A 56061-nucleotide genomic window follows, 5' to 3' on the forward strand; every position below is an offset into this window, starting at 1 on the left:
GCTACCTCACGCCACTCGAGATTCGGCGGCGGCACCGGCAAGGTCACACCCTCGCGGCGTAGACAGAGAGTGTCCAACCGCAGGGTGGAACTTCAGCCTGGGCCTACCCCGTCTCGGTGGATCTGCTGCTCGTCGCCGCCTGGCATCGGATGCGGACCTTGCGCACCGCCGGACGCCCGGCCGGCACCGCCTGGACCTGGTTCGCCATCGCCCTGACCGCCTCCCTCGGCGCAAACGTCGCCACCGCCGGACTCCTCGACCTCGCCCACGTCCCCGCCTGGCTGCGGATCCTGGTCGCCGGATGGCCCGCCCTCGCCTTCTTCGGCGGCACCCTCCTCGCTCACAACATCACCGCGACTGAGGTCACCTCCGAGCCCGAGCCCGCCGACGACGAACGCCCGCTCCACGAAAACCCTGAGCCCGCCCCGGACGCCGAGCCCGCACCCAGGGCGGAGCAGGACGGCCCGTCCGGCCCCGCGCCGGTCACGGAGCGCAGGGGCGACGTTCCGGGCTCCGATGAAGAACCGGTCGTGCCACGCAAGCGCACTGGGCGCCCTCCCGCGAAGACCATGGACCAGCTCGTGGAGATGATGCGGCCGATCGTCGCCGAGTCTGGCGCCAGCGTCGCCGTGGTCGAGAAGGCCCTCAGCGACGCCGGGATTCCGATCGGCAGCAAGCGCCGGACGGAGCTGATGACGCGCCTGCGGGATGAGCAGGCCGACCCTCAGCCCGAGCACGCCGACCGCGAGCCTGAGCAGGCGCGCGAGCACCCGGTGCCTGCCTGACGCACCACCGCTCCACGGGTGGCCGCCCACCAACGACCCGCACGGCACTTGGCGGGCGGCCCCTTCACCGCCAACCGGTCTGGCGGATGTCCAACACGTGGTCAGCGACATCCGCCAAAGCACCGGATCGCGCTTCCGCCGAACCGCTCGTCGCCCGAGCCAGCGTTCACACCCCGCGCGCACCACAGCACCCCGACGCCCCCGCGACAGGAGAACAGCCCGTGACCGACACCCCGCACCCCCACGGCACCACCGACGAGAGCGCGAAGGAAACGGGGAAGTCCCATATCGTGAAGGGTCTTTGGCAGTGGGCGTTGGGCAACCGAGCCCCTGGCGGAGCCAGTAGTACCGCGAGTCCGACTCGTGGCCGGACTCGCGGGATCTCCGCCCCAGGGGTGGCGGAGACGGCCCGGCGCGAGGGCGCGCCGGGCCAGGAGGTCGGGGCCGAGGGCGGCCCCGACCCGGACAAGCTCCTCGCCGCCTAGAAGCAGATCCTCGCCGACGTCCGCCCGACCGAGACCGACAACGAGCCCTCCGACGACAGCACCACCGATGGTGCCGAGCTGAAGAACCGCCGCTACACCGGCACCAAGCGCGAGGAGCGCGTCGGCCCTCTGCGGTTCGCACCCGAGGAGCATTCTCGGCTGCGTGCGGCTGCCGCCGCGAACGGCTACCGCGGCCTGTCCGGGTTCGCCGCCGATGTCGTCCTGGCCTTCATAGCCGGCCGGTTCTTCATCGACCTGCCCCTGGCGGAAGAACGCCGACTCATCCACGAGTTCCGCGCCCGCGTCCTGCGCCAGATCAGTGGTATCGCCAGCAACGTCAACCAGATCGCCCGCGCCCTCAACGGCGGCTATGAGCCGCCGATGGACATCCGCCACACCCTCGACGAACTACACGACCTGCTCACGCAGATCGCCGAGGCCCTGCGCCAGCCCGCCAACCAGGAAGGCTGAACACTGCCGTGATCGCGCCCATCAAGGCCCCCGGCTCCAACACCCGCGGCCTACTCGCCTACCTCTACGGACCCGGCCGCCACGACGAGCACCGCGACCCGCACATCGTCGCCGGCTTCGCCATGCTCGCCATGCCCGACCCCGGCCGCGACGAGGACGCCACCCTCACCCAGCTCGCCCGCTACCTCGACGAGCCGGTCCGCCTGCGAAACAGCGAGCCCGGCAAGAAGCTCACCGACCGCGTCTGGCACTGCCCCGTACGCGCTGCACCCGAGGACCGCTACCTCTCCGATGCCGAGTGGTCCGAGATCGCCGAGCGCATCGTCCAGGCCGCTGGCATCGCTCCCAAGGACGACGACCTGGCATGCCGCTGGATCGCTGTGCGCCACGCCGACGACCACGTCCACATCCTCGCCACCACCGTCCGCGAGGACGGCCGCCGCCCCAAGCTCCACAACAGCGGTCAGCGCGTCGGCATAGAGTGCCGCGAGATCGAGAAGGACTACGGCCTGCGCCAGCTCGGCACGGGCGACCGGACCGCCGAACGCCGACCCACCCAGGCCGAGATGCACAAGGCCAAGCGCCTCGGCTGGGAACAGACCAGCCGCGAGTGGCTCCAGGACTGCATCCGCGCCGCCATCCCCCACGCGAGCAGCGCGGAGGAACTTCTCGCCTACCTCCAGGCCGATGGCGTCGAGGTCAAGATCCGCCGCTTCCCGTCCGGCGACCTCCAGGGCTACTCCGTCGCCCGCCCCGGCGACCTGAAGGCCAACGGGCAGCCGAACTACATCCCCGGCGGGAAGATCGCCCCCGACCTGTCCCTGCCGAAGCTCCAGGCCCTCCTTGCGGCCAGCAAGCCGGAGGAGCACCCCACCGCCCGTCGTAACAAGCCCGCCACCCCCTGGCAGCACGCCACCAACGCTCTCGACACCTTCACCACCGACCACGACACCACCGGCGACAGCGGCGATGCGCGTGCGCAGGCCCACATCACCGCCCTCGGCGAACTGATCGCGGCCACCGCCCAGACGGCACCCGACGACCTACGCGGCGAACTTCGAGCAGCAGCGAAGTCGTTCGCCCGAGCCCAGCGCTCCCAGATCAGCGCCGACCACACGGCGGCAGCCGGTCTGCGGCAAGCGGCCCGCGACCTCGTGCACGCCGGCAGTGGCAAGGGCGGAAGCACCCTCGCTGTCCTCGTCGCGGCCCTCGCCTGGGCCGCGATCCTGTCCCAGCGCTGGCACACCGCCAAGGGCCACGCCCAGCAAGCCGAAGCCGCCCGCCGAACCGTCCAGCACCTCCAGGCCGCCTACGACCAGGCCGCCGCCGACCAGCTCGCCTTCCTCGCCCAACGCCAGCCCAAGGAGCAGACCCGCAACCCCCTCGCCAACGACGTCCGCGCCGCCATCCCCGACCACGCCGCCCGTATCCTCGCCGACCCCAACTGGCCCGCCCTCGCCACCGTCCTCGCCGACGCCGAAGCCGGCGGCCACAAACCCCACCAGCTCCTCACCGAGGCCGCCGCCCGCCGCGAACTCGGCAGCGCCCACCTGCCCGCCAAGGTCCTCATCGCCCGCATCCAGCACACCAGCTACAACCCCACACCCAACCGCACCGTCGAAGCCGCGCTCTTGCGCTCGCCTGCCACCCCGACCGTCCGCCATCACACCACCAGCCCGACCACCACGGCTTCCCTCCAACAGCCCGGAACCCAGTCCCGACGCCGCTGACCATCAGCGACCGGAAACGACTCCGCGATGATGAGCCTCGGCTATGACGGGCTCCTGGCCGGAACGACCTGGAACTAGGCCAACGGCCCTGTGGGCGACCCACCAGCAGGTGGGTCGCCCACAGGGCCGTTTCCGTCGAAGTTTGATCAGCTGTCGAGGGTGGCGTCCAGGTACTCTTGCACCGGCTCGAACAGCCCGTACGGCACGTACTCGGGGATCTCGGCGAGAGCCACCCACGCGAGCTGGTCCAGCTCCTCCGTGTCGACCACCTCGGCCGTACCGCTCACAATCTCGCAGGCCGTGTACGACATCAGCCGGCCGGTCTTCGGATGCACGCGCTCGCCCAGGAGCTTGATCGCGGCCACGCCGAGCCCGGTCTCCTCCCCAGTTTCACGGGCAGCTGCCTGCTCGGGTGACTCGCCGGTCTCGATTTCACCGGCCGGGAACTGCCAGGAGAGCTGGCCCTCGCTCACCCGTCGCCTCACCATCAGAACGCGGCCTTCGTGAACCACGATCGCGGCGGCAATGCCCGGGCGTTCCTCCGCAGTCTGCTCTGTCACGTCTGCTCCTCCAGGGCGGCCAGGATGGGTGGGAAGATCGTATCGGCGTCGATGAAGCGGGTCACCGAGTTTCGAGGAACCCACATCACGTCGACGTTCTCGACGGTGTCGCTGTTGGTCGCCTCGCCAGCCAGGTACTCGCACAGGAAGTACTCGCAGAGCACACCCGTCACCGGGTGGAGGCGGCTGCCGAGGCTCCGGCGGACGGCACAGTGGACCCCGGTTTCGTCGAGCGTCTCCCGGACGGTTGCGGTCTCCGGCTTCGTGCCGGGCTTGATCACTCCGGCCGGGAACTGCCAGGTGATCCCGGACGCGTCGTCGTCGCGCCGGCAGACCAGCAGCACGTTGCTCTGCCGGAGGACAACCGAGATGGCCACCCGGAGGGCCTGCGCAGCCGGCGTGCCGGACTCGGGGGTGCCACCGCGCTCTTTCGCTGCCAGGAGGGCGAAGCGCTGACGGGCCGCGTCTGAAGCCTTCTCGTGGGCGGCGTCGAGGAGCTGCTGCATCTCGGCTCTCGGTACGACGGAGGGGTCAGCGTGCCATGTGGCCACCGTTCGCATCGCGATCCCGAGCTGATTGGCGAAAGCCTCGTTGGTGAGGCGGAGGGCGGACTGGAGCAGGCAGGCGTAACGACCGCTCCAGACCTCGATGACGTCCAACGCCGTTCCCTCTCCGTCGTGGTCGCTGCAGTGCAGGAGGCGTGCGTCGAAGATGCACATCGACTGCACTGGCGCTTCATCGCTGCGCGGCGTGGATACCGGAAGACTTGCAGTCGGCACCCCAAGGCCAGGCTCACCTAGGCAACTTGAGCTCTGGGAAGCGCCCGGGAGTAACAGGACATACACGCCGACCCCCTCGGAGATTCTAGGTGAGTACCCGAAGCAGGACAGCGAGTTGGGCGATTGAGCCCGCGAGACCGCCGTGTCGACAGGGCGGCGGATCGACCGCCCCAGAATCGCGGAGGGTTCACCCGTTCGAGGGGTAGGTCGGAGCGCCGAAAGTCGCTCGCCAGCGCCGGTAACCTCGGTTCATGACGAACTGATCGTTCGTCATGTCTGAATGCCAGAAAGCTGAAAGGGAACTGATGGCCGAGGACCAGGTCCACACGGTCGAGCGCACGCTCGTCCTGCTCAAGCCCGACGCGCTGGTACGCGGCCTCGGGGGAAGGATCATCTCGCGCTTCGAGGACGCCGCCTTGAAGATCGTCGGCGTCAAGATGAAGTGGATGGACGAGGAGTTCACTCGCAAGCACTACTTCGACCTCGAGGAGCGGCTCGGGGCCGAGGTCTACAACCTCACCGCCACCTTCATGCAGCAGGGGCCGGTCATCGCCCTGGTGCTGGAGGGCTACGACGCCATCGCCACCGTTCGGAAGATCGTGGGCAGCACTTACCCGAACCAAGCTCCGGCCGGCACGATCCGCGGCGACCTCTCGCACATGAGCTCCACGGGCAGCGTGGCAGTCGGCAAGGCCGTGGCCAACCTGGTCCACGCCTCCGGCAACAAGGAGGAAGCCGCGCAGGAGGTCGAGCTGTGGTTCGACAAGGACGAGTTGCACGAGTACCGCACGCTGGTCGAGATCTTCACCAACTGACGGCAGGTCGCGGCGTCACCACTTGGACGCCGCTGCGTTGACCACCACCGGGGCACCACCGTCTGATCTGAGAGGGCACCATGACCAACCAGACCCGCCTGGCCTCCGCCGAGGAGCTGGAGTCGATCTTCCAGCGCGAGCTGGCGACCGACCGCTGGGCGGCCACCGAGACCGCCTACGCGCTGGCGGTCCGCCTCCGGGATGCCGGCGACTGGCCCAAGTCCCGCGAGTGGGTGCAGCAGTGCCTCCAGCTGCTGGAGGGTTTCCCAAGCGAGACCGAGGACCAGGCGGCGACCGCCCGCGTGGCGGTCGGCGGCGTCCCGCTGCCGAACTACCTGCACGCCGGTGTGATCCGCGAGCGCTTCGGCGACCTGGGCTGACCCCTCTCGGGTGGTGCGGCCGATGAAGTGACGGTCGGCCGCACCACCCGGCACCACCACCAACTCCACAACGCTCCATCCGAACCAGCCAGGGGCCACCCCACCTTGGTTCGGCTGGATCCGCCATGCCTGAAACGAGGAGACACGACTGTGGCTGTCGAGATCGAGATGCGCGCCCGCTTCGACAAGGAGACCCATAACCGGCTCATGGACCGCCTGAGGAAGGACGGCGAGGACCTGGGCGACGACGCCAAGCACATCTACTTCTACGTGCTGCCCGAGCAGCTGCTCAAGGTCACGGACAACACCGCCGCCGGTACCGCCAAGATCACCCTCAAGGGCAGCAAGATCGGCCAGGGGGCAGCCTTCCCCGAGACCGAGTTCGCCATCGCCCGCGAGGACGTCCCGGCGGCCGTGAAGGTGTTCAACGCGCTCGGCTTCGGGTCCGCGATGCACGAGGCGTTCAACTTCCGCCACAACTTCCGCTTCCAGGGCGTGGAGATCGCGCTCAAGTGGAGCGAGGCGTGGGGCTACCACGCCGAGTTCGAGGTGCTGCTCGACGACGGCGCCTCGGACGCGGCCCGCGACGAGGCGTCCGCCCAGATCGTCGACGTCGCCTTCGAACTCGGCGTGACGCTGATGAGCGAGCAGGAGCTGGCCGACTTCGCCGCCGCCTTCGAGACCGCCGAGCAGGAGCGCAAGGCGCGCGAGGCGCAGGCCGCGCCGATCCGGTAGAGCCCCTCACCGCGGTAGACCACCAGAAGGGGGTGGGCACAGATGAGCACGACCCCGACGACCACGAGCCTGGTCGACCTGGCTGCCCGAAGGCAGCTGCCGCACCACCAGTACATGGACCCGGCCACCGTCGAGTGGATCAAGGCCAACCGGCCCGACCTCGGCGCGGCCTGGACATCACCTCTGCGGCCGGCTTCGAAGCACCTCCTGGGCCGGTCCGCCCTTCCCGCATCGTGGCTGGCGGAGCCCCGCCTCCAGGATTCACTCCACGGTGTCCGGCACAGCATGCGGACCGCCACGCTGGCCGCCCTGCTCGCCGAGATCCACGGGCTGGACGATGCCGACACCGCCACGGTCGTCCTGGCCGCTGCCGTCCACGACTGCCAGCGCCTGCACGACAAGGACGACCGGGGCCACGGTGCCCGTGCTGCCATCTGGCTGGCCGCCAACGCCGACACCGTCTGGACCCACTTCGGCACGGTGGCCACGCCTCGGCGGATCATCCAGGCAGCGACCGCCATCCGCCTGCACGACCTGCCGTACGACGCCTTCTGCTCGGACGATCGGGCCGACTACGCCCGCGCCGAACTCATCTGCGACCTGGTGAAGGCCGCCGACGCGCTCGACCGTTACCGCTTGCCGAAGCTCAGCTGGTGGCCCGACGTGCGGCACGTTCGTGAGCCGGCCTTCGACCAGCTCCGCGCCGTGGCCTTCGACCTCGTCGCCGTCTCCGAGACCGCGCACCTCGCCGGAGCCAGCAGCGCCGAAGCCGTCCGGTTCGCGCTTGCTGAGAAGGGACTGGTGTAGCCGTGAACCTCCGCGACGCCTACGGCCTGTGGGCCGACGCGCACGCCTTCTTCGACTCCGCGTTGCTGCCCGATGCCGGGCACGACGACCCGCTGACGGCCCAGACGGCTGCCTGGCACAAGCGCCTGACCGACGAAACGCCGAACGGCAGCCTGCTCCGAAAGAACGCGCTCTTCGACAGCCTGAGCAGCGACGGCAAGCTGCACCTGCTCCACGTCACCCACGCCCTGGAAGAGATCAGCAGGGAAGGGGTGCTCTACCCCTCCGGCGGATGCCTCGTCGGCAGCATCTACTGCGCGCCGCTCACACAGACGGACCATGGCTTCCGCATGCACAACCTGGCCGCCTACGTCCTCACCAAGGAGGCCCCGGCCTTCCTCGCCAAAGTCGGCCTGAGCCAGCGCACGCCCACGCCGCTGATCTTCGAAATCACCGCGCCGCCCCAGGCGTACCGCGGATTGGCAGGCGTGGACTACCTGCGGCTGGGGTCGATCCACCTGCAGATCTACACCGACCTGGAGTACCTGCTCAGCAAGACCGAGCGGCACCACCTGCGCGAGACCGTCGTCGGCCGGATCAAGAACTCCGCCGCGTTCCTGGCCCTGGCCGCCGGCATCGTCTACCAGGGCTCGACCGTGGCCACGGAGGGCTTCCTCCAGCTGCTGGATGCGGCCATCCCCCGGCTGCCGATCCTCGGTTACCTCTACTTCGAGGCCCTCGCCGAGTACCTCATGCTCCACTCCACCTCCGTACGGACCCGTCAGCTGGCCGACCTCGGGGAGTTCAACAACTGGCTGTACAAGGAGATGCTGTTTGCCTCCTTCCCGGACATGGCCGGCAAGTTCAACCTCGCCAGGTTTCACCCCCGCCCGCAGCAGCTGGCCGCACTCCTGCAGCGGGTGGACCCGACCATCGACGCCGACCACACCCGCGCCTACATGGTCGAGCGGATCAGCTACCTCGTGGCCGCGCGGCTCTTCACCAGCGGGCAGGTGCCCGAAGCCTGGCACCGAACCCGCTGGGAGTTCGACAGCCTCGCCACCCAGCTCGGCCCGCTGCTCGGTCACCTCATCCACCGGGAGCTCCGCAGCTTCGGCCGCTACCCCGACTTCTACTTCTACTTCGACCAGCACAAGGCCCTGCAAGCCTGGAACTACTGGAACCACATGGACATCGTGGTGCCGTTCAACGGCACGATGCCCAAGGGCGAGATCGGCATCAACCCGGCCTACCCGAACCTGGACTACCGCGTCTGGCGTGCCGAGCCGGACGGCTCCGGGCACCTCCACCCGACCGAGCAACTGACGCTGAGCATCGCGCCGCGCCTGGTCGACATCAAGTACACGCTCATGCGCAACAGCAGCCGCTGACCGCTGCCCCACGCCCCTCGACGACCGATCGCGGAGGAGACGCATGCCCCCCCACGGCCCTACCACCCCATCCACCACCGCCTGGCCGGCGCCCACCCAGCCCGCCGAAGCGCTCTTCACCGAGATCTACCGCACCAATCACTGGGGATCCCCCGAGTCGGTCTCCGGGCCCGGTTCCGAGATGCGCCAGACCGAGGCCGTCCGAGCCGCCCTCGCCTCGGTGCTCGCGCGCTACCCGATCCGCACCGTCACGGACGCCGGATGCGGCGACGTCAACTGGATCCGCCACGTCGACGGATTCGACCGGCTGGACGCCTACCTCGGCCTCGACGTCGTCCCCGACCTCGTCCAGCTCAACCAGGAACGGCACGGCACCGAGCGCATCTCCTTCCGGCGGGCCGACCTGAGCAGGGACGACATCCCGGCAGCGGACCTCGTCATCGCACGAGACTGTCTCGTCCACCTCACCCACCACGAGGTGCTCACGTTCCTCGACCGCGTGGCCACCAGCAACTCGACGTACTTGCTCGCCACCACCTACGTCGGCCTCGCCGAGAACCGCGACACCACGGACACCCACTGGCGCCCGCTCAACCTCCAGGCGGCCCCGTTCCACCTGCCCAAGCCCGTCGAGCACTTCGACGCCGACTTCACAGACGGCGGCCGACACCACCCCGGCAACGGGCTGGGCCTGTGGACGATCGACCAGCTCAGCTCCCGCACCACCTGACCCTCATCCCAGGCGACCCAGGAAGCGAGACGCGATGACCCCGCACGACCAGCAGATAACCGCCCTCCTCGCCCAGCTCGACCAGGCCCTCGATTCGCTGGCGACCACGAACGGCCTCGCCCGCACCCTCCGGGCGGCCGTCAAGGAAGTCGAACTGCACCGCCACCACCGGGCCAGCGTCGCTGCCCTTCCCGACGGTGTCCTCAAGCCCGGCCCCACCAAGGTCCAGATCGGCGGCGGCGGACACCGCGTCGACGGGTTCTTCAACATCGACATCGTCCCGCCGGCCGACCTCCTGTGGGACGTGCGCGAGGGCATCCCGCTCGCCGACGCCAGCGCCGAGATGATCTTCTCCGAGCACTTCCTGGAGCACATCGACTACCCGCGCTCCGCCAAGCACTACGCCCACGAGGCCTACCGCGTCCTCGCGCCTGGCGGACAGCTCATCACCGGCGTCCCCGACGCCGCCTTCGTCCTGAACCAGTACCCGGCACCGCCGGACCGGGCCGCCGAGATGATCGAGCGGTGGTACGCCAAGCGGCAGTGCCGAGGCGACATCAACACCTACCTCGACCTCATCAACTACGTCTTCCGCGACCAGGACGACGACCCGACCTACAACCCCCACTACTGGGCGTACGACCACGAGAAGCTCGCCCAGCTCTTCACCGAGGTCCGCTTCCGCACCGTCAAGCCGTGGACCTTCGACCCCACGATGGCCAACCCAAAGCGCCAGTGGGCCAGCGTCTACGTGGTCGCCACGAAGTAGCCGCGTAGCCCGCGAGTGATCCGCACGGGAGCGCATAGGACCTCTGACCGTGGTGGCCGGCGATCCGGCCACCACGGGACGGCGGGACCACCTGATCAACGCCAACAGCAGGCACCCGCACACCTACGCAGCCCCGAGCGGGAGGCACCTCATGTCTCAAGGCCATCCGTACGTCAGCCACCTGACCTTGGCCGATACCCCCAACGCGGTCCTCTGGGCCCGCCGGCACACCGCCGACATCCTGCACCGCTGGCAGATCCCGGGCGCTGTCATCGAGACGGCCAACCTCATCGTCTCCGAGCTCACCACCAACGCGATCCGCCACCCGGCCGACAACGAGCCGCACGGCACCGGATACCCGAGCCTCGCTGACATCAGCACGTTCACCCTAGGACTCCAGCTGACGGGAACGGGCTTGCTCGTCCAAGTCGCAGACCGCGATCCCCGGCCGCCAGTACGGCGCGAGGTGGGCCTGGAAGCCATTGGAGGACGCGGACTGTTCCTGGTGAGCGAGATGGCCAACCGCTGGGGCTATTACTACCCCACCACGGCGACCGGGAAGGTCGTCTGGGCGGAACTTCTCCTTCACGGTTCCAGACGGTCCGACCTAGGCCGCACGGGGCAGACCGAGGAGCGTGGGCAACCAACCGAACCCACCGGCCCGATCTCCGACCCCCTGTTGATCGGCAGGGTGCTGGTCGGCCTGCGTGAGCTGTAGCGGAGGACGAAGCGTCCATCTGAGCAGCACCGCCAGCGCCCTGCCCGTCGTCCCCCGCCGACAACGACGCCCAGCAGAGAGGCCGAGTCATTCGGTTCGTTCGGGGCTTCCTGCACGATCGCCCCACATGGTGCCATCCGCGACCAGGTCACCCACATCCTCTTCAGTGAGATCGAGAAGGCGCTGGAAGACACGGACGAAGGTGAGCTTGGTCCCGATGGCAGGACGATTTCACGATGGTCCCGATCGTGAAGTCGTCAATAGTTTTCCCGCACGTACTCGTACGTTCGGTCGAACAGCTCGCCCTTGATCGGCAAGCCGTACTCCTTCAAGACGGAGCGCAGCTCGCGACGAACGCGTTTGTCGCCCGCGTCGCTCGCGCTCCAACCGGCATAGGCGACCTCGACGACGATCGAGTCGATCCGCGAGGCTATGTCGGGGACGATCTTGTGCAGCCCAGGCGGTGTGTTCTCCGCGACGATCTGAGTGAGCGCTCCACGCTTCGGATCGGCCAGCCGGTCGAGCGCTTCCTGGTCGCCCTGTTCAGCTGCCCGATCCGCTGCGACCACGTCCTGAGCGATCTTCAGCGCTTCCTCGAGGAACGCCAGCGAATCCTCTACGTTCTCGATCGCCTTGGTGCGGAGCTTTTCGATCCGCTCCGCCAGCGACCGGTACGCCGGGCTCTCGGTATCGGCGAGCCGACGCCTGAGGCGCGCCTCGATGGAGTCGAGGACCTCCTGGTACACGTCATCGGCTTTCGACTCCGGCGTCTGCCGCTCGGAGAGCTTCAGTTGCTCGGCGATCTTCTTCACCAGCGCCAGGCCGGCAGCGTCGAGCGTGACTGTCTTCGACGGCATCGACTTCACGCCCACATCGGTCATGTGACCGTGGATCAGATCTGTGGTCTTCGCGCCGAGACGTGCCCAGAGGAACGTCTTGGAGACGTCCTTGGGCCGGATCGACTCGTACACCTTCGCGAGCCAGAAGTACTGGCCCGTGAACGGCCGGAGCATCGGGTGCGGGTCGAGGAACTCCCACACCGTCTGCAGTGCGATGTAGATCTCGATGAACTCGGTGCGCTGCCCGCCGCCCTCGGGAATCCGCTCGTGTGCCTCGGCGAGCGACTCGAACGACGAGTCACTGGTGTCGATGCCGTCGAACAGATGCAGTAGACGCGTGAGGTCGGCGACGAACTTCCCCGCCAGCTTGGAGGCGTCGGTGACGTTGAGCTCGTCCTCTTCGTCGTCCTTCACCTTTGGGCCGGCGACTGCCTTGCCGATGGCCCTCGCGAGACCGATGTAGTCGACGACCCGCCCGAAGTCCTTGCGCTGACCGGTGACAGGGTTCTTCCACGGACGGTTGGGCCGCGTGATCGTCTGGAACAGGTTCGTGTCTTTGGCGGGCTTGTCGAGATACAGGACACCTTCGATGGGCGCATTGAAGCCGGTCATCCACTTCGCGGTGACGACGATGAACGACATCGGGTCATCGACCTTCTTGAAGCGGCGCTTAAGCGCCTCCTCCTGCTCCGGAGTGAGCAGGTGCTTCTTGTGCTCCTTCGGGGTCTCCTTGCTGTCGGCGACGTGCATCACAACACCGACCTCACGGAGTCGACCGTCCGGCATGACTGCAGCCCGGCGCTCCAGCTCGGCCTCGATAGCCCTGGCGTACGCAATCACGAGGCGCTGGTTGTAGGCCACGACCTGAGCCTTCTGTCCCAAAGGCGCGACATAGGTAAGGAAGTGGTCGACGATGTCGGCACACACAGCCGCCACGCGCTCGGGGTTGGACAGGATCGTCTCGATGTGAGAAGCCTTCCCCGACAGGAAGACCTTCTCCTCCTCGTCCAGGCCCTCCTCTGCGGCCAGCTCATCGAACGCCTCGTCCAGGGCTTCCTTGTCGAGGTTGAACCAGACAGACCGGCCCTCCACGATCACTGGCTTGGTGAACCCATCGGCGATGGATTGCTCCGGGGTGTACCGCGACATCACAAAGTCCGGGTCGTCAGGGTCGCCGAACAGCTTGAACGTCGAACGGTCCTTGTCCTCGATCGCAGTACCTGTCGCACCGAAGAACTTCGCGTTCGGCACCGCCGCGCGCCACGCGTCGCCGAACTTCCCCTCCTGCGAGCGGTGCGCCTCGTCGACGAGGACCACGATGTTCGACCGGTTGTTCAGATGGCCGGCCTCAGCGAACTTGTGCACCGTCGTGATGACCACGCCAGACTCACCGCTGCGCAGCAGAGCGTGCAGCTCGCGCCGGTTGCGAGGCACCGTCATCCGTGGCATTCCGGCAGTCTCGAACATCTCCGCCGTCTGCCGGACCAGGTCCTTACGGTCGGCGATCACGATGACCGTCGGCGCGCTCCCGAACTTCTCCGTCACCGCGACATCGCGCAGCAAACGGGCGGCGGCGAACGCCATGAGTTCGGTCTTGCCCGATCCCTGGTGATGCCAGATCAGTCCGCCAGGACGCCCGGCAAGCACCTTGGCGTGGATCGCTAGAGCCGCCTCAAACTGCGGGTAGCGAGGCAAGAACTTGATGTCGACCTCGGAGGCGTCCCGAGCGTGACGGAACATCACCAGGTCCTTGAGGACCGCCAGGATCGGCTCCGGCCGCAGCAACAAGCGCGCGGCCCGCTCGACACGAGCCGGTCCCGTGACGGTCTTCGGGTCGTCCTCAGTGGACCCCCACGGGGCCCAGATCTCGGAGCCGGGGTCCGGCACCGCACGGATCGGAGCCATGCGGAACTCAAGGCCCTCGGTGGCGATGTTGAAGACGTTCGTCGCGAAGAAGTTCGGGTACTCCTCCTCGTACACGTCGTGAAGGTCCTTCGCGGCGTTGACCCACGAGACCTGATGCTTCACAGGCGTCTTGGTCTCGGCAACGACCAGCGGAAACCCGTTGACGTAGTAGACGACGTCGAACCGGCGCGGTTTGGTCGCACCGTTGACGGTGACCTCGTCAGCGACAGTGAAGCGGTTGTTGTTGAGGTCTTTGAAGTCGATCAGCCGACGAGGCACATGCCTACCATCGATTGTCGTGAATGAGTGGTCGCCACGTAGCATCACGGTCAGCCGCTCGTTGGCTGCAACGAGACCATTATGTGCATCGAGGACAGCCTGATTGACCTCATGTAGAACGAGGTCCGCCGACTCAGGGTCGTCGGCCAACTCTGGGTTCAGCGCGATTAAGGCTTCGCGTGCCCAGTTCTCGATGATGACGTCATGCTCATCGCGCGGTAAGGCTTCCCCCTGGAGGTGTTCCCAGCCGGCCTCCTCGGCCCATTCGAGCAGTGAGCGCTGAATGGTGCTCGCTTCCGTCCACCCCACGTCAGGACACCCTTTCGAACAAAACGTCGTAAGACTCGGGAATCTCGATTTCCTGGTTCAGGAGCGATTCCAGGAGCGCGGAGCGGAGGGTGCGGAGGCGAGCTAGCTCGTTCGTGATCTCAGTGAGGCTCAAGTCGATAGCATCCGCGACGGCAATGATAGCCCTTTGCTCGTTTTTGTCAGGAACGGGCACTGCGCGAGCAATGTAGTCCTTGACTGAGAGGTTCGTGATTCCAGTTGTTCGCCGGCTGAAGGATCGCGTGAGACCTGCGTTCCAATCATGCTGAAGCCGCCAGAATAGGTAGCGGGGCTCAACCTTTTCGACGTCGGGTCGCATAAGTCGCTGGAAATCTGTCGGGATGCACGCCGGCAGACCTGATCCAGCGATGACCACCCGCCCAACGGGCTGCTCTGGAGAACCACCTGATCGCTCCAGAATAATGTCGTCAGGTTGCACAAGTCGCCGCTCAACTTGTTTTTTCGTGAACGACCGCATCGGGGATCCATCAGTAACGAATCCTGTCGTAGCAGGGGCATAGATTCGGGGTCCCAGAGCCAGTACATCAACCTCGTTCTCACCCTCGGGCGAGCCCCAAATTCCACCGACCACATGCGAACAGAGGTCCTTAATGGGAAGCTGGCGTCCGAGAACTGATTCAAAGTGGTCAGACAGCGCACATCGCAAGAGGTGGCGAACTGTTGCCGCTTCCGCATCCAGTGTCGCGACCTGCGCGTCTACGGCAGCCATGACATCGATGACGCGACGCTGCTCTGACAAGGATGGGAGAGCGATTTTAATCGTCAAGAAGTCAGCGGGCTTGACCCGCTCGCGCCTGCCGCCCATGCCGGTCGACAGTGCCTGCAGTTGCTCCCAGAGTCGTTTTGTGGTGGTAAGGAGCCGGATGTATTCGGGTAGCATTCGCTCGCCGCACGTGAACGTTGGAAATTCTTGCGACGCGTAAACCTCGCCCAGGTCGTTCGGAGTAACAGTGATTGCTCCTTCGAACGCCTTCAAGCGGCTGTAGACGATCTGATTAGGACGGATGCGATTCAGCGTCTTGTACGAGGTCTCATCGCCAGCGATCGGGCCCCGGAACAGCAGGCCTCGACCGCGGTTCAAGACACCGACGATGTCGTAGGAGGTCGTCGCCGTGACCGGGACCGCGTCGACGTTCAGCGCGATGACCTCGTCGAGCTGAACCCGCTCCCACTCAGCCACTGGACATCCCGAACATGCTCAGGTCGACGCCTGCCGCTGCGAGTCGCTCAAACATGACAGCTTCGGCATCCATCCGGTTTTGGCGAGCATCGGCATACGCGACGAAAGCTGCACCCAGATCGGCAGTTTCCTCTGCAGCAACCTTGATGTAGCGGCCGATGTTCAGGTCGAAGCCGTTCTGCTTGATTTCCTCGAACGGCACCAGCCGGACGCTCGCACCGCCCCCACCATCTGGGTCGTTGCCTGTCTCGTACGCCTCGATGAGAGTCTTGACGTCATCCTCGGACATACGGTTCTGCTTCTTGCCCTTAACGAACCGGGCCGAGCCGTCGATGAAGAGGACGTGCTCCTTACGGTCCTCAGGCTTCTTGTCGCGGAAGATCAACAGGCATGCCGGGATTTCAGTCGAGTAGAACAGCTTGGGCGGCAGTCCGACGACGGCGTCCAGAACGCGCTTCTCGATTAGGCCCCGGCGGATCTTCGCTTCCGCGCCGCCGCGGAACAGTACGCCATTGGGCATCACCACGCCGACACGACCAGTTTCAGGCTTCATCGACGAGACCATGTGCTGGATGAAGGCGTAGTCGCCGTTCTGCGCCGGCGGCACGCCGCAGATGGCTCGCGGATCCGAGGACCAGCGGTCTGCTCCCCAATTCACTAGCGAGAACGGCGGGTTGGCGATCACGGCGTCGAATTGACGGACCGCACCGCTGGGGGCCTTGAACGCCGGAGCGCGGAGGGTGTCTCCGCGCTTGATGTCGAAGTCCTCGATCTCGTGCAGGAACAAGTTCATCCGGGCGATCGAGGCCGTCGTCAGGTTGATCTCCTGGCCGTACGCCCTGAGCGTGCGGTGGTCCTTACCAGACTCGCGCAGCTGGTTGATCGTTGCGACAAGCATCCCGCCGGAGCCGCAGGCCGGGTCGTAGACGGACTCGCCCGGCTCAGGTTGGAGGATCCCGACGAGAAGGTTCACGACCTCACGGGGGGTGAAGAACTCGCCGGCCTTCTTGCCCGACTCGTCGGCGAAGTTCTTCAGCAAGTACTCATAGCCTGCGCCGAGCAGGTCGTGTGAGACCGTCGACGGGTCGAGCGTGATCTTGTTGAACGCTCGGATGAGCCCCAGCAGAGCCGACTCCGGGATGCGCTCCTGGTTGCCCCATGAGGCGTCGCCGAAGACGCCGGCGAGCGAGCGGGGGTTGGCCATTTCGATCCGCTGGAAGGTCTTCACGATCTCCGCACCGAGGTTGGTGACCTTCTCGGTGACCTCGCTCCACAGCGTGCCCTTGGGCAGCTCGAACCGATGGAAGTCGGCTTCGATCTCGTCGTCGAGGTTGTCGCCGTACTCATCGAACGCCGCGTCGTGCTCGTAGACCCAGGTGTCGCTGATCCACTTCCAGAACAGCATCGGGAAGACGTAGGTCTTGAAGTCAGCCGGGTCGACGGGGCCGCGGAGCGCGTTCGCGGCGTCCCACAGCCGGGACTCGAGCTCGTGCTGGGTGATCGTCACAGGGATGAGGTCCTTCGTTGAAGAGGGTGCCCCGATTATGGAGGAGGGCACTGACGTTTCGGGAGTCCGAGACGGCAGGCAGAAGCGACCTGCAGACGGCGACCTGCACCCACGTTCCGAACCGGGCATGATCGCGAACACACTGAGACTAGATCTCTGCCTCTCCGCGTTCGTATCACAGGGTGTGAGACGGACCTTCTCATCGGAGTTGGACAGCCAAAGCTTAAGAAGGCGGCCGAGGAGCCTCAGGATGGCCCTTGTCGGTGAGCCCGGGTGGGCCCTCGTCAGGCTGGCACTGCGTGAGCGGACGGAGTGACACGCGCCGGTTTGGGCGGGATCATGGATCAGGTGCAATGTCCTGGCCTGCAGGTTCATCACCAAGTGATCATGCTGGCAGCAGCCAGCATGATCACTCTCGGGCTCGGATTATTCCTGTTCGGCCTGCTCGTCAAGCAATGTCCGAGCCAACTCTGAGAGGGTTGCACCACCGTCTACCGTCCACCGCGCAGGGCCCTGGACCGCCACGGGTGCTTCCTCCCAGCCTGCGAGCTCGTAGAGGTTGAGGACGAGGCGCGTGGGTGAGTATGCACGTCCATCGACCGCCCATACGAGGCACCGCGTTCGGTCGTTCACCCACGTTGCTTCACCGCGCCGGGGGTCCTCAGCGAGCCATGGGGTGAGTGCGTCGATCTCGGGTTTGTTCCACAGGCGCAGGCGAACTGGCGCTCCGTCGGTGATCCTTCCGTGGTCCACGAGGGTGGGCACGGCATTGGGGCGGCGCGGTTTGCGCTTACCCTCCTTGGCAGCCTCGTAAATGGCCGGCAGATCGGGAATGACTCCTTCCCGTGCGGCGTCGCGCAGAACCAGCTCCGCAAGTCGCTTGCAGCGCCCGGCATCAGTGAGTGTTCCACTGAGGAAGGAGGTCTGTCCGTACTCCATGTCGATGTGGTGGATCAGCCAGGACAGGACACGACTGGTGAGGGCGGGGACCTCTCGCAGCGCCGCATCCCAGTCGTACTCCGGATCGTCGATGCGGTCCTGATCGAGAAGCTGAAAGACCAGGTGGGTGACGAGTAGGTCACCTCGCTGGCTCACGTCTGCAGCGCGCTTCTGGAAGCGCTTGCGTTCTTCGTTGAGGGCGGTACCTACGGTGCGGTGCACAAGTACTGAGCGCCAAATCTGGAAGGCCCCTGGACGCTCACCGAAGAGGCGAGGGTAGGCGCCGCCGCTACCACGCTCCCAGAGAAGATCTGTGTCCCGCTTTGCGCGCACGGCGAGTTCGGTGTTGCGGTGCGCACATGCCAGGGCAATGGCGGCTTGCACCACAGAACAGCCCTCGTCCGGCGCCGGGTCGGGTTCGCCGCGCTTGAACACGTAGGACTTTTGGAGGGACAGCATGAAGTCCTCGCGGATCATCGCCTGAACCTCGTCCAAAGCGATGAAGTCGCGCTGCTCCACGTGATTCTGTGTATTGGTTGTCTCAGTGATGCGCTGGGCCAGATCCGGCATGTTCTTGTCGACGACGATCACTTTGACCGTGACCTCGGCGTCCTCGACTGCCTCGGGGGACGCCTTCGTGGCGCGGTGCGCCGCCGCGACGGTTTGCGCGCCGTTTACGACGCTGACCCCTGACAGGTGTAGATGTACGGGCTCGTCTGGACGGCGGCGCCCTGGCCATTCTTCTTCCAGCTGGTCGCACAGCACCGTCACGCCGTTGTTGAAGAGCCAGAAGTTCTCCGGCTCGTCCACCAGAGTGCTCAGCATGCCCGAGTTGACGCGGGTAGTGCCAAGAGACTGGCGCAGGTTCTGCTCGTACAGCCGGCTTTCGTGTTCCTGATACCACTCCGCGATATTGCTTGCCGACACGGTGCCTTGGTAGGCACTGAGTGGAGTGTTCCGCCGGAGCCAGTTCGTCATCCGCACGGTTACACGTACAGGTTCGGGAGCGAGATCCTCGCGAATCTGCCGGAGGATGTCAGCAGCGTGTACCACGCGATACTCGAGGAGCGGGCCAAATCCGTTGAAGTCGTTGCGAGCGTCTTCGAGAACGTTAATGGATTCCTTGCTGAGCGTCCCCACACCCATGACAGCGATTACCAGAGTCACCTTGAGTCGGGCATCGTGCATCGCAGCGTTAACACGAGCAGCGATTGGCTCCAGGCGGTCGTTGAAGCGGTCGAAGCTTCGCTGCTCGATGAGGCGGAGGCCAGCGATGAGCTTGTGCGCCGCATTGGTGTCGAGCTTGCCCTTGCCCTCGTCACTCCATTTTGCTTGGACGAGCCAGACCTCTTGTGTGCCCTCGGTGACAGCCACACCGTCGATGCCTTGGTCGTCTTCACCGTCGATGACGGAGGCACCAGCGGTCTTCTGGTCGCATCCCGTCACTTCGCGTACAGCAGCCGCCGTCAACGCGCGTGAGAGGAAACGCTGTTCGTAGCCTTGAGGGTCGTACCCCTTGAGGTCTTCGTCGTAGATGAGGCCCTGGTACTGCTGCAGAAGCGCAGTGCGGATCTGGTGGATACGGATGGGAGCCGTGGCAGCCCTGCGTTCTGACTCTTCCAAATTTGCCCCCAATGCCGTGCCATGCGCTGCATCGCTCTGGCACAGTCTAGGGACCGAGAGGGAGGACCGGGCGCTGATCGGTGCCACAGCGGTCTCTGAACTCCCATCATCTGACATCACGATCACCCTGATTGCTCCCCAGATGGCGAGGTCGATGCGTGAGCGATGCGTGAGCGGACGGCGCGACACGTGCTGGTTCGGACGGGATCATGGATCACGGTGCAACATCCTGACCTGCAGGTTCATCACCAAGTGATCGGTGCTGGCAGCGGCCAGCGTGATCACTGTCGGGCGTGAACTGCACGGCTGGTCGCAGAGCGACCTGGTCGCGGAGCTGAACAAGGCCGCCCGGCGTCACGGGCTCCTGTCCGGTGCCGACAAGTCGACTGTCAGCCGTTGGGAGCACTGGCGCAAGACGCCCAACATCGACTCCCAACTCCTCATCGCCGAAGCCTTCGACGTCCCGGTATCGGACATGGAGGCGTACGGGTGGCCCTACTGGCTGCCCGGGCGAGACGAACCGCTGCGGTTGGGGGCTGCCTTCGTCCTTCCAGCACTCCGAGACGCACAGAGAGCCGCCATGGACCGCCGTAGCTTCATGACCTTCAGCGCGATCTCGCTGGCCGGCCTGGCCGCACAGTGGGCCACGATCGAACCCGAACGTGTCACCTCCGCCCTGGGCGGCAAGCGGGTGGACGACGACCTCGTGGACTGGCTGGAGGACACCAGCAAGGGGCTGACAGTTCTGCCCACCGAACAGCGCCAGCACACCATCCGCCTGATGGATGCCCACCTGGGCACCGTCGCCGACCTGCTCAAGGGCGGCGCCTACAGCGAATCCACCGGCCGCCGTCTCCATATGCTGGCGGCTTCGCTCGCCACCACCTGCGGCTGGCACCGCTTCGACCAGGGCCAGCACTGGGCGGCCGGGAAACTCTGGGAGGCCGCGCTACAGTCCGCGCACGCAGCTGGCGACCGCGACCACGGTGCTGGAGTTCTGTCCGACTTCGCCTACCAGGCGAAGTGGCTCGGCGAGCCAAAAGTCTCCGTCGACCAGCTCGGCCACGCCATCTCCGACATCTCGCACCCCACCGCCCGGTCGCTGCTGCTTCTCCGCCGGGCCCGGGCTCATGCCGCCCTCGGCGACCGCTCCGCCTGCTACCGCGACCTGTCCGAGGCCGAGTCCGCCCTCGCGATCGAGGTACCCGATCCGGCCCCCGGCTGGTGCTCCTGGATGAGCCCCGCCGACCTGGCGGTGGACTCCGGCCAATGCCTCCTGGACCTCGGCCGCACCGACGAGGCCCATGCCCGGATCGTCGAGGGCATGGCCCTGCTGCCCCGAGCCAGGGACAAAACCCGCGGGATCTTCCTCACCTACCAGGCCAAGGGCCACCTCCAGTCCAACGACGTCGAGCAGGCACTCACCGTCATCAACGAGTCGCTCGACCTGGCCAGCCGCCTGGGCGCCCCCAGGTGCGTCACCCTGGTCCGCGAACTCTCGCCGGCCTTCAAGCCCTACCGCCAGGTCGACGGCGTCCCGGAGTTCCTGGAACGCCTTCAGGCCAGCTGACTACGACCGGGCCCATCGAGAGCGAGCACGCACCATGACCAACCGCACCTTTCGCCGCGCCAGCATGACCCTGCCCGATCTCGGTGACGGCTACCTCTCCAACGTGACATCACTGGAGAGCGGCCGGGGCACTGTCCAGGATTTCAACTACGCCGACGCCGACCTGCGCGAGCTTGACCTCGCGAACGCCCACCTCATCACCGGCCGCATCGCCAATCTGCGCGCATCCCGTGTGCGGCTCATCGAAGTCCGGGTCGACTCGGTTGAGTTCGACGGCTGCGACCTCGGCAATCTCCAGTGGGTCGACAGTAGGTTGTCGCGCGTCGTCTTCAAGAACTGCAAGTTCATGGCCAGCAATCTCAGCGGCCTCGCCCTCGACAATGTCCTGTTCGACAGCTGCAAGCTGGACTACTCCACCTTCGAGAAGCTCCGCGCCACAGGTCCGGTCGCCTTCACCCGCTGCGTCCTCACCGAGTCGACCTTCACCGGATGCGACCTCAGCGCCGCCGTCTTCGACGACTGCACGCTGCGGGACGCCGAGTTCGGCCGTGGCACCTACAAGGCGACCGACCTGCGTGGCAACGATCTCACCGCCATCCGAGGCATCGGCAACCTCGCGAAGGTCGTCATCGACCGCGCCCAGCAGATTGAGCTGACGCAGGCCTTGATGGCCGAGTTGGACGTCATCTTCGGGGACGACCTCGACGACCCGAGTCGGGCATGACTCGCGAGCGAGAACGCGCAGCGATCACCTGCCGAACCCACCAACGAGCCCGGTAGACACCACTGACCCCCGCGCCCCGGCCTGCCGGGCCGGGGCGCGCGGGGCCTGCGAGGGTCAGAGCAGGCCCTTGGCCTCGCCCCCGGCGGGGAAGGGCTCCATGACCGCGATGTCGAGGGGCTCGGCGAGCGCGTCGGTGGTGGCGGCGGCGATGGCGGCCAGGGGGGCGCCCGCGCCGTGGGCGTCCAGGGCTGCCTGGTCGGCCCACTTCTCCACCACGGTGACGCGGTCGGTGCCGGCGTGGACGGCGTAGAGCTCGCAGCCGTTCTCGGCGTGGACGGCCGGGGTGTGCTTCTCGAAGGCGGCCAGGACCTCGTCGCGTCGGCCGGGCTTGGTCTTGATCGTGGCGATGACAATGGGCATGAGGGCCTCCAGATATGTTGAGACGATCATGCTATCGACGAAGGTCGGTGAGAATGACTCGGCGAACCACCCAATCGCCCACCGAGGAGGCACTGTTGAGCAGGATCACCCTCATGTCGGACCCGAAGGTGGCCGCGGTCCCGGTCCAGGAGTGCGGCGAGCGGCTCGTGGACGTACGCGGTCCCGGGCTGCTGGTCGACGGCCGCAAGCAGGACGGCACCGGCGCGTTCGCGCAGTTGCGGAGCACCGTCCTGGACCGGCTCCTCGACGCCCAGACGAAGCTGCCCGATGGCATCCGCCTGCTGTTCATCGAGGGCTACCGGCCGCCGGCCCTCCAGAGCCGCTACTTCACCGAGTACGCCGCCGAGTTGCGTTCCGCGAACCCGGACTGGCCGGACGACCGGATCAGGTCGGCGGCCAGCCGGTACGTCTCGCCGCCCGAGATCGCGCCGCACAGTGCCGGGGCCGCCGTCGACCTCACCCTCATCGATGCCGACGGCCGCGAGCTGGACCTCGGGACCAGGGTCAACGCCAGCCCCGAGGAGAGCGCCGGGGCCTGCTACACCGACGCCGACGACATCAGCCCGCAGGCCCGCGCCAACCGGCGGCTGCTCAGCGGCGTTCTGGCGGGCGTCGGGATGGTCAACTACCCAACGGAGTGGTGGCATTGGTCGTACGGTGACCGCTACTGGGCGCTGGCCACCGGCGCGCCGGCCGCGCTCTACGGGCCCGAGAGCCGGTAGCCGACCGGATGTCGTACACGGCCTGCGAGGTCGTCGGCGGCACCACCGAGGTCGTGGACACCGAGGAGCTGGACGCCCTCGCCTGGGTGGCCCGGGGCGAACTCCCCGAGTACGTGCCGCTCCCGATGTTCGGGCCGGTGCGGGAGTACCTGGACGGGATGCTCGCCGGCTGAACGGTTCGGCTGAACGTCCCGCGCCGCCCGGAACGCTCAGCCGGCCGCCCGGCTCCGCCGCACCAACACGGCGGACAGCGCGCACATCACCGCCGGCACCAGCAGCGCCACCGCGAGGCCGCCGTCACTGCCGCCGACGAACGCGCCCGTGACCGCCACGCCCACCGTCGCGCCGACCTGCCGGACGGCGTTGAGCAGGCCGCCCGCCGCGCCGGCGCTGCCGTCCGGGGCGGTGGTGACCACGGCCGTGATCAGCGCGGGCAGGGCGAAGGAGACCCCGAACCCGGCCGCCAACAGGCCGACGGCCAGCAGCGGGTAGGGCGTGCCGCACAGCACGGCCACGGCGAACACCGCGCAGCCGACGGCCAGCAGCACCAGCCCGCCCAGCACCGGCTTCCACGGGCCGACCTTGGCCACGATCCGCCCGGTGAGCAGCGGGTTGAAGCCCGGCGGCAAGGTCATCGGCAGGAACGCCAGCCCGGCCATCGTCGGCGACATCCCCAACTCCCCCTGCAGCAGCAGCGGCAGCAGGAACAGCACGCCCAGCATGGCGAAGTTCACCGTCGCGCCCGCCAGCAGCACCGCGCCCATCCCGCGTGCCCGCAGTACGGCGGGCTGCAGCACGGGGGCGGGGCTGCGCCGCTCGCGCCGGACGAACCCGACGCCCGCCACGACCGCCCCGACACCAGCCGAACTCGCCTGCATCCAGTCGGAGTTGCCGAGCGCGATCAGCGCGTCGGTGGCCAGCGCGAGGGTCGCGCAGGCGGCCAGTTGGGCCCACCAGTCGATGCGGCGCTCCCCGCGCGGCCCGTACACCGCCCGTCCGGCCACCAGGCCGAGCACCAGCACCGCCAGCGGGACGTTCACCAGGAACACCGCCCGCCACCCGGCGAGGTCCACCAGCACGCCGCCGACCAGCGGCCCGAAGGCCATCGCGCAGCCGCTGACCGCCGCCCAGACGGCCACCGCCCGGGCCCGCTCGGCCGGTTCGGGGTACAGCCGGGTGATCAGCGCCATGCTGGCCGGCACGCAGGCCGCCGCCGCGACGCCCAGGACGGCGCGCAGCAGCACCAGCGTCCAGATGTCCGGTGCGAACGCGCTGAGCAGCGAGCCGGCGCCGAAGGCGGCGATGCCGAAGCGGAAGGCCCGGTGGGCGCCGTAGCGGTCGGCGGCGGCCCCGGCGGACAGCAGCAGCGCGCCGAAGGCGACGCTGTAGCCGGTGACGGCCCACTGCAGCCCGGCCGTCGAACTACCCAGTGAGGACGCCACGTCGGGCTCGGCGACGGAGAGGACGGTGGTGTCGAGCAGCACCATGAAGTAGCCGAGCGAGATGCCCAGCAGGGCGCGCAGCCGGGTCGCCGCCGACAGACCGGCCGAACCGGCTGAACCGGCTGAACCGGCTGGAGCAGCGCCAAGAACGGGAGCAGCCAAGGGATTTCTCCAAGTCAGTGGGGGATCGGTCACCCACTCTGCTGCGCGTCCCTCCCCCGCTCCACCGCCGATCCCTCACACACCGTTCGGAATACCCGAACGCCCCCGTACGCTGTCCCGCAACACCAGCACCGGCATGCCCACGACCACACCACGGCCGGCCGTTCGGGGGAACCGAGGAAACCAGTGGAACTCCGTCAGTTGCGCGTCTTCGAAGCCGTCGTCGCCCACCGCACCGTCACCGCGGCGGCGGTGGCACTCGGCCTCGCACCGTCCTCCGTCTCCGAACAGATCCGTACCCTCGAACGCAGCCTGGGCATCGAGCTGTTCGACCGGGCCCCGCGCGGGATGACCCTCACCCCGGCCGGCGAGCGGCTGCTGCCCTGGTCCCGCAAGCTGCTCGACCAGGCCGACCAGGCCCGCCGCGAGGTGATCGCCGACCGGGCGCGGCTCCGCCTCGGCGCCCTGGAGACCATAGCGGCCACCCACGTCCCCGCCGTCCTGGCCCGCCTCGCCGAACGCCGGCCCGACCTGGACGTCTCCCTGCACACCGACACCGCCCGGGACGCCCTGCTCGGCGGCGTCGCCGCCGGGGCCCTGGAAGCAGCCCTGATCCTGGACACCGCCGGCCCGCTCGGCGAACTCGGCTTCTACCTCCCGCCCGCCCCGCTCGACTACCTCGACCTCAAGGACGTCCCGCTCGCCCTGGTCGCCGCCCCCGCCCACCCCCTGGCGCAGGCCGCCACCCTCACCCGCGAGGACCTCAGCGGCCAACGCCTCCTGGTCAACGCCCCCGCCTGCTCCTTCTGGCTGGCCGGCGAACGCCTGCTCGGCCACGACGTCGAACGCGTCCGCACCGGCGGCGTCGCGGTCACCCGCGCCTGCGCCGAACAGGGCCTCGGCATCGCGCTCCTCCCCGACTTCGCCGTCCGCGACCCCCTCGCCTCCGGCGCCCTCATCCGCCTCCCCCTCGACCCCCCGCCCCTCCACCTCCGCCTCGTCTGGCGCGCCGACCGCGAAACCGTCCCGGGCCTGCGCGAGGTCCTCTACGCCGCGGCGGCCTGACGACCGACGGCCCCGGACGACGAACGGCGCGCCCCGGTGAACCCGGGACGCGCCGTTCGCCCTGTCCGATCGTCAGGCCTTCGGGCCCGCCGACTGGACGACGTCGAAGGACCAGAGGGTGGAACCGGAGGCGGCCGGGCGCTTGGGAGCCTCGCCCTCGCCGCCGTGCTGGTGAGCCGCCTTCATGGGGCCCTCCATCCAGGCCTGGAAGGACTCCTCGTCGCGCCAGCGGGTGTAGACGAGGTACTGGTCGGTGCCCTCGACCGGACGGAGCAGTTCGAACCACTCGAAACCGTCGGAGCTTTCGACGGCGTGCGCACGGTGGGCGAAGCGCTTCTCCAGCTCCTCGCGCTGCTCGGCGGGGACAGTCAGTACGTTGATCTTGACGACGGGCATGCCGCTCCTTCTGCTCCGCCGGGGCCCCGGGTCCGGGCGCCGGCTCGGTTGCTGCGTACGGGCAGCAGTCTCCTACACCTCACACCGCGCCTCACGCCGCGCCTCACGCCACGCGGGTTCGGTGCGCCCTGACGGGGATCGACCCGACCGGGATCGACCCGACGGGTTCGACACCCCGAGCAGCTGACGCACCGGCAGCACAAGGCTAGAAGGACCGCCCCTCTCCCCGGTACGGCGGCTCCGGTCCGATCGGGTCCGGCCGGTCCCGGAGGTCGGCGCAGAGGGTGGAGCTGAGCCGGGTGAGCAGTTCGGCGAGGTCCGCGTACTGCTTCTCGTCCCAGTCGCCCAGCAGCTCGGACAGCTGGGTGCGCCGGGCCGCGACCAGCCGCAGCGCCACCTCCTCGCCCGGTTCGGTGAGCCGTAGGTCCAGGCCGCCCGCCCGGACGGCGAGGCCCCGGCCCTCCACCTCACGGACCGCCTCCTCGACGACCGCGATCGGGACGATCCGCCGCTCGGCGAGTTCGGCGGGCTCCACCGAGCCGTGGTGGTGCATCTGGAGCAGTAGCCAGCTGGAGGCGGGCAGCAGGTCGAGCCCGGCGGTGGCGGTGATCCGGCGGAACAGGTCGCGCCGGGCCTCGCGGGTGCTCAGCACCGAGAGGGCGCGGGCGATCTCGTCCAGCGAGCTGCGCTCGACCGGGTTGAGGCCGATGGACTCGCTGAGGTCGGGCGCGGTCACCGTGGAGCGCAGCTTCTGCTCGCGCAGGAAGAGCGAGAGGACGAACGCGACCACCGCCACGGGCACCGCGTACAGGAAGACCCGGGTGATCGAGTCGGCGTACGCGTGGTAGACCCCGGCCCGGGCGGCGGCCGGCAGCCGGGTGATCAGCCGGGGGTCGGAGGTGATCGCCTCGACGTGGAAGCCCGGCGGCAGCGGCTGGCCGACCAGGGCGTCGGCGAGCCGGGAGCGCAGGCCGCCGGCGAAGATCGTCCCGAAGACGGAGACGCCGAAGGAGGCGCCGATGGAGCGGAAGAAGGTGGCGCCCGCGGTGGCCACGCCGAGGTCCTGGTAGCCGACCGAGTTCTGCACGATCAGCACCAGCACCTGCATCACCAGGCCCAGCCCGAGGCCGAAGACCAGGAAGTAGAGGCTCATCTCGGCCGTACTGCTGTGCTCGTCCAGCCGGGAGAGCAGCAGCAGTCCGACCGTGGTGACGGCCGTCCCGGCGATCGGGAAGGCCCGGTAGTGGCCGGTGCGGGCGACGATCTGGCCGGAGCCGATCGAGGTGACCAGCATGCCGAGCACCATCGGCAGCATGTGGATGCCGGACATGGTGGGCGAGACCTGGTGGACCACCTGGAGGAAGGTCGGCAGGTAGGTGAGCGCGCCGAACATCGCGAAGCCGACCACGAAGGAGATCACCGCGACCAGGCTGAAGGTCTGCGAGCGGAACAGTCGCAGCGGCAGGACGGGCTCCGCGGCGGTGCGCTCGACCTCGACGAAGGCGACCAGCAGCACCAGGCCCAGTACGCCCAGGCCGACGATCTGCCAGGAGCTCCAGGCCCAGGTGGTGCCGCCGAGCGAGGTCATCAGCACCAGGCAGGTGGCGACGGCGGCGATCAGCGCGGTACCCAGGTAGTCGATCCGGTGTTCGCGCCGCACCTCCAGCCCGTGCAGCACCGCGGCGATCACCACCAGGGCGACCGCGCCGATCGGCAGGTTGATGTAGAAGACCCAGCGCCAGCTGAGGTGGTCGACGAACAGCCCGCCGAGCAGCGGACCGAGCACGCTGGTGACGCCGAAGACGGCGCCGAACAGGCCCTGGTACTTGCCACGGTCCCGGGGCGGGACCAGGTCGCCGACGATCGCCTGGGAGAGCACCATCAGGCCGCCGCCCCCGAGGCCCTGGAGCGCGCGGAAGGCGATCAGCTCGCCCATGTCCTGGGCGATTCCGCACAGCACCGAGCCGAGCAGGAAGATCACGATGGAGGCCTGGAAGAAGCGCTTCCGGCCGTACATGTCGCCGAGCTTGCCCCACAGCGGGGTGGCGGCGGTGGAGGCCAGCAGGTAGGCGGTGACCACCCAGGACAGGTGGTCCAGGCCTCCGAGGTCGCTGACGATGGTGGGCAGCGCGGTGGAGACGATGGTCTGGTCGAGGGCGGCGAGCAGCATCGCCAGCAGCAGGGCGCCGATCGGCACCCACAGGTTGGGGACGTTGGCCTCCGGCGGGCCGGGCACGTTCGCCGGGCTCCGGTCGGACGCGGCGAGCGGGTCCGTCATGGCGTCTCCACAGGCGGCACGGCCTCTCCGTAGGGTCGCGGGGCCGACGACCGGACGCCCGTCGGATGATCACTCCCAGTTCCCCATGCTGGCAGATATGTCCTGGTTTGTTCCGCCGGGTTGAGCCGAACGTAAGCGCCGGTTCCGTCCCTCGCGTTTCAGCGGTTTCCTCGGGAGCCAACCACCACCAACCGGCACAACACCCCCGCCGGGGGCCGGACGCCACTGTCCACCCTCCGGGACGTCCTGCATAATCAGGCCCGATCGCGAGACCTGAGAACCGAGGACCGACACCCGAGGAGGACCGGCCGATGCCGGACCAGCACTGCCCGACGTGCGGCACCGCACGCTCAACCGGGTGCGGCTGCCTCCCGGATCCGAGCCTGGACGAGACCACCGTCCTCCCGCACGTCGAAGGCCCGCCGCTAGTCCGCCCGTACGTGCCGCAGTCGGCCGGCCAGGTGGCGGAGGAGCCGCCGCCGGCCGGGGACCCGTTCGCGACCACCGTCCTGCCGCCGGTCCAGCCGCTCCCGCCGGTCCAGCCGACGCAAGCCACGCAACCCCCGTATGCCACGCAGCCGCCCGTCACGCCCCCGCTCGGGCCGGACGCGGACGCCTACGCGACGACCGTGCTGCCGCCCGTACCGGGCCCCGCGCCGGACGCGTACGCCACCACCACCCTGCCTCCGGTCCCGCCCGGCGCGGGCGAGGACCTCGGCTACTTCCCGTTCGAGAACCAGGCACCGGAACCCGGGTCCGGGCCCGTCGGCGGACGGGCCGCACGGCGGGCGGCCGAGCAGTCCGCGCAAAGCCCGTTCGCCCAGCACAAGCTGCTGATCGCGGGCGTCGGCGCGGGCCTGCTGGCGCTCACCGTGGGCCTCGCCTACGCCGTGACGCCCTCGTCCACGCCGACCCGCCGGGCGGACCCGCTGCCCGTCACCACGCTCGCGCCCGCGCCGTCGGACCCGCCCAGCCAGGCCGCCCCGCCCCCGGCCTCCCCGGCCCCCACCAGCGACACGCCGAGCCCGACCCCGACCCGGACGAGCAGACCCAGTCCGACCCGGACCCCCACGCCCACCCCGACGCCGACCCACACGCCGACGCCGACCCCCACCCCGACACCCACGCCCACCCCTACGCCGACGCCGACCCCCACGCCCACCCCGACGCCCACGCCACGGCTGCTCCAGATCGGGATGAGCGGGCCCGACGTCAAGGCGATGCAGCAGCAGCTCTACGCCGCCGGGTGCGGATTCGTCGACAGTTCGATCGTCACCGGCACTTTCGACGCCCAGACCCAGGCGGCACTCATCAGCTACCAGCGCGATAACCGGATCAGGGGCGAGAACGGCGTCTACGGTCCCAAGACCCAGGCCGTCCTGACCGCCGACCCCGGCTGCTGAGCCGGGGCGACCGCCGCCGGCCGGGGCTCTCCCCGCATCAGCCGGCGATCGCCCCAAAGATGCTGACGCCCGCCAGCACCACCATGATCCCCGCAGCCACCCGGATGATCAGCTTCATCGGCACGTACTTGAGCAGCTTCTGCCCGCCCACGATGGCGATCCCGCCGACCGCGCAGAGCGCCAGCCAGGAGCCGATGCCGACGGCCAGCGGATCGGCGTACTTGGCGGCCAGGTTGGCGGTCATGATCTGGGTCAGGTCACCGAACTCGGCGATCGCGACGACCACGAAGCTGGCCCCGGCCACCTTCCAGAAGCTGTTCGAGGACGGCTCCTTGGCGGCGTGCTCGTCGTCGTCCTCACCGCCGTGGAACAGCAGCATCGCCGCGCCGACCAGGAACAGCGCGCCGGTGATGCCCTCCACCCAGCGGTGCGGCAGCAGCGAGAGCAGGTGCCCGGCGACCAGGGCCAGGCCCACCTGGAGGGCGAAGGCGGCGGCGATGCCCGCGAAGACGTAGCTCGCGCGGTACTTGGTGCCGAGCACCAGACTGGCCAGCGCGGTCTTGTCCGGCAGTTCGGCCAGGAAGATGATGCCGAACGTCAACGCGGCAACGGTCAAACTCATCGGAGGAATCCCTCGGTCGGGCTGCCCGGCCTCCGCAGCTCCGTCAGGGGTCGCTTCGGCCCGACAGCACTGGAAACGGTCACAGCACTGCGGCCGAAGGTCTCGCCGGCACCGTCCGTCCGGACCATCCGCATCGACCGGATCAACCGGATCGGATGGCTCGCCGAGGTGCCCCGGGCGCCGGGCCCGTGAGGGCCAGTATGTCGACGGTCCGGTGGAGGGCTACTCCCCTTCAACGCGCCCAAGCCTACCCGACGCCGTTGGACGGCCCCGCCGTCACCAGCCCCCGCCCGACCAGCTCCAGCACCACCACGATCGCCGTCGACTCCACCGCCAGCAGCCCGATCAGCACGAACAGCTGCACCGCCCCGGCCTGAACGGGCGAGGCGCCGCCGAGCAGCATGCCGACGAAGGCGCCCGGCAGGGTGACCAGCCCGACCGTACGGGTCTGGTCCAGCGCCGGGACCAGCGAGGTCGCGGCCGCCGTACGGCAGATCTCCAGCCGGGCGTCCCGCTCCTCGAAACCGAGCGCCAGCGCCGCCTCCACCTCGCCGCGCCGCTGCCGCAGCTCGTCCAGCGCCCGCCGTCCGGCCAGCGAGGTGGCGGTGAGCCCGCCGCCGATCAGGATGCCCGCGACCGGGATCACCGACAGGCCCTTGGGCGGCAGCAGTCCGACGGCCAGCAGCAGGACGAGCACCGGCAGCACCCCGACGCCGATCGGGGCGGCCGCCCAGACCCAGCCGGGGCCCCGGGTCATCCGCCGCCCGGCCGTTCGCACCGCGACCGCGAACATCAGCAGCACGAACAGCGCCGACCGCCAGAGCGAGCCGACCACCCAGCTGATCACCGCGGCGACGGCGGCCAGCTGGACGACCGCCCGCAGCCCGGCCCGCACCACCGCCCGTCCGTGGCCGAGCAGGCCCCACCCGGCCACCGCCACCGCGGCCAGCAGCAGCGCCGCGGTGACCACCCCGAGCACCGGGGTGACCGGCAGCAGCTGCCCGCCGGACGCCGCCGACGGAACCGGCATCAGATCCAGCTGGTGAACCACATCCGGTCCTGCCAGGACGACATCGGGATCACCTCCGCCGTGTACAGCGGGTAGAAGAAGGCGAAGCAGCCGACGATCGCGAGCACGATCAGCCCGGCGCCGATCGCCCCGTAGCGGCGGCGCTCGGGACTGCTGCCGACCGGGCCGAGGATCGCCCCGAGCATCTGGGCGACGGCCAGGCACAGGAACGGCACCAGCACGACCATGTAGAAGGAGAAGATCGTCCGCTGCTGGTACTGGAACCAGGGCAGGTAGATCCCGGCCACCGCGCACAGCACGGCGCCCGAGCGCCAGTCCCGGCGGAAGAACCAGCGCCACAGCAGGTAGACCAGCGCGAAGCAGGCCGCCCACCACAGGAACGGGGTGCCCAGGCCCAGGATCTGCGCCGCGCAGCCGCCGGAGGAGGTGCAGCCGCGCGTCCCGTCCGGGACCTGCTCCCAGTACATCGAGACCGGGCGGCCGTCGACCAGCCAGGCGAAGGGGTTGGACTGGTAGGTGTGCGGGGTGCTCAGGCCGGTGTTGAAGTCGTACATCTGCGAGTGGTAGTGCCACAGGCTGCGCAGCGCCGCGGGCACCCAGCTCATCGAGACCTGCGGCAGCGGGACGCCGAGGACGTGGTCCGGGGAGAGCCCGGCACGGCCGTCGGCCCAGTGCCGGTCGTAGCCGCCGTCGCCGCCCACGCCGCTGGCCAGCCAGCCGCTCCAGGCACCGACGTACACCACCAGGGCGGAGCCGACCATGGCGAGGAAGGCCGGTACGGCGTCCCGGCGCAGCATGGCGCGCCACGGGTGACGGGCTCCGGCGCCGCGGCGGCCGGACTGGTCCCAGAGCACGGTCAGGATGCCGAAGGCGGCGAGGATCGGGGCGCCGTTCCACTTGACCGCGCAGGCCGCGCCGACGAACACCCCGGCGGCGATCCGCCAGGGGCGCAGCCCGAGGCTCGCCCGGTCGGCATCGGTCACGGCGGCCAGCTTCGCCCGGACGTGGTCGCGGTCGATCAGCAGGGCGCCGAAGGAGGCGAGCACGAAGAACATCTGGATGCCGTCGAGCAGGCCGACCCGGCTCATCACCAGCTGGAGGCCGTCGACGGACATCAGCAGGGCGGCGGTGCAGCCGACCAGGGTGGAGCCGAAGAGCCGGCGGCCGATCCGGGCCAGCATCAGTACGGTGACGGTGCCGAGCAGGGCGGTCATGAACCGCCAGCCGAAGGGGTGCAGGCCGAACAGCTGCTCGCCGATCGCCATCACCCATTTGCCGAGTGGCGGGTGGGCGATGAACTCGGGCACGGAGCTGAGCGGGATGGACTGCGGGACGGCCAGGATGTCGGTGTTGGCGTGGTCGGGCCAGGTGCCCTCGTAGCCCTGCTGGAGCAGCGACCAGGCGTCCTTGGGGTAGTACGTCTCGTCGAAGACGAAGGCGTTGGGGTAGCCGAGGTTCCAGAACCGCAGCAGGCCGGCGAACAGGGCGACGGCGATCGGGCCGAGCCAACCGGAGTGGTCGGCCGCCCAGCGGAGCAGCCCGCTCCGGGCCGGTGCGGGGTCGGCGGTGGCCCGGGCCGCCGGGGGGTGCGTGAGCGCCGCTTGCGTCATCGGGTACCTCAACCGGGGTAGGAGCCGAACTTCCCGGCGAGATGGGCAGGCATCCGACGATTCACTCGTTTAGGCGACTATCTGCCCGATCCGCTCGGGATAATCCGAATTGGCGATAGGTTATCCGTGCCCGGTCGGCGAGAACCAAGTCGACTGGGCCTACCGCCGGGCTGGCGGGATGTCAGGTCTGTGGAGCTGATGTAAGACCGATGGGCGGTACACCGTTCCTTCGCTGGTCATCCAGGTCGGCAACCGGCTGCGAAGCAGAAAGCCCGACCCGCGAGGGTTGGAATCCTCCGCACCAGGCGGAGGAGGATGTCAAAGCCTCGCCGATTCGCCCGTCTTGGGCATTGGCGAGAGGCGGGCGGTCAACAGCCACTGACCCTATGGGGCAGTGGTCAGGAAACCAAGCGCAACGGGCGCCGACCAGGGTCGGCGCCCGCTACCTGTTCGATATCTGTCAGGCGGCGGTCTCCAGCTCCCGGAGCGGGACCGCCGTGCGGACCACGGCCGGGGCCGCGTTGTCCTGCTCCGCCGTGAGGTACGGGCGCAGCCGCAGCGCCAGCATGACGATCAGCAGCGTCGAGCCCGCCATGGCCGCCAGGTAGAGCGGCCAGGTGCCGGAGCCGACCAGCAGCACGCCGACGGCCGGGCCGACCGCGACGGCGATCTGCTTCACCAGGGCGTACCCGGCGTTGTAGGTGCCGAGCAGCCGGGCCGGGGCGAGGTCCGCGACGATCGGGCCCATGGTGGGCGCGAGCAGCGACTCACCGACGCCGAACAGCGCGTAGATCGAGACGATCGCGACCGTGGCGGCCATGGTCTCGGTCCGGATCAGACCGGCCACCAGGGCCATCGTCCAGGCGCCGAGCCAGACCAGGCCGGCCGCGGCCATCGCGGTGGTGCGGCGGCGGCGCGCGGTGATCCGCACCATGAACATCTGCAGGACCACGATGGTCAGCGCGTTGGCGCCGATCGCGAAGCCCAGGGTGGACGGCGCGGTGCCGACGGTGTCGGTGGCGAAGGCCGCGACACCGGACTCGAACTGGCCGTAGCAGGTGAAGAAGATCAGCCCGGCGAGGACGCAGAGCCGCACCATCGCCTTGTCGGCGAACAGGGCGCGCAGACCGGTCGGACCGTCGGCCTTCTCGTGGACGACGCTCAGCTGGACCTTGGACATCCGGGCGGTGCCGGTGACCAGGGCCAGGCCGAGGAACGTCGCCGCCTCGATCGTGAACAGCCGGGTGAGGCTGGCCGGGTCGGCGACGTCGACGATCTGCCCGCCGACCAGCGCGCCGATGCCCATGCCCAGGTTGACCAGGGTGAACTGCAGCGCGAAGGCGTGCGAGCGGGTCGCCGCCGTCGAGCAGCGGACGATCATCGTGGCCAGCGCCGGCTGGCAGGTGGTGACACCCGCGCCGAACAGGAAGGACGACACCAGCAGGGCCGGGGTGTCGGTGGCGTGACCGAAGGCGAACGCGCCGGTGGCGGCGAGCGCGGCACCCGCCAGCAGCACCGGACGGGGACCGTACCTGTCGATGCCGCGCCCGGTGAACGGGAGGACGGCCAGCGCCGCCAGCGCGAAGACGGTGAACACCATCCCGGCCGCCAGCGAGCCCAGCCCGCGCACCTGGTCCACGTACACGAACATGTACGGCATCGTGAACCCGCTGCCGAACGCACTGAGCGCGTTGCCGATCTGGACGCGGCGCAGCGGGCTGCCCGCCCCACGTCGCTGCTGCCTCTGCTGCTTCACCGTGCCGGTCACCGTGCACATCCCTTCCAGGTCATCCGGACTGTCGAGTTGAACTCTTAAGGCCGGAAGATTTCAGAGCTAAAGTTTGACGAGATAAAGTCTTAGCACCGGAAGACTGTGGAGTCAAAGGCTTAAGAGATGCACGTCCGCGTGCGACACTGTCGGCATGACTACGGACAAGCCGGCGCCGGCTCCCGGCAAGCCCCTGCCGGCCACCCCCCTGGAGCTCGGCATCGCCGAGCAGGTGGCCCTCTACCAGCGGGAATTCCCCACCGTGGACCCCCAGGTGGAGACGATCGTGCAGACCCTGTCCCGGGTCGCCCGGCGGATGGGCGTCGCGTACGACCGGCAGCTGACTGTGCTGGGAATCACCTCCGCGGAGTGGGAGGTGCTCAAGGCACTGGTGGTGGCCGGCAGCCCGTACCGACTGGGGCCCGGCGAGCTGGCCAAGCGGCTGGGGCTCACCCCGGCCGCGATGACGCACCGGATCGACCGGATGGTCGCCGAGGACCTGGTCACCCGAGAGCGGGACGAGTCCAACCGGGTGCGGGTGATCATCGAGCTGACCGAGAACGGCCGCGACAAGTGGCTGGAGTCGATGCGGATGGCGGCGGTGTTCGAGGAGGAGCTGCTGCAGGACATCGCGGGCGAGGAGCGCACCGCGCTCTCCGGCCTGCTGGCCCGGATGCTGCGGCGGATCGAGCAGAGCCAGCCGGACGCGCTGGGGCGCACCGCCGACCTGGGGTAGCGACGCGGTCCGGCCCGCCGGGGGGCGCTCCCCCGGCGGGCCGGACCGTCGGTGCTTCGGACGGGTGCCGCGAGGCCCGTCGGGGCCCCGGGCGGTCAGGCGGTCAGGCGGTCGGCCGGATCAGGCGGTCAGCCGATCAGCAGGGGCCGTTGTCGGCCCAGACGCCCCACTGGCCGCTCAGGGTCGGGTCCTCGCCCTTGGTCCACCACTTGTTGGTGTAGTAGTGGCCCTTCCACGAGACCTTGGTGCCGCCGGCCGCGTAGGTGGTGTTGGGGTCCCAGCTCGGGGCGGCCGGGCAGGTGGCCGGCGTGGTCGGGGTGCCGGTCGGGGTCCCGGTGGGCGTGCCGGTCGGGGTGCCCGTGGGCGTACCGGTGGGCGTACCGGTCGGGGTCTGGGTGGGCGACGGCGTGCCGGTCGGCGGGGCCGGGCAGCCGGCGGCGGAGCCGTTGGTGGCGTTCACCATCGTGTCGAACAGCGTGGTGTTGGTACCCAGGTCGTAGAGCGAGAAGGCGAAGGAGCCGCCCAGGCCGTTGCAGTGCGCGTAGTCCAGCTTGGCCTGGATGGACCGGGCGTCCTCACCGCTCCAGAAGGTGGTGCCGTCGTAGAAGTAGGTGGCCTTGGCGGCGTCGTCCCAGAAGGTCCTGGACGGGTTGTCGACGAAGCCGCCCAGCTCCTTGTACATCTGGATGCCGGGGACGTTGCCGGACATCGCGGCCCCGCCCGCCGGCCCGGTGGCGGGCTGGAAGAGACCGTTCCTGCCGTTGTTCTGGACGCCGGTCCAGCCGCGGTAGTAGAACGGCACACCCATGTTGATCTTGTTGGCCGGGAAACCGCCGGGGATGCCGTACTGCGCGTCGCCGACCGTCCACGCCTTGATGGCGTTGTCGATCGAGTACTTGCCGTTGCCCGGCTTGGCCGGGGTCGACGGGTCGTTCGGGCCGGAGTACAGCGGGGCCTGGTGGTTGGTCGGGCCCTGCGGGTCCCAACCGCCGTGCATGTCGTAGGTCATGACGTCGAGGAAGGTCAGGTACTGACCGATCTTGTCGGTCTCGACGTTCATGATCTTGTCCTGGCCGGCGCCGACCGCCGCCGACAGGGCGTAGGTCTTGTTGTCGGCCTTGCCCTGGGCGTCCAGCTGGTTGCGGAACTCCTGCAGCAGCAGGGTGAAGTTCTGCTTGTCGGCCGGGCTGGAGATGTTGCCGGTGTGGCCGCCGCCGCCCGGGTACTCCCAGTCGATGTCGATGCCGTCGAAGATGCCGGCGCCCGAGCCCGGGCCGCCGTAGCCGGCGTCGGTCGGGAGGTTGCCCTTGATGAACATGTCGATGCAGGACGACACCAGGTGCTTGCGCGAGGCGTCGGTCGCGGCCGCCTGCGAGAAGTACTTGGAGTAGGTCCAACCACCGATCGAGAGCAGGACCTTGAGGTTGGGGTTCTTCGCCTTCAGCTTCTTCAGCTGGTTGAAGTTGCCCGCGATCGGCTGGTTCCAGACGTCGCCGACGCCGTCGACCGAGATGTCCGCGCCGAAGCTCTTCTGGTAGTCGGCGAACGCGTCGCCCGCGCCGTCACCCGCGTTGGGGTTGTTGTCGTTCGTGTCGGCGGCCTTGGTGGCCTCGAAACACCCCAGGTCGGTCGGGTTGATGTTGGCGAAGTCGTAGATCAGGTAGTCCAGCTTCCCGGCCACGCCGGTGTCCTGGATCGTCTTCGGGTAGTACGCGTTCGCGTAGACCGACCACTGGTCGAAGTAGGCGACCTTGATGCCGCCGCTGGTGGCGGGTGCGCCGGTGGAGTTGGTGGTCGCGGCGTTGGCCGCGGCGCCGCCGGACAGCGCGAGGCCCGCGCCGAGCAGCAGGGAGGCGGCGGTGCCGGCCGCGACGGCGGCCAGGCTCTTCGGGCGGCGCCGACGGGCTCCGTCCGGAGCCGGGGCCCCGGCCCTTTCAATGCGTGAGCGCAGCATGAGTGCGTGACTCCTGGTTGTGGGGGATGCCGTCGTCCCGGTGGGGTCGCACGTCCGGGTGGGGTCGGACGACCGGGACATGACAGGTATGGCTTGGGGATCGAGCGGGATCAGGCCGTGACGGACACCGGGATGTGCCGAACCGGCGCCCCCGGCACGAGGCCGGTGACGCCGGTTCAGGGGCTCCCTGCACCTGGGCAACAAAAATGGACTAGACCAACTCCCCCGTCAAGGGGTGCCGTTGGCCCTTGAGCCGCGCTTAAGGTTCGACCCTCGCGCCGAGCAGGGCTTTCAGTAGCGGACGGCGTTCCCCACCTCGGCCCTGACCGTGCCCGAGAGGTCCAGGTTGCTGCGCGCGGTGGCCTGGGCGCTCTGGCCGGCCGCCACGTCCTGGACGGTCACCGCGGTCGCGTCCAGCAGCTTGCCGCTCCCGTCGGTGAAGTTCAGCTGGATCACGTACCGGTAGGACTGCTGGCCGTGGTTGGTGACGGTCAGCTTCGCCTGCGCCTTGCCGTCCGATCCGATGGTCACCGCCTCGACGGCCACGTCCGCCTTGGCGTCCAGCCCGCCCTTGATCCCGGCGACCGCCGAGGAGGCGGCCGAGATCGCCGCCGAGGCCTCGGCCTGCGCCGAGGCGATCGCCCCGCCCAGCCCGCCCACCACCCCACTCGCCGCCGAGGCCAGCTCCGAGGCGGCGGAGGCGGCGGCGCTCGCCGCCTTCTGCACCGCACTCGCCGCCTCGGAGGCCTTGCTGTTCGCGCTCTTGCCGGAGGAGCAGCCCGCCAACACCACCGCACCGAGCGCGACCGCGGCCAACGTCCCCGCCACCAGCCGACGGCGGTGATCGCCCGGTCGCTCCGGAGGCTGCGCGGTGACGCGCGGCGGGAGGGCTCGGGTGAGCGGCTGGCGGTCCATTCGGTCCTCGTTTCTGCCCGGCGCCGGGCTGCCCGGCACACCTCCCCGCCCACCCTCCGAGGGCCCGGGAGCCACCGCCAGCAGGGGTGGTTCCTCCGGGTGACGAGGCCGCCGGGCCGACGGCTACGACAGCCCGGAGCCCTCCTGCTCGTCCGCCTCCACCGCCGCCCGCTCCTCGCGCAGTCGCACCGCGTGGCGCCGCCGGGCGAGCACCCCGTACGCGCCGGCCGCGCTCGCCAGGAAGGCCAGCACGCCCGTCCACGGCCGGTCGAAGACGTGCCCGGTCAGGTGGTCCAGCGAGTACCGCCCCGGCCCGGCCAGGCCGATCGCCAGCCCGGTCGCGCCGAGGAGGGCCGGGTACTCGTAGCCGCCGGACATCGCGAAGAACCCCGCCGGGGCGTGCACCGCCACCGCGGTGGCCATCGTCCCGGCCACCACCGCGCCGGCCGCCGGGGTGGCCAGCCCGGCCACCACCAGCGCCCCGCCGCCCGCCTCGCCGAGGCCCGCCGCGACGGCGCTCTCCCGGGCCGGGTGGAAACCCATCTGGTCCATGGCCTTGGTGGTGCCCTCCAGGCCGCCACCACCGAACCAACCGAACAGCTTCTGGGCGCCGTGCGCGATCAGCACCCCGCCGACCGCGCCGCGCAGGGCCAGCAGGCCCAGGTCCTTACGGTTCAGGCACATGTCGCATCCTCGTTTCCGCCAAGGAGTGGTCGTACCTCCATGGCACCCGAGAGCGCGCACCCGTTCGAGTCGGGGCCGCCATCCGAGCGAATCTCCGGCGGCGAGGAATGAACCACCCCGCGCGGAGATTCGGGCCCCGACCCCACGGACCCCGCCCCACGGACCCCGCCGTACGGGACTCCCCACTCCTCGACGCTCACGCGCCTACCGCAGCTCCACCGGCCGCCAGGGCACCGGACTGGAGAGGATCATCGAGCTGGACGGCTGGCCGTAGCCGCCGAGCCGGTCGCACAACGCCTCGAACTCGGCCATCGTGGACACCGCGACCAGCAGCACGCAGCAGGCCCCGCCGGTGACCCGGTGCAGTTGGAGCACCTCCGGCCAGGTCTCCACCTCGGGGTCGCGCAGCACGCAGCGCGGGCCGTAGCACTGGATCTGGACCAGCGCGGTGATCGGCAGCCCGGCCCGGGTGAGGTCGACGTGGGCGTGGTAGCCGCTGATCACCCCGTCGGCCTCCAGGCGGCGGACCCGTTCGGCCACCGCGGGTGCGGACAGGCTCACCCGACGGGAGAGTTCGTTGTACGAGAGCCTGGCGTCGGCCTGCAGCTCGGCCAGCAGGCGGCGATCGACGGCGTCCATGGCGACTCCCGAAAAGCAGTTGTGATCAGCGGTTTTTCATTCATAAAGCAGATCGCCCGAACGCCTCGCGAACGACAGCCCGAAGCGCGGTTGCGGTGCTCGTCGGCCATTCAAGCGGGGGGCCATGGCGCCGCACAATGGGCTCCCCGGCGGAACCAGGACGTCCGTCCGCTCCCGCCGGCCCCGGGCGACCAGGCCCGGACGGATCAGGAGGGATCGGGATGGGGCACGACACGGTGGAGACACCCAACCTGTCGTTCGGTCGGGGCGGCGAGCCGGGTCGGGGCACCCCGTACGCGCAGTACGCGCGCCTGGAGGAGCTGCACAGCCTGCAGCACCCGCGCAGCAAGGAGCCGGCCGAGCTGTCGTTCATCGTCACCACCCAGGTGATGGAGCTGCTCTTCGACCTGCTGCGGCACGAGTGGACGCAGGCCCGGCAGGCGCTGCGCGAGGACGACCTGACCGCCGCGCTGGCCGCGCTGCGCCGCGGCACCCACGTGCAGGACGTGCTGGTGGAGTCCTGGGAGCTGCTGGCCACCATGACCCCGCAGGAGTTCAACTCCTTCCGCGCGCTGTTCGGCGAGGCCTCCGGCTTCCAGTCCTCGGCCTTCCTGCACCTGGAGTTCCTGCTCGGCAACAAGAACGCCGCGCTGCTGAACATGTACGCGGAGATGCCCGGGACGCGGGCCGAGCTGGCCGAGGCGCTGCGCTCCCCCGGCCTCTACGACGAGGCGCTGGCCCTGCTGGCCCGGCGCGGCCTCGCGGTGCGCCCGGAGACCTCCGAGCAGCGCTACCAGCCCTCCGAGGAGGTCGCGGCGGCCTGGCGCCGGGTCTACACCGACCCGCAGTTCGCCGCCCTGCAGCCGCTCGGCGAGGCGCTGCTGGACGTGGCCGAGCGGGTCACCCGCTGGCGCCAGCGCCACCTGACCGCGGTCAAGCGGACCATGGGCGGCAAGCCCGGCTCGGGCGGCTCCAGCGGGCTGACCTGGCTGCGCAAGTCGGCCGAGCAGGACGTCTTCCCCGAGCTGTGGACGATCCGGGACGAGCTGTGACGGGACGAACCGCGGCAGGCGGCGGAGCGGTGACGGGCCGCGGAGCGGCGACGGGACTGGTTGCGAGCGAGGGGACCGAGGAATGGGCATGATCACGCGCGAGGAGTGCGCGGCGCTGGACGCCGTCGACCCGCTGGCGGCGTTCCGCAAGGAGTTCGCCCTGCCGGACGGGGTGATCTACCTGGACGGCAACTCGCTGGGCGCGCTGCCGGTGCGCACCCCGGAGCGGGTGCGGCAGGTGGTCGAGGAGGAGTGGGGCCGGGAGCTGATCCGCAGCTGGAACGACGCCGGCTGGTTCGAGCAGCCGTACCGGCTGGGGCGGCGGATCGCGCCGCTGATCGGCGTCGATCCGGCGGAGGTGGTCGTCTGCGACACCACCTCGGTGAACCTGTTCAAGGTGCTCTCGGCAGCGCTCACGCTGCGCCCCGGGCGGCGCACGGTGCTCGGTGACGCCGAGGCCTTCCCGACCGACCTGTACATCGCCGAGGGCGTGACCGGCCTGGTCGAGGGCGGGCGCAGCCTGCTGATCCGCCCGGAGGAGCTGGACGGGCACCTGGACGGGGACGTGGCCGCGGTGGTCCTCTCGCACGTGGACTACCGCACCGGCGAGCTGCTGGACATGCCCGGGATCACCGCCCGGGTGCAGGCCGCGGGCGCCCTGATGATCTGGGACGTGTGCCACTCGGTGGGCGCGCTGCCGGTCGAACTCGCGGCCGCGAACGCGGACTTCGCGGTCGGCTGCACCTACAAGTACCTGAACGGCGGCCCCGGCTCGCCGGCCTTCCTGTACGTCGCCGAGCGGCACCTGGCGGCCGGTCCGGTGCAGCCGCTGAGCGGCTGGTTCGGGCACGCCCGCCCGTTCGCCTTCGAGCCCGGGTACGACCCCAAGCCGGGCATCGGCCGGTTCCTGACCAGCTCGCCCTCACTGCTCGGCCAGGCCGCGCTGGGCGCCTCCCTGGACGTCTGGGAGCGGGCCGACCTGGCGGCCGTGCGGGCGAAGAGCCTGGCGCTGACCGACCTGTTCGTCTCGCTGGTCGAGGGCCTGGACGGGGTCGAGGTGGCGACCCCGCGCGAGCACGCCCGACGCGGCAGCCAGGTCGCGTTGCGGCACGCCGACGGGTACCCGGTGGTGCAGGCGCTGATCGCGCGCGGGGTGATCGGGGACTTCCGGGCGCCGGACCTGATGCGCTTCGGCTTCACGCCGCTCTACCTCTCGTACACCGAGGTCTGGGACGCGGCCCGGCAGCTGGCCGAGGTGCTGGCGAGCGGCGAGTGGCGGGAGGAGCGCTTCTCCCGCCGGGGCGAGGTGACGTAACCGGAGGGGTTCGGTCCGCCTTCGTTGCCCGCCGCCGACCGGGCCGCGGCGGCCACCCGGCTGCGACAGGCTGTCGGCGGGCCGGCCGTCACCCTGGTCGGCCGGGTGGTCGGCGAACCGGTGCACGCGATCGCCGCCGAGCGGCGCACGGTGGACCGGTTCTTCGAGGCCCACTGAGCTACGGCGCGTCCGGACCGGCCGTCAACTCCGCGACGAGCTCGCGGTAGACGTCGAAGGCCGGCTTGCGGGTGTAGTCGTCGCGCAGCAGGCCGAAGTGGTGGAACAGTCCCGGGCCCGCGCTGTCGGCGTCGCGCAGGGCGAAGAACGTGTAACCGGTGACGGTGAGTTCGGCGGCCAGCCCGGCGACCGTCCGGACCACCTCCTCGACCACCTCGGCCTGCCGCTCCTCGCTCCGCCCGGGGCCGGTGGGCCAGCCGTTCTCGCAGATCCGCAGCGGGACGGTCGGCCCGATCCCGGCCCGGGGCAGCGCGTCGTCACGGAATCCGGTGAGCACCGCCCGTACGGCGCCGGCGAGCTGGTCGGCCGGGACGGGCCAGAAGGCGTCCGGGAAGAAGTCCACGCCGACGTAGTCCAGGGCGCGGTGGAAACGCTCGTCGCCGAGCTCGCCGAGCTCGTCCCAGAAGGTGTCGGCGGCGGCGCCGAAGGACGGCACCGCATTGAAGCCGACCGCCAGCCGGTCGTAGCCGCAGGTCAGCGCCTCCTCCTTGGCCGCGATGACGCCCTCGACCAGCGCCCGGCAGACGTTCGGGATGCTGCCGTCCACGGGCGGGAGGTCGAGGTTGGGCTCCTCGCAGATCTGTACGCAGGCCAGGCGGCCGCCCTCGGCCCGGACCGTGCGCCGGACGAAGTCCAGCCAGCCCGCCAACTCCCCGCTGCGCTCCCGGAACTGGAGCACGAGGTCGAGCTTGCGGCCCTCGACGGCGTACTGCTCGGGGCGCTCCGGGGTGTGCGCGCCGTCCGGGAACAGCCGATAGGCGCGGACGATCAACTCGGGTGCGTCACCCTGGAGTTCACGCAGGGCTGCGGCGATCCGCGCGGGGTCGTCGGGGCGGACGGGTTCGATCAGGCCGGTGTCGTCGCCGAGCAGCCCGCCGGGATAGATGCCGAAGGTGAAGGTCATGCCGACACCGTAGCGGATATTTTTGGTGCCACTGCAAATTTGCTGCGACACCATGGTTCGCCCGTAGGATTCCGCCATGGGACTTCGCGAACGCAAGAAGCAGCAGACCCGGGAGCTCCTGGCCGACACCGCCATGGGCCTGTTCGCCGAGCGCGGCTTCGAGCGGGTCACGGTGGTCGAGGTGGCCCGCGCTGCCGGGGTCTCGCCCAACACGGTGTTCAACTACTTCCCGACCAAGGAGGACCTGTTCTTCGACCGACAGGACGAGGTGGTCGCCCACCTGGCCGAGGTCGTCCGGGGACGGCCCGCCGGCAGCTCCGCCGTGGACGCCGTACGGGCCGACCTGCTGACAGCCGTCGCCGACGGTGAGCCGACCATCGGCCTCAACCCGCGGATGGCGGCGTTCTGGCGGATCATCGACGACAGCCCGGCGCTGCGGGCCCGACTGCTGGAGCTCGGCGAGCGCGCCGAGGCGGCGCTGGCGGCCGTCCTCGCCGAGGAGTCGGGGGCCGGGGCGGAGGACCCGCTCCCCCGGGTGGTGGCCGGTGCCGTGGCCGGCGCCCACCGTGCGGTGCTCGCAGAGATCCGGCGGGCGATGGTCGCCGGCGAGCCGACCGACGCGGTGCGCGGCCGGGTCGAGGCGGCGGTGGAACGGGCCTTCGGCCTGCTCGGCTCGGGGCTCGCGGACTACCCGCCGAGACGCTGACCCCGAGGGGGAGTTGAGGCCGTCGCCGTCGGCGTCGTCCGTCCGGGAGTCCCAAGGCCCGCCCCGCCCGGCCCGAGCAACCGCCGGGCCGCCGCCCCGGCTAGGTTGGACGGCATGACCACCGAGGCCCAGGACCAGAGCGCGCCGCTCGTCGCCGTCGCGTCCGCCGACGCCGTACTGCGCCACCCCGAGGCGGGCGAACACCTGCTCACCGACATCGAGCGGGCGCGCGCCGAGCGCTTCCGGCACGAGTCCGGGCGGACCGACTACACCGCCGGGCACGTCCTGGTCCGGCTCTGCGCCGCCCGGCTGCTCGGCGTCCCGGCCGTCGAGGTGGTGCTCGCCCAGGAGTGCCCGGACTGCGGCCTCGCCGACCACGGCAAGCCGTACCTGCCGGACCACCCCGGGGTGCACGTGAGCCTGTCCCACACCAGCGGCGTGGTGGCGGCCGGAGCCGGCTACCAGCCGGTCGGCGTGGACGTCGAGCTGGCCGCCCGGAGCGGCTCGCTGCGCGCGGTCGCCCGCCGGGTGCTCGCCCCGGCCGAGCTGGCCCTGGTCGAGGCGGCGCCGGAGCCGAACCGGGCCTTCCTGCGGCAGTGGGTGCGCAAGGAGTCGCTGATCAAGATCGGGCGGGCCACCCTGGACACCCTCGGACGGATCGACCTCTCCGCCCTGCCACTGGACGTCCCGCCCGGCGCCCCGCTGCGCAGCCGGCACGAGGACCTGCACCTGCTCGACTGGACCGACCCCGAGCACGGCGCCGCCGTCGCGGCGGTCAGCACCGCCCCGCCGCGCATCGTCGAACTGGCCGCGGCCGGGTAGGACCAGGGGCACCCGAGCGCGGGGCCGGTGAATAAGCGGTGTTAGCGTGCCTGGTCGTGGGCACGCCGACGGCGCGCGCCCGCCGACCCAGCTACCCACCGGATCAAAGGGTGCCCCGCCATGGCCAAGTTCCTGCTGAGCCTGCACGTCCTCGCGTCGGTCCTGTTCATAGGCCCGGTCGCGGTGGCCGTCAGCATGTTCCCCCGCCGGGCGAAGGCCGCCCTGGCCGGCGGGCCGGACCAGGCCTCGGACGCGGGCGTGCTGCGCGTCCTGCACCGGATCACCCAGGTCTACGCCCTGCTCGGCGTCGCGGTGCCGGTGCTGGGCATCGGCCTGGCGCAGGTGATGGACGTGCTCGGGCAGTCCTGGCTGATCGCCTCGATGGTGCTCACCGCGATCGCCGCGCTCTCGCTGCTGCTCTTCGTGCTGCCCGGCCAGCAGGCCGCCGTGGACGCGCTCGGTCTCGACCCGAAGGACGAGCAGCACACCAAGGCGGTCGGCGGCCTGCGGATGCTGCCCATGACGGCCGGGGTGTTCAACCTGCTGTGGGCCGTGGTCGTGGTGCTGATGATCGTCCGACCGGGGTCGACCACCGGAGCCTGAGCGGCCCCGCGAAGCCCGATCCGCCCGGTCCCCTCCCACCGACCGGGTCGGTTCGAGTACCGTCCTTGGCCATGACGATCATGGCGGGCATGGGCAGCCCGACGGGGACCGGCGTCGGCCCGCTGCTGCGCGGCTGGCGCGAGCGACGACAGCTCAGCCAACTGCAACTGGCACTGCGGGCGGACTCCTCGGCCCGGCACCTCAGCTTCGTCGAGAACGGCCGCTCCCGCCCGAGCCGCGCCCTCCTGCTGCGGCTGGCCGAGGAGTTGGACGTCCCGGTGCGCGAGCGCAACGCCCTGCTGCTGGCGGCCGGTTACGCCCCGCAGTACCCCGAGACGCCCTTGGACGACCCGTCGATGGACGCGCTGCGCGCCGGCCTGGAGCGGCTGCTCGCCGCGCACGACCCGTACCCGGCGGTGGTGATCGACGGAACCTTCCGGGTGCTGGCCGCCAACCGCGCGGCCGTGCTGGTGCTGGAGGGCGTCGCCCCGCAGCTGTTGGAGCCGCCTCTGAACGCGGTCCGGATCGCCCTGCACCCGGAGGGGCTGGCACCGCGCATCGTCAACCACCGGCAGTGGCGGCGGCACCTGCTGGAACGGATGGCGCGACAGCTGGAACTGGTCCGCAGCGAGTCGTTGCGGCAGCTGTACGAGGAGGTGCGCGACTACCCCGAGCCGGCCGGCGGGGCCACGGAGGAGGAGAACTGCCCCTTCGCGCTGCCGCTGCGGCTGCGGCACGAGGGGCGGGTGCTCTCCTTCCTGTCCACCGTCACGACCTTCAACACCCCGTTGGACGTGACCGTCTCCGAACTGGCCCTGGAGGCCTTCCTGCCGGCCGACGCGGAGACCGTCCGCTTCCTGCAGTCTGCGGTGGGGCCGGAGCGTCCGGACCCGTCCTCGGCAGGGGTGTAGGGCGGCTCGACGCGAGGCGGAGCAGCGCCGGGCGGATCAGTGCCGGGCGGAGCGGCGCAGGGCGGCGAGCTGGAGGACCACGAACAGGGCGACCACCGCGGCCTGGAGCGGAATCCACACCGCGCCCACCGCGGTGGGCGCGCGGTGGACCGCCGTGACCACCGAACTGAGCACCACCCAGGTCGAGTTGACCCCGACCACCGCCAGGACGGCGGGCCTCGGCGGCCGTCGGCGGGCGGCCGGCGCGGCGACCGCCAGCGCGTAGCCGGTGAGGAGGGCCCCGAGCCCGACCACCACGGCGCGGTCCAGCCCCAGCAGTTCGCCGAACCGACCGGCGAAGGCCAGGTAGGCCAGGCCGTTGCCCCCCGTCGCCAGGACGTCCAGGCGCAGGACGCCGCGCACCGTCCACGGGGAGAGGACGGAACCGGTCGGGGCGAGGGTGTTCGCGGACATGGCGGATCGGCCTCCTGGCAGGGGTTCGGCTCCCCGGCGGGGCGGCGCCGGCCGGGTTCCTCCAGCCTGCCGGGCCGTCCGGCGGGCGTCGATTACCCCACGGGTAAGACCGGTCGGCTCAGGGCCTCATCGGCCCGGTTGCCGGAGCAGCACGCCGGCCCGCTTCACCGCGCGGGCCGTGATCACGGTCTCGACGCGGGTGACCCCGAGCGGGCCGAGGGTGTCGGTGAGGAAGCGGTAGAGGCCGCCGTGGTCCGGGCAGAACAGCGTGGCCAGCAGGTTGGCCGGGCCGCTGGTGGCGAAGAGGCCGTGCACCCGGGGGTGGCGGGCCAGCTCGGTGTCGACCTCGGCGAGCCGGCCGGGCGGGACGTCCAGCCAGAGGTTGGCGTCCACGGCCATGCCGAGCAGCCGGGGGTCCACGGTCGCGTGGGTGCGCAGCAGTCCGAGCGCGTCCAGCCGGTGCAGGCGGCGCCGTACGGTCGACTCGGGGGCGCCGACCGCCCCGGCCAGCACCGCGTGGGACTGCCGGGCGTCCTCCCCCAGCCGCTCCAGCAGCAGGCGGTCGAGGTCGTCCAGCGGCGGGGGTGCGGCGGGGCGCGGCACGACCGGACGGGCCAGTGCGGCCGCCTCCTGGTCGGTCAGCCCGTCGGCCCGCCACTGCCCGGCGTCGGCGAAGGCGTGCAGCACGGCGTGGGTGGTGGTCTCGGTGACCGCTTCGGTCGCGGGCAACTGCCCGTACAGCAGGCGGTCGCGGGCGCCGGCGTCGCTCAGCATCACGGCGCCGACCTCGTGGCCTCCGAGCATCACGTCGACGAAGGGGACGTCGGGCCGGTCGGCCAGCGCCCGGGCGATCGCGTCCACCCGGCCGCGCAGCACCCGGACCCGCAGCACCAGCGCGCCCACGGCGGCGTCCTCGACGTCGGGCATCCGGACCACCCGCAGCACCCCGGCCTGCCGCATCCGGCTCAGGCGCCGGGTGACCGTCCGGGCGGAGACGCCCAGCACCTCGGCGATCCGGCCGGGCTCGGCCCGTCCGTCCAGCTGGAGCGCGCAGACCAGGCGGCGGTCGAGGGTGTCCAGCACGGTGTCCGGATCGGTCGTGGTGAGGTCCATGGTGTCCGATCTCCGTCGTTCCGAGCCCGCTTGAGCGTCCTGTTCGGCAGCCCTGACGGTACTCCTTGTCCTGGGCGGCCGGAGCGAACCGGCCCGGGAACGGAGGAGTCGCCGCGATGGACGAGCTGTGGACGCTGGCGGAGGGTGTGGAGGCCGCGGTGCGGGAGGTCGGCGGGAGGCTGGCGGCCGGTCGGCCGGTCGAGCCGACGCCGGCACGGACCGCGGCGCAGGCGGCGGCGCGCTTCGCGGAGCTGGACGGCCCGGCCGCCGCCGAACTGCGCGAGCGGCTGAGCGCGCTGTACCCGCGGGCCGGCTGGGTGCCGGAGGAGTTGGACGGCTCGGTGCCCGGCGAGGGCGAGTGGTGGGTGTGCGACGCGACCGACGGTGCGGTGCAGTACCTGCTGGGGCAGCCCCACTGGGCGGTGACGGCGACGCTGGTGCGGGACGGCGCGGCGGTGCTGGCCGTGGTGCACGCCCCGGAGCTGTTCGGCGCGGGCCGGACCTACCGGGCGGTGCTGGGCGGCGGGGCGCAGCTGGACGGGCGGCCGATCGCGCCGCTGGAGCGCGAGTTGGCGGTCACCGTCGCCGCCACCAGCCAGCCGCCCCGGGTGGCCGACGACCCGGTGGCGCTGCGCCGGGCGGGCGAGTCGCTGTCCGCGATGGCGGGCGCGGTGCTCGCGGTGCGTAACCTCGGCCCGACCGCGCTGCAGGTGGCCCAGGTCGGCTCCGGGCACCTGGCGCTGTTCTGGGAGTACGGCGCGGACGCGGGCAACCTGCTGCCCGGCGCGCTGATCGCGAGCGAGGCGGGCGCGGCGGTGACGGACGCCGCCGGGGCGGCCTGGACGGCCGGCTCCGACAGCTTCCTCGCCGCCGCGCCCGGGCTGCACGCGGACGCGCTGGGCGTGCTGCGGGCGGTCAGCTGAGCCCGAACAGGGCGGCCGCGTTGTCGTGGCAGACCGCCCGCAGCCACTCCTCCCCCAGGCCCAGCCCGGCCAGCGCCTCCAGCTGGTGGACGTACCGGTACGGGATGTTGGGGAAGTCGCTGCCGAGCAGGACGCGCTCCTGGAGCCCGCGCAGCCGCGGCAGTTCGTCGCGCGGGAACGGGGCGTCGACCTCGGCGAAGTCGGTGAACGCCATGGTGGTGTCCAGCCGGACGGCCGGGTGGCGCTCGGCGAGGTCGAGGAAGTCGCGGTACTCGGACATGCCGAGGTGGGCGACCACCAGGACCAGTCCGGGGTGCCGCTCCAGCACCTCGCCGATCGGGCCGGGCCCGGTGAACTTGCCCGGCACCGGACCGGATCCGCAGTGGGTGACCACCGGGGTGCCGGTCTCGGCGAGCAGCCCCCAGACCTCGTCCAGCCGCGCGTCCGTCGGGTCGTAGCCGCCGACCTGGAGGTGCGCCTTGAACACCCGCGCGCCGTCCTCGACGGCCCGTGCCACGTACCCGGCCGCCCCCGGTTCGGGGAAGAAGGTCGCGGTGTGCAGGCACTCCGGGGTGCGGGCGGCGAAGTCGGCGGCCCAGGCGTTCAGCCAGGCGGCCATGCCGGGCTTGTGCGGGTAGAGCATCGAGGTGAACGCCCGGACGCCGAACTCCCGCAGCCGCCGGACGCGTTGTTCCTCGGCCTCGCGGTAGGTGATCGGCCAGGGCCGGTTCACCAGCGGGCCGGCCGCGTCGAAGTACGCCCACACCTTGTCGAGGACGTTCTTCGGCATGAAGTGGGTGTGCACGTCGATCAGTCCGGGCAGCCCCAGGGACTGCCAGAACTCCCGTACCTCTTCGGCTTCTCGGGCGCTCACGCGGGCACCGGGCGGGCGCGGTCGATGATCGCGGCGGTGTCCACGCCGGGCGGCAGGGTGCCGAAGGCGGCCCCGTGGTCGCCGCCCAGGCGGGTGGCGCAGAAGGCGTCGGCCACCGCCGGGTCGCCGTACCGGACCAGCAGCGAGCCCTGGAAGGCCAGCGCCATCGACTCGACCAGCCGCCGGGTGCGGTACTCCAGGTCGGTCAGGTCGCTGAGCTGCTTGCGCAGTTCGGCGACCGCCGCGTCCAGCCGGCGGTCCGCGCCGGCGGCGGCGTCGAGTTCGCCGAGGAAGGCGTCGACCGTCTCCGGGCGCTTGGCCATGGCGCGCAGCGCGTCCAGGGCGGCGACGTTGCCGGAGCCCTCCCAGATCGACACCAGCGGCGCCTCGCGGTAGAGCCGGGGCATCCCGGACTCCTCCACGTAGCCGTTGCCGCCCAGACACTCCAGCGCCTCGGCGGAGTGCGCCGGACCGCGCTTGCACACCCAGTACTTGGCCACTGCTAGGCCCAACCGCCGTACCAGTGCCTCGGTTTCGTCCCCGGCCAGGGCGAGGTCGGTGGACTGGGCGAGCCGCATCGCGACCACGGTGGCGGCCTCGGACTCCACGACCAGGTCGGCCAGCACGTTGCGCATCAGCGGCTGGTCGACCAGCGTCCTGCCGAACGCCCGGCGGTGCAGGGCGTGGTGGACCGCCCGGGTGGTGCCGTAGCGCATGCCGGAGGCGGCGCCGATCGTGCAGTCCAGGCGGGTCATGTTGACCATCTCGATGATGGTCGGCACACCCCGGCCCTCATCGCCGACCAGCCAGCCGACCGCGCCGTCGTACTCCAACTCGGCGGAGGCGTTGGACTTGTTGCCGAGCTTGTCCTTGAGCCGCATCAGGTGCAGCCGGTTGCGGCTGCCGTCCGGGAGGACGCGCGGCAGCACGAAGCAGCTGAGCCCGCCGGGTGCCTGGGCGAGGGTCAGGAAGAGGTCGGACATCGGCGCCGAGGTGAACCACTTGTGGCCGGTGAGCCGGTAGGTGCCGTCGGCGTGCGGGGCGGCGGTGGTGGTGTTGGTGCGGACGTCCGAGCCGCCCTGCTTCTCGGTCATCGACATGCCGGCGATCAGCCCGCGCTTGGTGCGCGGCTCGCGCAGCCCGTAGTCGTACTCGGTGGCGGCCAGCAGCGGCTCCAACTCGGCGGCCAGGGAGGGGTTGTGGCGCAGGGCCGGAACGGCGGCGTAGGTCATCGAGATCGGGCAGGTGTGGCCGGCCTCGACCTGGCCCCAGACGTAGAACTTGGCGGCGCGCGCGGAGTGGGCGCCGGGCCGCTCGTCCCGCCAGGGCGCGGCGTGCAGACCGTACGAGACGGCGGTGCGCATCAGCTCGTGCCAGTAGGGGTGGAACTCGACCTCGTCGATCCGGTGGCCGAAGCGGTCGTGGGTGCGCAGCACGGGCGGGTTCTCGTTGGCCAGTCGACCCCAGTCGGCGGCCTGCTCGGAGCCGGCCAGGCGGCCGAGTTCGCGCAGCTCGGGCTCGGCCCAGCCGGCGCCGGCCCGGTCCAGGGCGGCGAGCAGGGTCGGGTCGGCGGCGGTGTCGTGTCCGTACGGCAGGGGCACCTGGTTGGTGACCTCATGCGTCGCTGTCATCGCGTCCTCCCAGGGCACGCAGGGTGAAGGAGACCAGGGCGGGGACCACCGTGGTGTTGTCGCTGTGTTCGGGCCCGACGCTTTCGACCGGCGCGGCGGCGAGCGGGCCGGCCAGGGCCTCGCCGACCGCGCCGACCAGGGCTGCGGCGGTCAGCACCGGGTCCTGCTCGGGGAGTTCGCCGTTCGCCACGGCGGCGGCGATCTCGGTGGCGATCACGTCCCGGAACGCCCGCCGGAAGACCAGGCGCTCGCCGTCCACCACCGCGTCGGCCGGCTCGACCAGCAGCGCGTACGCCAGCCGGGGCGCGCGCAGCGCACGGGCGGCGAAGGTCTCGACCACGGCGGCGATCCGCCGCTGCGGGGTGTCCCGGCGGGCCACGGCGGCGTTGACCGCCTCGATCTCCCGGGTGACCACCCGGCGGAACAGCTGCACCGACAGCTCGGCCTTGTTGGCGAAGTGCTGGTAGAGGCTGCCGGTGGCGACCCCGGCGCGCTCCGCCACGGCGGCCATGGTGCAGCCGCCGTAGCCGCGCTCGGCGAGCAGGCCGACCGCGGCCTGCAGTACCGCCTCGCGCTGGGCGTCCAGGCGGGCTTGCACGGCGGGGGTTCGTCGGTAGGCCATGGAAGCATTGAAGCACTGATTCACTGCTTCGGGGAGGGGGTCGGCGGGTGGCGGGGCCGCGCGGCCGGCGGATGGTGGCCGGCATACGGCGGGAGGCCGCCCCGGGGTGGGGCGGCCTCCTGGTCCTACCGGTCGTGTCAGCCTTGTCGGCCTCGTCGGCCTTCCAAGGGGTGTCAGAGCGGGCGGCGCTCCTGCTCCAGTCGCTGGCCCTCGATGTCGAGCGGGCCGAAGGACGGGACCAGCTGCGGCGACCTGGCGAGCGAGCGGGCGGTGTCCTGGTCACCCAGGCCGGCCCACTCCAGCACCTTGGCGGTGGCCTCCGCCGACTGCTCGGCCGGCAGCTTGCCGATGTTGGAACCGTGGTTGCCGCCGGGCACGGTGTACACGTAGCTGTCGTCGCTGCCCCGACCGAGGTGGAACGGCTTGGCGCCCCACGGGTCGTTGCCGCCGTAGACGAACATGATCCGCTCGCCCTCGCGCTTGACCCATCGGTCGACGTCGGGCATCGCGTACGGGTTGAAGACGGTCGGGATCTCCTTCGGCACGTAGGAGCGGGCCGAGTAGAGCTCCTTGTAGTCGTAGTGCAGCTGGTCCTGCAGGTACGAGACGTCGAAGAACGGCGCGCCCAGCTCGGTGGCGGCCTGGTAGTAGTACGCGGTGTACTTCGCCAGCGACTGGTCGCTGTTGCCGGTGATGCCCGACTGCGCGTCGAACCACGCGTACAGCTCGTCGTCGGTCGCGGTGGCGGCCACCGGGACCTTGGCGCAGTCCGACTCCAGGCTGTACTGCCAGAACGCCCAGACCACGTCCAGCACGCCGGCCTCGTAGGCGCGGTCCGGAGTGCCGAGGGTGTTGAAGGTGGAGCCGGCCGCCTTGTTGTCCGCGACGTAGCGGGACTCCAGGCGGTCGCGACGCACCAGCAGCTCGCGCTGGGCGGCGTTCAGCTTGGCGCGGCACTCGGGGGTGCCGACGGTGCGGAAGAACTCGGTGTAGGCCGAGTAGTCGTTGACGTCGGTGTTGTTCGGCGCGACGTAGGCGATCGTGCCCGCCACGTCGTCCGGGTAGAACCGGCGGTAGTAGGTGGAGGACATGCCGCCCTTGCTGGCGCCGGTGGAGAGCCACTCCTGCTGGTAGATCCGCTTCAGCGCGGTCACCAGCTTGTGCGAGTCGGCGGCCTGCTGGCGGATGCCGGCCTTGGACCAGTCGGCCGGCTCGGGGCGGGAGGGGGTGAAGTAGCGGTACTCGATGGAGACCTGGTTGCCGTCCACCAGCCGGGTCGGCTCGGTGCGGGACGGGCTGGTGCCCAGCGTGTAGCCGTTGGTGTAGAAGACGGTCGGGCGGTCGTAGCCGCGGTGCAGCACGCTGAAGCGCTGCTGGAAGGTGCCCAGCCAGGGGCGGAAGTGGTCGATCGGCTGGGTGTAGGTGGCCAGGAAGTAGCGGTGGCCGGTGGTGGTCGGCTTCTCCTCGGTGATGGTCACCCCGGGGATCGCCGCCAGGCGGTCCTTGATGTCGGCGGTCGGGTCGTCGGCCGGGCTGCGGCCGTGGGCGGCGCCCGCCGTCTCGGCGCCCTGACCGCCGGCGGCGAAGGCCGGGGTGGCCAGGCCGCCGATCGCGAACACCGGTATCAGCAGCACGGAAACCAGCAGTCTTCTCAGCTTGGTGGTCATCAACTCTCCATCTGGTCAACGGACATGACGGATGCCTCGTCGGCACAACTCTGCGGTGCGGGTGGTGCGGCGGCCGCCTCGTGGACGGCCGAATGGACCACCCGCCTGGTCGCGGGTGGTCCATCGGGGGAAGGTGCTGGTCAGTGGCGTTGCCTCGGTTCCGTCGGCTGCTCGGGGCGGGTCGCCCGCTGATGGGGTGCGCGCGGGCGGGGTCAGGGCTCACGGGCTGGTCGGGCCTGCGGCCGGGGGTCGGCCCTACGGACGGGCCAGGGTGCAGCCCGGGAGGGTGAGGTCGAAGCTGTTCCCGGCTCCGAAGCAGGCCGGGATGATGTACGTCTCCTGGGCGTAGCCGATGCCCTGGTGGACCGTCACCGCGCCGGTCTGATCGACCTCGCACGGGTTGTCGAGGGTGCAGGACTCGCCGTTCTCGTTGATCGTGTTGTTGACGGCGACGACCTGGCCGGTGTTCGCGTCGACGACCGGCGAGCCGGAGGTGCCGCCGATCACGTTGCAGCCGGAGGTGTAGCGGACCGAGTCCTTGAACGTCCAGTCGGCTTCCTTGAGCTGGTAGGCGAAGCCGTCGATCGAGCAGGAGTAGATCTGCTTCCAGTAGCCGGAGACCACCCGGATGTCGGCACCCTGGACGGGGTGGTCGGCGGAGACGGTCAGCGGGGAGATCCCGGTCTGGGACTGGATCGTGTCGTAGCTGGAGTCGAGCTGGTAGATCGTCACGTCGGTGTCGGTCATCGCGCTGTAGACCACCTTGGTGGCGGTCAGCGTGGCGACCTCGCCGGCGGAGCCGTCGAGCAGGGTGAAAGTGCGGCTGGACGGCTGATCGACGATCACCTGGCCGGGGCCCGGCATGCCGGTCTCAAGGCAGTGGCCATTGGTGAGCACGAGCGCCGGGTCGCTGCCGGTCGAGCCGGGCATCCGGACCAGCGAGCCCGAGCAGTTGCTGAGCGCGACCGTGCCGCTGAAGTCGACGGCGTCGAGGGGCCGGGCGGCGGCCCTGGTGTTCGCGACCTTGGTGGTCGCGACCTCGGCAGCCTTGGTGGTCGTGTCGGCGGCGGCCTGGGCCGGGACGGCCCCGGTCAGCGCGGTCGCTCCGGCGACCAGGACCGCGGCGAGCAAGCCTATGAGCGGCTTCTTCATGAGAGACCTCTCGGTGTGGGGGTCTCCCAAAATTGTCGTGCACATGGCGACATGTCAAGGGGGCCGCCATCACGGAGTGGCCATTCGGCACATTAGGGCAAGCGGTCGAGCGCCGTCAGGGGTTCCGGCCGACCCGCACGGTCAACTCCCTTGCCAGTGGCGCCGACCGAGGCTGATCAGGCGCAGCTGCAGCCGGGCCGTGGCGGCGATCCGCCGCTCGCGGGCGGGGTCCGCCTCCTGGGCCTCCAGGAAGGCGGATGCCGTCGACACCATGTGGTCCACGTACAACTCGGCGAGCATCCGCAGGTCTTGCTCGCTCCAGCCCCGCGAGACCGGCTGGAGCGCCAGGGCGGAGCCCACCTCGGCGGCGAAGCGGCCGAGTTCGGCGTCGATCGCCTCACGCACCTGCCGGACCCCGCCGTGCCGCTCGCGCGCCAGGAAGCGTACGTGCGACCGGTGTTCGCGGACGTGCTGCCGGATCACGTCCACCGCCCGGTCGATCAGTTCCTCGGCACCGCCGGCCTCGGCGAGCACCGAACGGATCATGACGTGCAGGCTGGCCAGCGACTCCTCGACCAGCGCGACGCCGAGCGCGGCGAGATCCGGGAAGTGTCGATAGAAGGCGGCGGGCGACAGTCCGGCCTCGCGGGTGACCTCGCGGACGCCCAGGCTCGCCAGGTTCTGATCGGCCAGCAGGTGCAGCCCGGCATCCAGCAAGGCCCGCCGACTCTGCTGCTTCTGGGCCTGTCTGACCCCTACGGTGTGACTCACGCCATTCAGTAAACAGTCGTTTGCCGAACTTGGCCAGCCGGGCGTACAGTGGTGCCCGAAGTCAGTGAACACTTGTTAACCGAAACACAGCCGAAACCGGCGCAGCCGCACCCGCAGCTGAAGGAGTCAGCCGTGATCCTGTTCTCCGCCCTGGTCGCCATGGGCGTCCTGATCGGCACCGCCGCCCACCTGCCCCTCCCGGTCTTCCTCACCGCCGCCGCCGCGATCACCGCCTGGCTGCTCGGCTTCGGCGCCCGCGAGGGCATCGCCCGCCTGCGGCACCGCTGACCGGGCCGCTCCGGCCACTCCAGCCGACCCGTCCACTCCGCCGAGAGGACTCGCCACCGCCATGAGCACCGTCACCGAAAGCGCCGTCACCAAGCGCGCCGC

Annotated in this window: 53 protein-coding genes and 2 pseudogenes (1 of these 55 only partly in view); 28 read left to right on the forward strand and 27 right to left on the reverse strand. The window is 70.3% G+C overall.

Going from position 1 to position 56061, the window contains the following annotated elements:
• Positions 1–80: 80 nt before the first annotated feature.
• The 3 genes and pseudogenes from ACGF12_RS21990 to ACGF12_RS22000 form a co-directional block, all read left to right on the forward strand.
• Positions 81–560: pseudogene (locus ACGF12_RS21990) on the forward strand (DUF2637 domain-containing protein); the annotation flags it as partial.
• Positions 561–1585: 1025 nt separating this feature from the next.
• On the forward strand, positions 1586–1741 hold the full coding sequence (gene mobC, locus ACGF12_RS21995) for a plasmid mobilization relaxosome protein MobC (protein WP_393032679.1): 156 nt from the start codon (positions 1586–1588) through the stop codon (positions 1739–1741).
• 8 nt (positions 1742–1749) lie between these two features.
• Positions 1750–3471 (forward strand): relaxase/mobilization nuclease domain-containing protein, encoded by a 1722-nt coding sequence (locus ACGF12_RS22000; protein ID WP_393032502.1) that lies wholly within the window; start codon positions 1750–1752, stop codon positions 3469–3471.
• Positions 3472–3617: 146 nt separating this feature from the next.
• On the opposite strand, the gene ACGF12_RS22005 is transcribed toward ACGF12_RS22000, so the two are convergent.
• Entirely contained in the window at positions 3618–4031 is a 414-nt protein-coding gene (locus ACGF12_RS22005) for an NUDIX hydrolase (protein WP_393032505.1), read from the reverse strand.
• Positions 4028–4690 (reverse strand): NUDIX hydrolase, encoded by a 663-nt coding sequence (locus ACGF12_RS22010; RefSeq protein WP_393032508.1) that lies wholly within the window; start codon positions 4688–4690, stop codon positions 4028–4030. Before ACGF12_RS22010 ends, ACGF12_RS22005 begins: the two co-directional genes overlap by 4 nt.
• A 425-nt stretch (positions 4691–5115) precedes the next feature.
• Here ACGF12_RS22010 and ACGF12_RS22015 point away from each other — a divergent pair, with 425 nt between their 5' ends.
• The 8 genes from ACGF12_RS22015 to ACGF12_RS22050 all read left to right on the forward strand — a co-directional run bounded on the left by ACGF12_RS22015 (position 5116) and on the right by ACGF12_RS22050 (position 11134).
• Positions 5116–5625, forward strand: a complete 510-nt coding sequence (locus tag ACGF12_RS22015; protein ID WP_393032511.1) for a nucleoside-diphosphate kinase — start codon at positions 5116–5118, stop codon at positions 5623–5625.
• A gap of 80 nt (positions 5626–5705) precedes the next feature.
• On the forward strand, positions 5706–6005 hold the full coding sequence (locus ACGF12_RS22020; protein ID WP_393032514.1) for a hypothetical protein: 300 nt from the start codon (positions 5706–5708) through the stop codon (positions 6003–6005).
• Positions 6006–6155: 150 nt separating this feature from the next.
• Positions 6156–6740: a hypothetical protein gene (locus tag ACGF12_RS22025; RefSeq protein ID WP_393032516.1), complete on the forward strand. Its 585-nt coding sequence runs from the start codon at positions 6156–6158 to the stop codon at positions 6738–6740.
• A 42-nt stretch (positions 6741–6782) separates the two neighbouring features.
• Entirely contained in the window at positions 6783–7547 is a 765-nt protein-coding gene (locus ACGF12_RS22030; protein WP_393032520.1) for an HD domain-containing protein, read from the forward strand.
• Positions 7548–7549: 2 nt separating this feature from the next.
• On the forward strand, positions 7550–8917 hold the full coding sequence (locus ACGF12_RS22035) for a hypothetical protein (RefSeq protein WP_393032524.1): 1368 nt from the start codon (positions 7550–7552) through the stop codon (positions 8915–8917).
• Between the two features lie 43 nt (positions 8918–8960).
• A complete protein-coding gene (locus ACGF12_RS22040) occupies positions 8961–9647 on the forward strand; it encodes a class I SAM-dependent methyltransferase (protein ID WP_393032527.1) in 687 nt (228 codons plus the stop codon).
• Positions 9648–9681: 34 nt separating this feature from the next.
• Positions 9682–10416 carry a class I SAM-dependent methyltransferase gene (locus ACGF12_RS22045; protein WP_393032530.1) on the forward strand — a complete coding sequence of 245 codons (735 nt, stop codon included), beginning with the start codon at positions 9682–9684 and terminating at the stop codon, positions 10414–10416.
• A gap of 49 nt (positions 10417–10465) precedes the next feature.
• The gene (locus ACGF12_RS22050) at positions 10466–11134 is read left to right on the forward strand and encodes an ATP-binding protein (protein ID WP_393032532.1); all 669 of its coding nucleotides are present in this window, start codon (positions 10466–10468) and stop codon (positions 11132–11134) included.
• A 257-nt stretch (positions 11135–11391) separates the two neighbouring features.
• Here ACGF12_RS22050 and ACGF12_RS22055 read toward each other — a convergent pair whose 3' ends face one another.
• The 4 genes from ACGF12_RS22055 to ACGF12_RS22070 form a co-directional block, all read right to left on the reverse strand.
• Entirely contained in the window at positions 11392–14466 is a 3075-nt protein-coding gene (locus ACGF12_RS22055; protein WP_393032535.1) for a type I restriction endonuclease subunit R, read from the reverse strand.
• A gap of 1 nt (position 14467) precedes the next feature.
• Positions 14468–15685 (reverse strand): hypothetical protein, encoded by a 1218-nt coding sequence (locus tag ACGF12_RS22060; RefSeq protein ID WP_393032538.1) that lies wholly within the window; start codon positions 15683–15685, stop codon positions 14468–14470.
• Complete coding sequence (locus tag ACGF12_RS22065; RefSeq protein WP_393032541.1) at positions 15678–17192, reverse strand: N-6 DNA methylase; 1515 nt, start codon at positions 17190–17192, stop codon at positions 15678–15680. The genes ACGF12_RS22060 and ACGF12_RS22065 overlap by 8 nt, the downstream gene beginning before the upstream one ends.
• Before the next feature lie 426 nt (positions 17193–17618).
• Positions 17619–19871 (reverse strand): AIPR family protein, encoded by a 2253-nt coding sequence (locus ACGF12_RS22070; RefSeq protein ID WP_393032682.1) that lies wholly within the window; start codon positions 19869–19871, stop codon positions 17619–17621.
• A 142-nt stretch (positions 19872–20013) separates the two neighbouring features.
• On the opposite strand from ACGF12_RS22070, the gene ACGF12_RS22075 reads away from it, so the two are divergent.
• Both ACGF12_RS22075 and ACGF12_RS22080 read left to right on the forward strand, forming a co-directional pair.
• The gene (locus ACGF12_RS22075) at positions 20014–21324 is read left to right on the forward strand and encodes a helix-turn-helix transcriptional regulator (RefSeq protein ID WP_393032544.1); all 1311 of its coding nucleotides are present in this window, start codon (positions 20014–20016) and stop codon (positions 21322–21324) included.
• A 34-nt stretch (positions 21325–21358) separates the two neighbouring features.
• Positions 21359–22048 carry a pentapeptide repeat-containing protein gene (locus tag ACGF12_RS22080; protein WP_393032547.1) on the forward strand — a complete coding sequence of 230 codons (690 nt, stop codon included), beginning with the start codon at positions 21359–21361 and terminating at the stop codon, positions 22046–22048.
• 114 nt (positions 22049–22162) lie between these two features.
• Here ACGF12_RS22080 and ACGF12_RS22085 read toward each other — a convergent pair whose 3' ends face one another.
• On the reverse strand, positions 22163–22468 hold the full coding sequence (locus ACGF12_RS22085) for a putative quinol monooxygenase (protein ID WP_393032550.1): 306 nt from the start codon (positions 22466–22468) through the stop codon (positions 22163–22165).
• Positions 22469–22563: 95 nt separating this feature from the next.
• On the opposite strand from ACGF12_RS22085, the gene ACGF12_RS22090 reads away from it, so the two are divergent.
• Positions 22564–23211, forward strand: coding sequence for a M15 family metallopeptidase (locus ACGF12_RS22090; protein ID WP_393032553.1), 648 nt, complete (start codon positions 22564–22566; stop codon positions 23209–23211).
• Positions 23212–23219: 8 nt separating this feature from the next.
• Positions 23220–23384: pseudogene (locus ACGF12_RS22095) on the forward strand (NUDIX hydrolase); the annotation flags it as partial.
• 36 nt (positions 23385–23420) lie between these two features.
• Here ACGF12_RS22095 and ACGF12_RS22100 read toward each other — a convergent pair.
• Positions 23421–24815 (reverse strand): MFS transporter, encoded by a 1395-nt coding sequence (locus ACGF12_RS22100; protein ID WP_393032556.1) that lies wholly within the window; start codon positions 24813–24815, stop codon positions 23421–23423.
• 186 nt (positions 24816–25001) lie between these two features.
• Here ACGF12_RS22100 and ACGF12_RS22105 point away from each other — a divergent pair, with 186 nt between their 5' ends.
• Positions 25002–25880 (forward strand): LysR family transcriptional regulator, encoded by an 879-nt coding sequence (locus tag ACGF12_RS22105; protein WP_393032558.1) that lies wholly within the window; start codon positions 25002–25004, stop codon positions 25878–25880.
• 72 nt (positions 25881–25952) lie between these two features.
• On the opposite strand, the gene ACGF12_RS22110 is transcribed toward ACGF12_RS22105, so the two are convergent.
• Together ACGF12_RS22110 and ACGF12_RS22115 are read right to left on the reverse strand one after the other, a co-directional pair.
• A complete protein-coding gene (locus ACGF12_RS22110) occupies positions 25953–26276 on the reverse strand; it encodes an antibiotic biosynthesis monooxygenase family protein (protein WP_393032561.1) in 324 nt (107 codons plus the stop codon).
• Between the two features lie 205 nt (positions 26277–26481).
• On the reverse strand, positions 26482–28554 hold the full coding sequence (locus ACGF12_RS22115; protein ID WP_393032564.1) for a DHA2 family efflux MFS transporter permease subunit: 2073 nt from the start codon (positions 28552–28554) through the stop codon (positions 26482–26484).
• A 311-nt stretch (positions 28555–28865) separates the two neighbouring features.
• Between ACGF12_RS22115 and ACGF12_RS22120 the strand changes: the two genes are divergently transcribed.
• A complete protein-coding gene (locus tag ACGF12_RS22120) occupies positions 28866–29957 on the forward strand; it encodes a peptidoglycan-binding domain-containing protein (RefSeq protein ID WP_393032567.1) in 1092 nt (363 codons plus the stop codon).
• A gap of 37 nt (positions 29958–29994) precedes the next feature.
• On the opposite strand, the gene ACGF12_RS22125 is transcribed toward ACGF12_RS22120, so the two are convergent.
• The 4 genes from ACGF12_RS22125 to ACGF12_RS22140 form a co-directional block, all read right to left on the reverse strand.
• Positions 29995–30579, reverse strand: coding sequence for a TMEM165/GDT1 family protein (locus ACGF12_RS22125; protein WP_393032570.1), 585 nt, complete (start codon positions 30577–30579; stop codon positions 29995–29997).
• A gap of 247 nt (positions 30580–30826) precedes the next feature.
• Positions 30827–31609, reverse strand: a complete 783-nt coding sequence (locus ACGF12_RS22130) for an ABC transporter permease (protein WP_393032573.1) — start codon at positions 31607–31609, stop codon at positions 30827–30829.
• Entirely contained in the window at positions 31609–33219 is a 1611-nt protein-coding gene (locus ACGF12_RS22135; protein WP_393032576.1) for a dolichyl-phosphate-mannose--protein mannosyltransferase, read from the reverse strand. Before ACGF12_RS22135 ends, ACGF12_RS22130 begins: the two co-directional genes overlap by 1 nt.
• Before the next feature lie 460 nt (positions 33220–33679).
• Positions 33680–34987: an MFS transporter gene (locus ACGF12_RS22140; RefSeq protein WP_393032579.1), complete on the reverse strand. Its 1308-nt coding sequence runs from the start codon at positions 34985–34987 to the stop codon at positions 33680–33682.
• Between the two features lie 154 nt (positions 34988–35141).
• Here ACGF12_RS22140 and ACGF12_RS22145 point away from each other — a divergent pair, with 154 nt between their 5' ends.
• Positions 35142–35723 (forward strand): MarR family winged helix-turn-helix transcriptional regulator, encoded by a 582-nt coding sequence (locus tag ACGF12_RS22145; protein WP_393032582.1) that lies wholly within the window; start codon positions 35142–35144, stop codon positions 35721–35723.
• Positions 35724–35859: 136 nt separating this feature from the next.
• Here ACGF12_RS22145 and ACGF12_RS22150 read toward each other — a convergent pair whose 3' ends face one another.
• The 4 genes from ACGF12_RS22150 to ACGF12_RS22165 all read right to left on the reverse strand — a co-directional run bounded on the left by ACGF12_RS22150 (position 35860) and on the right by ACGF12_RS22165 (position 39915).
• Positions 35860–37677 (reverse strand): glycosyl hydrolase family 18 protein, encoded by a 1818-nt coding sequence (locus tag ACGF12_RS22150; RefSeq protein WP_393032585.1) that lies wholly within the window; start codon positions 37675–37677, stop codon positions 35860–35862.
• Between the two features lie 291 nt (positions 37678–37968).
• Positions 37969–38592: an FxLYD domain-containing protein gene (locus ACGF12_RS22155; RefSeq protein WP_393032588.1), complete on the reverse strand. Its 624-nt coding sequence runs from the start codon at positions 38590–38592 to the stop codon at positions 37969–37971.
• Between the two features lie 123 nt (positions 38593–38715).
• The gene (locus ACGF12_RS22160) at positions 38716–39276 is read right to left on the reverse strand and encodes a DoxX family protein (protein WP_393032591.1); all 561 of its coding nucleotides are present in this window, start codon (positions 39274–39276) and stop codon (positions 38716–38718) included.
• Positions 39277–39480: 204 nt separating this feature from the next.
• Positions 39481–39915 carry an Lrp/AsnC family transcriptional regulator gene (locus ACGF12_RS22165; RefSeq protein ID WP_380610665.1) on the reverse strand — a complete coding sequence of 145 codons (435 nt, stop codon included), beginning with the start codon at positions 39913–39915 and terminating at the stop codon, positions 39481–39483.
• 221 nt (positions 39916–40136) lie between these two features.
• Between ACGF12_RS22165 and ACGF12_RS22170 the strand changes: the two genes are divergently transcribed.
• The 3 genes from ACGF12_RS22170 to ACGF12_RS22180 all read left to right on the forward strand — a co-directional run bounded on the left by ACGF12_RS22170 (position 40137) and on the right by ACGF12_RS22180 (position 42459).
• Positions 40137–40967 (forward strand): tryptophan 2,3-dioxygenase, encoded by an 831-nt coding sequence (locus ACGF12_RS22170; RefSeq protein ID WP_393032595.1) that lies wholly within the window; start codon positions 40137–40139, stop codon positions 40965–40967.
• Between the two features lie 88 nt (positions 40968–41055).
• Positions 41056–42282, forward strand: a complete 1227-nt coding sequence (gene kynU / locus ACGF12_RS22175) for a kynureninase (RefSeq protein ID WP_393032598.1) — start codon at positions 41056–41058, stop codon at positions 42280–42282.
• 24 nt (positions 42283–42306) lie between these two features.
• Complete coding sequence (locus tag ACGF12_RS22180) at positions 42307–42459, forward strand: hypothetical protein (protein WP_393032601.1); 153 nt, start codon at positions 42307–42309, stop codon at positions 42457–42459.
• Between the two features lies 1 nt (position 42460).
• Here ACGF12_RS22180 and ACGF12_RS22185 read toward each other — a convergent pair whose 3' ends face one another.
• Positions 42461–43423, reverse strand: coding sequence for a hypothetical protein (locus tag ACGF12_RS22185; protein ID WP_393032604.1), 963 nt, complete (start codon positions 43421–43423; stop codon positions 42461–42463).
• A 76-nt stretch (positions 43424–43499) separates the two neighbouring features.
• On the opposite strand from ACGF12_RS22185, the gene ACGF12_RS22190 reads away from it, so the two are divergent.
• The 4 genes from ACGF12_RS22190 to ACGF12_RS22205 all read left to right on the forward strand — a co-directional run bounded on the left by ACGF12_RS22190 (position 43500) and on the right by ACGF12_RS22205 (position 46465).
• Positions 43500–44129, forward strand: a complete 630-nt coding sequence (locus ACGF12_RS22190; RefSeq protein WP_393032607.1) for a TetR/AcrR family transcriptional regulator — start codon at positions 43500–43502, stop codon at positions 44127–44129.
• Between the two features lie 114 nt (positions 44130–44243).
• On the forward strand, positions 44244–44951 hold the full coding sequence (locus tag ACGF12_RS22195; protein WP_393032610.1) for a 4'-phosphopantetheinyl transferase family protein: 708 nt from the start codon (positions 44244–44246) through the stop codon (positions 44949–44951).
• A gap of 120 nt (positions 44952–45071) precedes the next feature.
• Positions 45072–45554: a DUF2269 family protein gene (locus tag ACGF12_RS22200; RefSeq protein ID WP_393032613.1), complete on the forward strand. Its 483-nt coding sequence runs from the start codon at positions 45072–45074 to the stop codon at positions 45552–45554.
• 71 nt (positions 45555–45625) lie between these two features.
• Positions 45626–46465, forward strand: coding sequence for a helix-turn-helix domain-containing protein (locus tag ACGF12_RS22205; protein ID WP_393032616.1), 840 nt, complete (start codon positions 45626–45628; stop codon positions 46463–46465).
• A 36-nt stretch (positions 46466–46501) separates the two neighbouring features.
• Here ACGF12_RS22205 and ACGF12_RS22210 read toward each other — a convergent pair whose 3' ends face one another.
• Together ACGF12_RS22210 and ACGF12_RS22215 are read right to left on the reverse strand one after the other, a co-directional pair.
• Positions 46502–46918, reverse strand: a complete 417-nt coding sequence (locus ACGF12_RS22210) for a hypothetical protein (protein ID WP_393032619.1) — start codon at positions 46916–46918, stop codon at positions 46502–46504.
• Positions 46919–47044: 126 nt separating this feature from the next.
• Positions 47045–48031, reverse strand: coding sequence for an Lrp/AsnC family transcriptional regulator (locus tag ACGF12_RS22215; RefSeq protein ID WP_393032622.1), 987 nt, complete (start codon positions 48029–48031; stop codon positions 47045–47047).
• 116 nt (positions 48032–48147) lie between these two features.
• On the opposite strand from ACGF12_RS22215, the gene ACGF12_RS22220 reads away from it, so the two are divergent.
• On the forward strand, positions 48148–48954 hold the full coding sequence (locus ACGF12_RS22220) for an inositol monophosphatase family protein (RefSeq protein ID WP_393032625.1): 807 nt from the start codon (positions 48148–48150) through the stop codon (positions 48952–48954).
• Here the strand turns inward: ACGF12_RS22220 and ACGF12_RS22225 are convergent.
• The 6 genes from ACGF12_RS22225 to ACGF12_RS22250 form a co-directional block, all read right to left on the reverse strand.
• Positions 48947–49828 carry an amidohydrolase family protein gene (locus ACGF12_RS22225; RefSeq protein ID WP_393032628.1) on the reverse strand — a complete coding sequence of 294 codons (882 nt, stop codon included), beginning with the start codon at positions 49826–49828 and terminating at the stop codon, positions 48947–48949. The two genes, ACGF12_RS22220 and ACGF12_RS22225, sit on opposite strands and share 8 nt — an antisense overlap.
• A complete protein-coding gene (locus ACGF12_RS22230) occupies positions 49825–51459 on the reverse strand; it encodes an acyl-CoA dehydrogenase family protein (protein WP_393032631.1) in 1635 nt (544 codons plus the stop codon). The genes ACGF12_RS22225 and ACGF12_RS22230 overlap by 4 nt, the downstream gene beginning before the upstream one ends.
• Positions 51443–52081: a TetR/AcrR family transcriptional regulator gene (locus tag ACGF12_RS22235; protein ID WP_393032634.1), complete on the reverse strand. Its 639-nt coding sequence runs from the start codon at positions 52079–52081 to the stop codon at positions 51443–51445. Before ACGF12_RS22235 ends, ACGF12_RS22230 begins: the two co-directional genes overlap by 17 nt.
• A gap of 173 nt (positions 52082–52254) precedes the next feature.
• Entirely contained in the window at positions 52255–53748 is a 1494-nt protein-coding gene (locus ACGF12_RS22240; RefSeq protein WP_393032638.1) for a S28 family serine protease, read from the reverse strand.
• Between the two features lie 255 nt (positions 53749–54003).
• Positions 54004–54900, reverse strand: a complete 897-nt coding sequence (locus ACGF12_RS22245; protein WP_393032641.1) for a trypsin-like serine peptidase — start codon at positions 54898–54900, stop codon at positions 54004–54006.
• 141 nt (positions 54901–55041) lie between these two features.
• Positions 55042–55671 carry a TetR family transcriptional regulator gene (locus ACGF12_RS22250; protein WP_393032644.1) on the reverse strand — a complete coding sequence of 210 codons (630 nt, stop codon included), beginning with the start codon at positions 55669–55671 and terminating at the stop codon, positions 55042–55044.
• Between the two features lie 132 nt (positions 55672–55803).
• Here ACGF12_RS22250 and ACGF12_RS22255 point away from each other — a divergent pair, with 132 nt between their 5' ends.
• A complete protein-coding gene (locus tag ACGF12_RS22255; protein WP_380610684.1) occupies positions 55804–55959 on the forward strand; it encodes a hypothetical protein in 156 nt (51 codons plus the stop codon).
• A gap of 61 nt (positions 55960–56020) precedes the next feature.
• Positions 56021–56061: the beginning of a DUF4190 domain-containing protein gene (locus ACGF12_RS22260; protein ID WP_393032648.1), read on the forward strand. The gene runs 265 nt beyond the window's last position; 41 of the gene's 306 nt are visible here — the first part of the coding sequence; its start codon is at positions 56021–56023; its stop codon lies beyond the right edge, outside the window.

The organism is Kitasatospora sp. NPDC048296, from assembly GCF_043201815.1.
Lineage (GTDB): Bacteria > Actinomycetota > Actinomycetes > Streptomycetales > Streptomycetaceae > Kitasatospora.

Bases quoted from the DNA above. Each gene is read 5' to 3' on its own strand.
- ACGF12_RS22030 (WP_393032520.1), top strand. From the start codon at position 6,783: ATGAGCACGACCCCGACGACCACGAGCCTGGTCGACCTGGCTGCCCGA.
- ACGF12_RS22070 (WP_393032682.1), bottom strand. From the start codon at position 19,871: ATGTCAGATGATGGGAGTTCAGAGACCGCTGTGGCACCGATCAGCGCC.
- ACGF12_RS22085 (WP_393032550.1), bottom strand. From the start codon at position 22,468: ATGCCCATTGTCATCGCCACGATCAAGACCAAGCCCGGCCGACGCGAC.
- ACGF12_RS22135 (WP_393032576.1), bottom strand. From the start codon at position 33,219: ATGACGCAAGCGGCGCTCACGCACCCCCCGGCGGCCCGGGCCACCGCC.
- ACGF12_RS22165 (WP_380610665.1), bottom strand. From the start codon at position 39,915: ATGGACGCCGTCGATCGCCGCCTGCTGGCCGAGCTGCAGGCCGACGCC.
- ACGF12_RS22110 (WP_393032561.1), bottom strand. From the start codon at position 26,276: ATGCCCGTCGTCAAGATCAACGTACTGACTGTCCCCGCCGAGCAGCGC.
- ACGF12_RS22185 (WP_393032604.1), bottom strand. From the start codon at position 43,423: ATGACCTTCACCTTCGGCATCTATCCCGGCGGGCTGCTCGGCGACGAC.
- ACGF12_RS22120 (WP_393032567.1), top strand. From the start codon at position 28,866: ATGCCGGACCAGCACTGCCCGACGTGCGGCACCGCACGCTCAACCGGG.
- ACGF12_RS22080 (WP_393032547.1), top strand. From the start codon at position 21,359: ATGACCAACCGCACCTTTCGCCGCGCCAGCATGACCCTGCCCGATCTC.
- ACGF12_RS22210 (WP_393032619.1), bottom strand. From the start codon at position 46,918: ATGTCCGCGAACACCCTCGCCCCGACCGGTTCCGTCCTCTCCCCGTGG.
- ACGF12_RS22245 (WP_393032641.1), bottom strand. From the start codon at position 54,900: ATGAAGAAGCCGCTCATAGGCTTGCTCGCCGCGGTCCTGGTCGCCGGA.
- ACGF12_RS22040 (WP_393032527.1), top strand. From the start codon at position 8,961: ATGCCCCCCCACGGCCCTACCACCCCATCCACCACCGCCTGGCCGGCG.
- ACGF12_RS22170 (WP_393032595.1), top strand. From the start codon at position 40,137: ATGGGGCACGACACGGTGGAGACACCCAACCTGTCGTTCGGTCGGGGC.
- ACGF12_RS22145 (WP_393032582.1), top strand. From the start codon at position 35,142: ATGACTACGGACAAGCCGGCGCCGGCTCCCGGCAAGCCCCTGCCGGCC.
- ACGF12_RS22045 (WP_393032530.1), top strand. From the start codon at position 9,682: ATGACCCCGCACGACCAGCAGATAACCGCCCTCCTCGCCCAGCTCGAC.
- ACGF12_RS22195 (WP_393032610.1), top strand. From the start codon at position 44,244: ATGACCACCGAGGCCCAGGACCAGAGCGCGCCGCTCGTCGCCGTCGCG.
- kynU (WP_393032598.1), top strand. From the start codon at position 41,056: ATGATCACGCGCGAGGAGTGCGCGGCGCTGGACGCCGTCGACCCGCTG.
- ACGF12_RS22190 (WP_393032607.1), top strand. From the start codon at position 43,500: ATGGGACTTCGCGAACGCAAGAAGCAGCAGACCCGGGAGCTCCTGGCC.
- ACGF12_RS22130 (WP_393032573.1), bottom strand. From the start codon at position 31,609: ATGCCGGTTCCGTCGGCGGCGTCCGGCGGGCAGCTGCTGCCGGTCACC.
- ACGF12_RS22150 (WP_393032585.1), bottom strand. From the start codon at position 37,677: ATGCTGCGCTCACGCATTGAAAGGGCCGGGGCCCCGGCTCCGGACGGA.
- ACGF12_RS22115 (WP_393032564.1), bottom strand. From the start codon at position 28,554: ATGACGGACCCGCTCGCCGCGTCCGACCGGAGCCCGGCGAACGTGCCC.
- ACGF12_RS22125 (WP_393032570.1), bottom strand. From the start codon at position 30,579: ATGAGTTTGACCGTTGCCGCGTTGACGTTCGGCATCATCTTCCTGGCC.
- ACGF12_RS22160 (WP_393032591.1), bottom strand. From the start codon at position 39,276: ATGTGCCTGAACCGTAAGGACCTGGGCCTGCTGGCCCTGCGCGGCGCG.
- ACGF12_RS22200 (WP_393032613.1), top strand. From the start codon at position 45,072: ATGGCCAAGTTCCTGCTGAGCCTGCACGTCCTCGCGTCGGTCCTGTTC.
- ACGF12_RS22220 (WP_393032625.1), top strand. From the start codon at position 48,148: ATGGACGAGCTGTGGACGCTGGCGGAGGGTGTGGAGGCCGCGGTGCGG.
- ACGF12_RS22230 (WP_393032631.1), bottom strand. From the start codon at position 51,459: ATGACAGCGACGCATGAGGTCACCAACCAGGTGCCCCTGCCGTACGGA.
- ACGF12_RS22015 (WP_393032511.1), top strand. From the start codon at position 5,116: ATGGCCGAGGACCAGGTCCACACGGTCGAGCGCACGCTCGTCCTGCTC.
- ACGF12_RS22020 (WP_393032514.1), top strand. From the start codon at position 5,706: ATGACCAACCAGACCCGCCTGGCCTCCGCCGAGGAGCTGGAGTCGATC.
- ACGF12_RS22235 (WP_393032634.1), bottom strand. From the start codon at position 52,081: ATGGCCTACCGACGAACCCCCGCCGTGCAAGCCCGCCTGGACGCCCAG.
- ACGF12_RS22215 (WP_393032622.1), bottom strand. From the start codon at position 48,031: ATGGACCTCACCACGACCGATCCGGACACCGTGCTGGACACCCTCGAC.
- ACGF12_RS22155 (WP_393032588.1), bottom strand. From the start codon at position 38,592: ATGGACCGCCAGCCGCTCACCCGAGCCCTCCCGCCGCGCGTCACCGCG.
- ACGF12_RS22205 (WP_393032616.1), top strand. From the start codon at position 45,626: ATGACGATCATGGCGGGCATGGGCAGCCCGACGGGGACCGGCGTCGGC.
- ACGF12_RS22240 (WP_393032638.1), bottom strand. From the start codon at position 53,748: ATGACCACCAAGCTGAGAAGACTGCTGGTTTCCGTGCTGCTGATACCG.